Below are 57,671 nucleotides of genomic sequence, written 5' to 3'. Positions count from 1 at the left end.
GGCGTACGAGGTCGCGCGGCAGGAGCAGGTGCCGATCATCGGCCTGTGGCACTCCGGTGGCGCCCGGCTGGCCGAGGGCGTGCTCAGCCTGCACGCGGTCGGCAAGATCTTCTACGCGATGACCCAGGCGTCGGGCAAGATCCCGCAGATCTCGGTCGTCCTCGGTCCGGCCGCGGGCGGAGCGGCGTACGGCCCGGCGCTGACCGACATCGTCATCCTCGGTCCCGAGGGCCGCATCTTCGTCACCGGCCCGGACGTGGTCCGCTCGGTCACCGGTGAGGACGTCGATATGCTCCGCCTCGGCGGGCCAGAGCCGCACGGGCGGCGGTCCGGCGTCGTCCACATCACCACCGACTCCGAGGCCGCGGCCATCGAGCGGGCCCGGCAGCTCACGGACCTGCTCGCGAACCAGGGCACGGTCTGCACGGACGTTCCGGACACGGATCTGTCCGGATTCCTGCCGGAGTCGGCCAAGCGTGCGTACGACGTCCATCCGCTGGTCGGAGGGGTGCTCGACGAGGACTCCTCCGTCGAACTGCATCAACGGTGGGCGCCGAACATCGTCACCACGCTCGGCCGGCTCGGTGGGCGGACGGTCGGCGTGATCGCCAACAATCCGCTCCGGCTGGGTGGTTGCCTGGACGCCTTGTCGGCGGAGAAGGCATCGCGGTTCGTCCGGATGTGCGATGCGTTCGGGGTCCCGCTGGTCGTGCTGGTCGACGTACCCGGGTATCTGCCGGGTGTCGGTCAGGAGTGGGACGGCGTCGTACGGCGTGGTGCCAAGCTGCTCCATGCCTTCGCGGAAGCCGTCGTACCGCGGGTGACGCTGGTGACGCGGAAGACGTACGGCGGGGCGTACATCGCGATGAACGCACGATCGCTGGGCGCGACCCGGGTGTTCGCGTGGCCGCGGGCCGAGGTCGCCGTGATGGGTGCGGTGGCCGCGGTTCGGGTCCTGCACCGGCGCAAGCTGGCCGAGGTCGACCCTGAGCTCCGCCCCAAGGTCGAGGCGGAACTCGCCGCCGAACACGAGAAGATCGCCGGCGGCCTCGACCGGGCCCGCGAGATCGGCGTCGTCGACGAGGTCGTCGTTCCTGAACGGACCCGCTCAGCCCTGGCCACCGCCATCGCGAAGGCCGAGTCCACCGGCACGGTCCGCGGACAGCACGGCAACATCCCCCTGTAGCCGCGCCACCCGCCGTGGCCCGCCGGACCAACGGCCGACGCCGGTGTCCCCTGACGCCGGCGGACGCTACAGCCCGGGGCCGATGTCGCCCATTCCGTTGGCCATGCCGCCGTCGGCGATCCGATGAAGCGGACCCGTGATCTTCGCCTCGGAGATGTACTGGGCGCCGCCGCCCTGGGCGAAATAGCCCGAGCTGTAGGGCAGGACCGCCTTGCCCGCCTCCCAGTACGGGACCCGGCGGTTGCCGATGACAACCATGCGGACCTCGGGCTCCTCGCCCTCGTGCAGCCGCGCCGCGTCCTGTGCACAGACCGCGATCCTGCGGGTCCCGTGCTTCGGCTGGTTCCAGACGACGTCTGTGGTCGACGGGCCGTGCTGCGGGTTGAAGAAGCACGGCACCCGACGCACCGGCACCGGCTGACCAGCACTCCGCGCGCGCACGCAGACGATCGCGTACCGCCCGGTGGCGAGCGTGTCCGTGATCGTACTGACGTCGTTCGCCGATCGGAGCTTGGCAAGAGCCTGCTGTGCCGCCTCGTACGCCGCCAGCGCCCGTTGATAGTCGAGCCGCCCGTCCGCGTCCAAGTCGTCCGCCTGCACCCGCTCCCCCAGCCGGGCCAGCTCCTCCCCGAACTCCGTCACGTCCTCCCCGGCCAACCGCTCGATCTGAGCCAGCTCCTCCGAGTCGACCTTCCGGGCGGCCCGCCGTACCAGCAGTTGCCGCCCAGCTCCGACCAACGCCCCACCCGCCAAGACCACGAGGATCCACTCCATCGACCCACCATAGGTCGGACATCCGCCCACGTCAGCGGCGGTTTGGTCACGACGCACGAAGGGCGCGGACCCTGAGGTCCGCGCCCTTCACGTGGTGCGGCCGCTGTTGTGTGACAACCGGGGGTGTCCCGACACCCGGTGGCCCAGCGGCCACGGCCCCTCCCACCCTGGTGAGATGTCTGATGCTCAGTCTCATCGAAAAGTTCGAGAATGTCCTGCCGTTCACAGCTTTCTTCTGAAGTTCTCAGGAACCGTTCAGACGACCTGGTGAAGCCACCGCACCGGCGCACCGTCACCGGCGTACCGGAAGGGCTCCAGCTCGTCGTCCCATGGCCGGCCCAGCAAGCGTTCGACCTCCTCGGTCAGGTCGGCTTCGCCGCTGACCGCCTTCAGCATCGCCGCTTTCAGCCGCTCCTCCGGCACCATGATGTCGCCGTGGATACCGGTGGTGGCGTGGAAGACACCGAGCGCGGGCGTGAACGAGTACCGCTCGCCCTCGACACCGTTGCTCGGCTCCTCGGTCACCTCGAACCGGAGCTTCTGCCATCCACGCAGGGCGGATGCCAGCTTCGCCGCGGTCCCGGCCTCGGCCTGCCACGACAGCTCGGCCCGGTACTGACCCTGGGCCGCGGGCTGCGGCGTCCAGTCCAGTTTCACGGGCACACCAAGGATGCCGCCCGCGGCCCACTCGACATGCGGGCACAACGCTGACGGCACCGTGTGGACGTAAAGAACGCCACGAGTCGTCGCCACCGGGACCTCCTGTGCTCGAGGGGCGCCTTCCCCAGCGTTCTCGAACAACCGTCGTCGATACCCGGCGGTACCAGCATCCCACCGGGCACAACCACACCCCGCGGAACACTGCCTACATCTTGCACCACCGCCCCCTCCAACACCAGCAACCTCGCCGTGTCAACTACATCACCGTCGTGTCGCGATTCTGATCAGGCGGAGGAACGCTGAACCAGGCGCGTCGGCAGGATCAGCGGGGTCGGGCTCTCGCCGGCGCTGAGCCGGCCTACGGGAAGCGGGTGGCCAGCGCGATGCAGGCTCCGGCGGCGGCCAGGGTCAAGAGCATCGCGATGCCGGCGAACCGGGCGGTGACTTCCTTGTCCACCTTGTCGTAGCCGACCGAGGAGCCGATGTCCTTGTAGACGTCCTTCAGCTCGCCCGCGGACTCCGCGGTGTACGCCTTGCCGCCGGTGGTCTCGGCGATGCTGCGCAGCTCGGTCCGGTCCGGTGGGACGCGCTGGCGGATGCCGTCCATCTCGATGAAGCCGGAGTCGGTGCCGAAGCAGATCGTGTAGATCGGCGTGTTCTTCGCCTTCGCCGCCTGGGCGCCCTCCTGCGCGGTCCGGCCGACCGTGCGCTTGCCGTCGGACAGCAGCACGATCCGGGCCGGGGCCGGGTCGTTCGGGTGCGCCGGGTCCGCCGGGACCTGGGTGAGCGCCTGCAGCGAGGTGAAGATGCCTTCACCGGTCGCGGTGGACTCGGCGAGCTCGAGTCCGTCGATCGAACGCAGCACCGTGGCTCGGTCGGTGGTTGGCGGCACGATGATGGACGCCGTACCGGCGAAGTTGACCAGGGCCACGTTGAACTTGGCCGGCAACGAGTTGATGAACTCCTTGGCCGACTCCTTCGCCGCCTCGAGCCGGTTCGGCTCGATGTCGGTGGCCATCATCGACAGCGACACGTCGATCGCGACCACGATGGTGGCCCGCTCCCGCGGCACTTTGACCTCGTCCTTCGGCTGCGCGAACGCAACGATGCAGGCGAGCGCGGCCAGCAACGCCAGCGTGACGGCCAGGTGCCGGCGCCATTGCGGGCGGCGCGGCGCGACCCGGTCCAGCAGGGCGATGTTGGTGAAGCGGAGCGCGTACTGCGCCCGGCGGTGCTGGAGGTAGATGTACCCGGCGACGACGACCGGGATGAGGAGCAGGAACCACAACCTAGCCGGAGACAGGAACTGCATCAGCGAGCCACTCCCTTCGGCGGTTGGTGCAGGCGGGGCGCGACTCGCCGGTAGGCGAGGACGAACCGCACGGTGTCGGCGACCCAATCGCGATCGGTCCGCAAGACCAGATGCCCCGCACCTACCCTACGCAGAGCGGCCCTGGTTCGTTCCCGTTGCGCCAGCGCGGCCACCTCGAACGCTTCCCGGACCTTGCGCCGGCGGGTGTCGATCTCCCGCACCGCCCCCGTCTCCGGGTCACCGATCGTGACGACGCCGATGTTGGGCAGCTCCAGCTCCCGCGGGTCGACGACCTCCACCGCGAGGACCTGGTGCTGCGCGGTGAGCTTGCGCATCGGGCGCTCCCAGGACGGCTCGAGCCGGCTGTCGACCTCGCCGTCCTCGGGCGTGAGGAAGTCGGACACGATCACCCGGAGACCACGCTTGCGCTGCGTCCGGGCCATCGACTCGAGCGCGGCGGCCAGGTCGCTGCGGTGCGCTTCCTCGTCACCGCTGAACTGCTCGGCGAGCAGTGCCCGCAGCAGACCGTAGAGCGCGAGCCGCCCGGACCGCGCCGGCCAGCGCCGCAGTGCCGAGTCGCGCAACATCAGGCCGCCGAACCGGTCCCCCAGCCGGTGGGTCAGGAACCCGACCGTGGCGACGGCCGCGACTGCCAGCTCGCGCTTCTCGAGTTGCGACGTACCGAAGTCCATCGACCCGGACAGGTCGACCAGCGCCCACGTCTCGAGCTCACGGTCCGCGATCAGGTCCCGGACGTGCGGGATCGTGGTCCTGGCGGTCACCGCCCAGTCCATCCGCCGTACGTCGTCGCCGACCTGGTACTCGCGGGCCTCGGCCAGCTCGGTGCCCGGACCGGGCAGCAGGCCCAGGTGCTCTCCGTGCAGATAGCCCTCGAGACGCCGTACGACCGTCAGCTCGAGCCGTCGGAGCGCACGTTCGGGAGCGAGCTGCGAGATCGTCATCGCAGCTCGTGGATCGGGGCGGTTGGGCATCAATGCTCCGGACCAGGGGGTGCTTGAGTGATTGCGGCGTTCAGGTGCGTGCATCGCGGTGCCGGACGAGCGTCCTCGATGCGGAGCATCGTGGATGCTCGGCTGGTGCCGTGAGGTGCGTGCCTGGGCGTCGCAAGCGCCAAGCACCCCCTGGTCCGGAGCATCACACGAACTCCGGGCGGCCGGAGCCGTCGTTGCCGTCGCGCCAGACGGGCTGCGGCGGCGGGACGGTGGCCAGGATCCGCTCGATCACGGCCCGCGGGTCGATGTTGTCCGCGACCGCGTCGAAGGTGAGGCCGAGCCGGTGGCCCATCACGTCGAGCGCGACCGTCTGGACGTCGCTCGGCAGCAGGTAGTCCCGGCCGTGGATCAGCGCCAGCGCCCGGCCGGCCGCGATCAGGCCCAGCGTCGCGCGGGGGCTGACGCCGAGCTCGATGATCGGCTCCAGGTCGGGCAGGTGGAAGTCGGACGGTGTCCGCGTCGCCATCACCAGGCGTACGGCGTACTCCGCGACCAGGTTGTGGACGAAGACCTGCTCGGCGGACCGCTGCAGTTCCATGATCGTCTCCGGCTTGAGCACCTGCCGCGGCTCCGGCGGGTCGACGCTCATCCGGCGGAGGATCTCGAACTCCTCGTGCCCCCGCGGGTGTGGGACGTCGATCTTGACCAGGAAGCGGTCCCGCTGCGCCTCCGGCAGCGGGTAGACGCCCTCGGACTCGATCGGGTTCTGGGTGGCGATCACGATGAACGGCTTCGGCATCGGGAAGGTCTGGCCGCCGATCGACACCTGCCGCTCGGCCATCAGCTCCAGCATCGCCGACTGCACCTTGGCCGGGGCCCGGTTCACCTCGTCGGCGAGGACGAAGTTCACGAACGTCGGGCCGAGCTCGATGTCGAACGTCTCCCGGGTCTGCCGGTAGATCCGGGTGCCGACGATGTCGGAGGGGACCAGGTCAGGGGTGAACTGGATCCGGGCGAAGGTGCCGCCGACCACTGAGGCGAAGGTCCGGACCGCGAGCGTCTTGGCGACGCCGGGAACACCCTCGAGCAGGCAGTGACCCTTGGCGAGCAGCGACACCATCAGGGTCTCGACCATGTGCTCCTGGCCCACGATCACCCGCTTGACCTCGCTGATCGCCTCGCCGATCAGCCGGGACTGCTGGGCCACCGATCCAGCCGGCACAGTGGTTTCGGTCATACCTGTCCTTCCGGGGTCCGCGCTCGGACCTTGTCATTCCCCACTTCACGCAACACCGGTCATTCCATCAGATCCCCGGGTCCCCCGGGCGCACGGCCCACCAGGGTGCTTCCCCATCCTCCCCGGTTGATCAAGTCGCCGCACCCCACCCACTTCGCGCCGACTTTGTGCACGAGATCCGTACGTCGCTGCCGTCGCCGTACGGATCCCGTGCACAGAGTCGCCGGGGGCTGGGCTCCGGGTGGGCTGGGTCTGGGTCCGGGGGGCTGCGGTCCGGGTGGGCTGGGGCCGGGGGTCCGGGTGGGCTGCGGCCGGGGGTCCGGGTCGCCTGGGTCGGGGTTCGGGTGGGGTGGGCCGCGGGTCCGGGTCGTCTGGGGCGGGGTGCGGGTGGGGTGGGGCGGGGCTGTGAGGGCGGCTGTGGCGACAGTGCTACCAGGGATGTGGTGGGATTGGGGGTGATGACTGCGACCGAATCACAGGCCGAGGTGCGGCCGGCGGAGACGCCGGACGACGCACCCGCGCGGGTGATTCCGGCGGCGCTGCCGTTGCAGCCGGAGGATCCGCCGCGGGTCGGCGAGTTCTGGCTGCGCGGACGGCTCGGGGCGAACGCGGCCGGCTATCTGTATACGGCCAGTGACGAGACCGGCCGTGACGCGGTGGTCGCGATGATGACCGAGGGGTCCGCGGACGACGCGGCCGCCCGGGAGCGGTTCGTGAACGCCGTCGACGACCTGCCGACCGAGGCCGTCCTGGCGCACAACGATTCCGATGACGACGACCTCGCGCTGTGGGCCGCGATCGGGCCGATCCGATCCGACGACGGGACGAGCGCGGCGTCGGACGAGCGGCTGATCGCGGAGCGTCGCGGCGAGGAGGTGCTGTCCGCCGTCCTGATGGACCGGGTGCCCCAGCTCGGCCTTTTGCGCGGGCCCGACTTCCGGCACTACTGGGAGAACCGGCGCCGTCCGGGCCTGTTCCGGATCTGGCCGCTGCCGTGGCCGGCCGTGCTGCGCCCGGCGTCGCGATTGGCGCTGGTCCTGGCGCTGTTGATGATGGCGGTCATCATGGCGCTGGCGGTGTTCCTGGCCTGGCTGCTGTTCCGGCATGCCCAGCCGCTGGAGCCGGAGCCGGTGATCCCGACGCCGACCGGCACGGTCACGGTGACGATCACCCCGACCACCCCGCCGCCGGGCACCGGTTCCGGTTCCCCGACGACGGGCACGACGCCGAGCCTGACGCCGTCGCCGCTGCCGACCAGCGGGATCCCGACCGACGTCCCCAGCTCGCCGGGATCGCCGGGCTCCCCGGGCGACAAGTTCTAGGACAGCAGGCGTTCGAGTTCGGGATCGCGCCACAATTGCGCCGGCACCGGCTGCCGGACCAGCGCCGCGTCCGCCCGGATCTCGGCCGGCGTCGAGGCCGCGATCAGTACTGACGTGACCGCGGGATGCCTGCTGGGAAAGGCGAGTGCGGCCTGCGGCAGGGACACGCCGTACCGCTCGCACACCGCGGAGATGCGGCGCGCCCGAATCGCCGCGGGGTCGCTCGACTCATCGGCTTGCAGCACCTGCGGCGTCAGTACGCCCGACACGATCACCGACACTCCGCGCGCCAGGCAACGGTTCAGCAAAGGCGCCGCAGACTGGTCCAGCAGCGAATACTGCCCGGCGAGCAGCACGCAGTCGAGCTCGGCATTGCGCACCAGTCGATCGAGCTGTCGCCAGTCCGCCGACACTGCCCCGGTCGCCTTGATCACACCGTCGCGCCGCAACTCGTCCAGTGCCGAGTACGACGCATTGTCCTCGGCGAGCACAAGGTCGACTGCCAGCCCGAGCCGCTCGCTGCTCGCCCGCAGGGAGGCCCGGGCATCATCGCCGGCCACCTTCGTGGACACAATGAACTCACTGCGGGGGCGCCGCTGCAACGCCGTACCCAGTCGCACTTCGGAGTCGCCGTACGACGGTGAGGTGTCGAAGAACCGGATACCGGCCTGGTACGCCGCGTCGACGGTGGCGACCGCGGTCGCGTCGCCGTCCTGGCCTGGTGACTCGCCGAGATGCGATCCGCCGAGCCCGAACCGGGGAGGCCGGAATCTGCTCATCGAGGGAGGCGCGAGCGCGTGACTGGGAGCGGCCATCGCACGGTCACCTCCCTGGTCGATGCTACTTACAGGATCCTTGGTGTGCGACGTGTTCGCATCCCGAGCGTCCGGGCCGAACGGCGGCTATTCCCCCGGTGTCACGCCAGCCGCACAAGAGTCCGCGCGGGATCGAACACTCACGCCGTCGGGATGGTGATCCAGGATGGGTCGGCCGCCGGTGAGCTGAAGGTGACCGAGGTACCGATCGTGCTGTGGCCGAGATAGCGCGGGTCGACCGTGTCGACCACCAGGACCAGGTGATGACCGGCGGGGACCTCCCAACTGGTCGCCTCCAGTCTGAGGTCGATGGGCAGCGACTTGCCTGGGGTCGCGCCGCGGAGGGTGAACGGTTTGTGCGAGATCAGCGAGCCGACGCCGAGCGAGTCGACGTCGTACAGGTAGGCGAACAGCGACGTGTCCGGACCCGACGGCTTCGCGGTGAGATGGAGCTTCGGTGTCCCGTTCACGACAGTTGCACTGGTCGAGACCGGACCGGACCGGACCAGACCCCGGCGAACGACCTGTCCACCAACGGCGTCGCGACCCCGGTCGGAATCGACAGAAGCCCTTGCAGTGCACCCGAAACCAGCGCCACCCCGCTGTCCGCAATGGTCGGTACGCCGGCCGCGATCCCACTCGTCCAGCCCGTTGACGACTGCGGTTGCAGCGCGCCGGTCCGCGACAACCCGGCCGGCTTGGTGAGGTACGACGTACGCGACTGTCCGACCGCGGCCCAGCTCGGGTAGCCGCGCCAGACGCCGCGCTGCGACTTCAGTTGGACCGGCGCCGCGGTGTCAGCACCGTTGTCCGCGCCGGTGAGGTAGTGCCGCAGCCAGGCGGTGAGCTCGTCCCAGGTCTCGTTGGGCAGGCCGATCGCGCCGGTCACCTCGGGGGTGGCGTGATCGCCGTGAGCGAGCAGCAGCCGCTTCGGGCCGGTCAGCCGGGTGAAGAAGGCCGTGTACTGCGACGGCGGGAAGATCGAGTCCTCGAAGGCGTTCGCGAGAAAGACGGCCGGGTGGTTGGCGTTGATCTGGTCGACCATCGTCGCGGCCGACCGTTGCGGCGCAAGTTGTCCGGCCTCGGCGATCGCGCCGTCGAAGTCGCCGGTGACGAACTTCGTCTGCAGCGACGCCATCTCCGGCCCGGGCCGGCCGGTGATGTTGCCCAGGGCAAGCAGTCCGGCGACCGACTGGAGCGCGACGGTGTCGTTGGGGTCAAGGGACGCGATCAGGTCGGCCCAGCCGCTCATCGCGCCGACCGCCTTGATCCGTGGGTCCTGCGCGCTCGCGAGCAGCGACGTACCGGCGCCGTACGAGATCCCGACCGCGGCGACCCGGCTGGTGTCGGCCGGGGTGTGCTGATCGGCCCAGTCGATCACCTTGGTGACGTCGGCAACGGTCGGCGGGCCGGCGATGTCGATGCCGCCACCGGAATCCCAGAAGCCACGACTCGAGTACGCGATGACCTGGAACCCGGCGGTCGCCAGCTTCGTCCCCTGACCGACGTACTCGACGTTCGGCACACCCCAGCTCGACGGCATCACCACGAGCGGGAACGGCCCGTCACCCTGGCCGGTCGGCGTCAGTACGACGGCGCCGAGCGAGATCCCGTCGGCGCCCGGGATGCGCTGGTACGACGTACTGAAGCCTGCCGCGGTCTGGTCGGCGTCCGCGCGGGAGCCGACGGTGAGCAGGATGAGGGCGACTGCGACGGCGGCTGCGAGTCTGCGCACGGGGCGACCTCCGGCTTGGGATTACCGGAGGGTAACCACAAAGTTGCCCCTGTGTCACTACCTCGGCACGGTGAGTGCCGGATCCACGCCGGTCGCCTCGACCGACCACTCCCAGAGCCGCTTGGCCAGCTCCGGGTCCTGCGCCGTGCGGGTCGGCAGCACGATCTTCGGCGCACCGCGGTACTCCAAGAAGCTCGGTCCGACGTACGAGCCGGGGCGCAGATCGGGGTTGGTCGCCGCATAGAGGCTCGGCCAGGCACCGGCGGCCGCGGACTGCGCGAACAGCCGGTTCCCGACACCCATCAGCTTCACCATGAACTCCTGCCCCGCCAACTCCGGGCCGGCGGCCTGCAGGTGAGTGGACGCGTAGCCCGGGTGCGCGCCGGCGCTCAGCAGGTTGACGCCGGCGGCCCGGGCGCGGCGGTCGAGCTCGAACATGAAGAGGAGGTTGGCGAGCTTCGACTTCCCGTACGCGTCCCACTTGCGGTAGCCGCTCGCCGGGCGGCGCAGGTCCTCCCGTGTGATCCCGCGAACCGTCTTGTGCATGAAGGAACTGACCGTCACCACCCGAGGATCCGGTGCCTTCAGCAACAACTTGAGGAGGCGCCCCGTCAAGGCGAAGTGGCCGAGATGGTTGGTGCCGATCTGCAGCTCGAACCCATCCGCGGTCTGCCCGTACGGCGGCGCCATCACGCCGGCGTTGTTGACCAGCAGATCGAGCTTGTCGTAGCTCTTGGAGACCTCGTCGGCCGCCTTCTCGACACTCGTGAGGTCGGCCAGATCCAGCTCGACGACCGTCGGCTCCCGGCCGGACGCCTGCGCCAGGTCGGTCGATGCCCGGGCGGCCTTCGCGGGATTGCGCGCCGCGACGAGCACGTCGGCGCCGTGTCTGAGCAGCTCGAGTGCGGTCTCGTACCCGAGGCCGCTGGTGGCGCCGGTGACCAGCGCCCGTCGTCCGGTCAGGTCAGGGATATCCGCCGTACTCCAGGTCATGCGCCCACAGTAGCCGTGGGCGCACGACCTGGTGTCACGGTCAGAGAATCTTGCGGTCCTGGAAGGCCTTGGTGACCTGAGCGGCCGCGGGCTTTCCGTAGAGCAGGCGAGCGGCCTGGACGACGTTGCGGGCCGCGGCGGCGAAGTCGGTGTCCGGCGCGTAGAAGAACGTCGACTCCAGGATCACCTTGTTGGCCTTGTTCCGGCCGAGGGCCTGGTGGATGTCCCAGAGCGCGTTCGACCAGATCTCACCGTCGTCGTGCACCTCGCCGGTCATGTCGTCGGTGGTCTTGCCCGTGTCGGTGCGACGCAGGCAGTGCGGCTCGGTGGACGTGTACGACGTCGCGTCCCAGTCCATCACGCACGGCAGGTTGAAGCCCTTGCTGACCGGCACGGACATGGTCACGGCCCAGTAGTCGCCGAAGCCCTCACCGATCGCGCCGCCCTCTTCGGTCTCGCCGAAGCCCGGGACGATGTCGTCCTGGATCGCGTGACCGTACTCGTGCCAGATCACCTCGGCGTCCTCGGCGTCGTCGACACCGCCGTCACCGGTCGTGATCATGTCCGTCGACGGGTCGTAGAACGAGTTGTCGTCGCGGATCGTGTCGACGGAGAAGTCCTGGGACTCGTTGTTCGCCTCGGTGAAGCCCAGCTGCTGGATGTACTCCTGCGCCTGGTTCACGTGGTAGTACACCATCACCTGCTCGAACTTGTTGTTCGCGCGCTGGTAGACGAACGTGTTGGTCTTGCTCTGCGCGAGCCCGCCGTTGCCTTCCTTGATGTTCACGAAGGCGCCGTTGAGCTTGCCGGAGCCGTCCAGATTGCGCAGGACAACGTTCTTCTGCGCGAGGAACAGGACATCCTGGTTCTTGTCGTTCATGTCGGTCAGCTTCTCGTTCTTCTCGCTGACCACCGGGTTCGGGTCGAAGACCGAGCCGCGGCCGTCGACGTTGTCGCTGACCACCTTCGACTCCACCACCGAACCGGTGTCGGCGTCGACCAGCGAACGGCTGACGCCCTCGGCCGAGCGGGACGTGACGGCCCAGACCAGGCGCGCGTGCGGGCCACCGATCACGGCGAGTTGTGCCGCGCCCTGGGACGCGGCCGGCGCCTGCGGGGCGCTCTTGCCCGGCGCGGCGATCCGGGCCTGCTGGGCCTTGGCGGTGACCACGGCATTGGCCGACTGGGTCGCCGTCGCGGGCTCCACCTTCGCACTCACGTCCAGGTTCGCCGGTACGGCGTCCCGTCCGTCGGCGATCTCTACTCCGCCACCGGTGGTCACGTGCTTGGCGTAGTACCCGTCGATCACCGGCAGGCCCTTGAAGGTCTGCTGGTACCAGTAGTGCTTGCCGAGCAGCGACGTCTTGGTTTTGATCAACTTGAGGTCGCCCAGGCTGTTCGCCTCCGGCGCGGCCCCTGCGGCGCTGGTGAAGGACAACCCGAGCGAGATGGTGGCCAGTCCGGTGGTGACGGCCACGACCGCCTTACGGCGTTTCGTCATACGTTCCCTCCCACGTTCGTTTGCGTAACGCAACCACTACGGTCCGTCGAGACCCTAGTTCGGTCAGGCACCCGGTGGGAAGCAGAACCGCCCGTCATTCCGCGGCGGCAAGGGAAAACCTGTCAACCCCCGCGAACAATCGGATGACACCGGCCAGCACGTCGATGCCGGGATGCACACCCCGCCCGGCGGAGATCGCCGTACCGTGCTGGAGACTCCTCACCCGGTCGGGAGAGGCTTGGCCGGGTAGTTGCGCAGGACGAGCGAGGTACTGACCGGCCCGAGCCGCCCGATCGCGTCGACGACCTGCTCCAGTCGGCCGGCGTCGGGCGTGTGCACGTCGAGGAGGAAGCAGTCCTCGCCGGTCAGCCGGTACGTCGCGGTCACCTCGGGGAGACCGGCGAACAGTTCGAGCGCCTCCGGGATCCGCGCATGCATCGTCCGGACCCGAACCGCCGCATGGATGTTGAGCCCGATCCGGGCCGGATCCACGACCGCCTGGTACCCGGTGATCACGCCGGACCGCTCGAGCCGCTGGATCCGCGCCGACACGGCCGGCTGCGACAGGTTCACCTTCCGCCCGATCTCGGCGCCACTCAACCGGCCGTCGGTTTGCAGGATCGCCAGAATCTCGCGGTCGATCGGGTCCAATGAATTCGTGGTCGGTTCGCTCATCTGCCTTCAATCCATCAGATCGAGCCCTTGCGGGCCGATGATCGGCCTCATGCTGGCAGCACTGATCACCGACTGGGAGCTGCCTCATGCACTTCATCATCATCCCCGGCCTCGACGGCTCCGACGACAACCATTGGCAATCGCGCTGGGAATCCGGCTGGCTGCGCGGCGCGACCCGGATCGCGCCCGCGTCCTGGACCCATCCCGACCTTGACGACTGGGCCGCCGCGATCGACAGCGCGGTACGTCGCCACCCGGACGAAGACGTCGTCCTGATCACCCACAGCCTCGGCTGCCTCGCCGCCGCCCATTGGCTCACCACTGCGTCGCACACCGTGCGCGGGGTCTTCCTGGTCGCGCCACCGGACCAACTCGCCCCCACCTTTCCGACCGCGCTCCTCTCGACCTTCGCCTCGATCGACCACGCTCCCCTTGGGCTCCCCGCCGTACTGATCGTCAGTGAGGACGATCCGTACTGCACGGTGGACGCCGCCGACCGCCTCGCCACCGCCTGGGCGGTCCCGCTGATCACCACCGGCCGCCACGGCCACCTCAACTCCGACGGCGATCTCGGCGAGTGGCCGGTCGGCCAGCAGCTTCTGACCAGCTTCCTGGGTCAGTTCGAGTAGAGGACTGATCCTGACCGCTTCCCCTTCTAGCGTTGGCGCCAACGCACAGGAGAGGATCCCGCCATGACGAAGCTCAGTCTGCAGGCCCTGAACCGCGCCACGCTGCACCGCCAGTGGCTGATCGAGCGCCAGGACGCGACCGCGCTCGACGCGATCGAGCATCTCGTCGGCCTGCAGGCCCAGTCGCCACTCGCGCCGTATGTCGGGCTGTGGACCCGGCTGAACGGATTCCAGCCGGCCGAGCTCGTCACGTTGCTGGAGGAGCGGCAGGCGGTCCGCGGTTCGATGATGCGGGCAACGATCCACCTGATGTCGAGCCGCGACTTCCTCGCGTTCCGCCCACTGATCCAGCCGCGGCTCGAACGCGAGGTCTTCCAGAACATCACCTACGGGCGCCACCGGCTCGAGGGCCTCGACATGGACGCCGTACTCCGGGCCGGCATCGACCGGATGACCGAGGGCCCGGCGACCGCCGTACAACTCCGCGAACACCTTGCCCCACTCTGGCCCGACCGCGAGCCGGCTGCCCTCGCCCACGCCGTACGCTGCCTGCTCCCCACCATCCAGACCCCACCCCGCGGCATCTGGGGCAAGGGCGGCAACCCCACGATGTCCACTGCCGAGCTCTGGCTCGACTCCGCCGTCGATCCGAATCCCGTGGTCGACGACTTGGTCCTCCGCTACCTGGCCGCCTACGGCCCCGCCTCAGTAGCCGACGCCCAAACCTGGTCCGGCCTGACCCACCTGTCCGAAGTCTTCGACCGCCTGGACCTCCGCCAGTACACCGACGCGAGTTCGGGCCGCCCCGTCTACGACCTCCCCCACATCACCCTCCCCGACGAGTCCCTCGAGGTCCCCACCCGCTTCCTCCCCGAATACGACAACCTCCTCCTCTCCCATGCCGACCGCACCCGCTGGATCGACACAGCCACCCGCCAACGCCTAACCCTCCAAGAAGTCCTGACCAAAGGCTCCCTCCTCCACAACGGCCAAGCCAGAGCCCTCTGGAAACTCACCAAACCCACCAAGACCAGGTCCGTCCTCGAGATCGCCCCCTTCACCAACCTCCCCCGCAAAACCTGGCAATCCATCGAATCCGAAGCCCACAACCTCCTAACCTTCACCACCCCAACCGCCACCCACGAGATCACCCGGGTTGAAGCGTGAAAGCACAGCAGCAACCATCAGGACTCGACTCCCGACGTGGGTGCGATCACGACCGTCGGCGGAGGTGCGCTAACACCGTTGATGGCGACGCGACCGCGGCGCATCAACGGATCGGACTCCGTGCGCTGCGGTCCGCTTCTGCCCCCGACGGGGACCTGCGTCGCGCCACCCGGTGATCATGACGTCGCAGCGACCCGAAGCCGCGCGTCCACCATCGTCTGTGAGAAGGACACCAGGCCCGCGTTGTTGGACCGCAGCGTCTGCAGTCCCCACGCCACGCAAGCGTCGACAGACCGGCGCGATTGGCTGACTTGTCCAGCTGCGAACGCCGCTACGCAGGCGGCTGAAGCTGCTCCAGCGCGCGGACTCGTTCGGCGGGGGACGGCGAACTCGACATCACCTGCGAGCGCCGATTAGCGTCGCGACCCAGCATCTGTTGATGCTGGAACTGCCAGCCATAAAGGACCTGAATCAACGTCGCTCCATAACCCATCATCGCCGCTCGGCGATCAGCTTGAAGAACCTCCCGGCGACCGAGCCAAGCGAGGATCGGGGGTGCCACGAAGGGTGTCAGGAAGAGCAGCGGCAGTGTCAGGCTGTCGCCGAACGTGAGCACGGCTAGCAGAACACCCAGATATCCGATCAGCAGGAATCCGATCACCACGCAGCCGACGGCCGGCACAGCCTTCATCAATCGGCCGAGTGCTCTCACTCCGATCAAGGCGCACCGCGCGGGAATCGAGTACCAGAAACTCAGCAGACTCAGCCAATCCCGTCCGCCTAGATGGTGGCCGAGCTCGCTAGCCAGGGCAGCTTCGAGATGTGACGGCGGCAGCGTGTACAACGCCCATTGCGTCACTCCAACGACATGGCCGGGAGTCGGTGTCGCGTTGGCCTCGTCGGACTCTTGAATCCAGATCGCGTAACGGTCTCCTCGTACTCCGGCTCGAGCGGTCAGCTGCCCCCAGATCGGCCGCAGCCGTTGCTCTTCGATCAGGGTCGGCTGGCGTAGGCGGAAGAGGTACCGCGCAAGCATGTCCTCCACCGGTCGCAGGAAGACGACGGCGCCAGACGCGATCCAGAGAAGGACGAGCAGCCACCCCCAGCCGAAGCCGATGAGCCCGACGATCCAAGACACAACTGCGAAACTCCAGAAAAACCACGGCACAGCCGACAGCAAGATAGCTGCCGTGGAAACCTCGATCCGCTTCGCCTGAAACCCGCCTGGTGCCCCAGCTCCCGCCTGCCCGGAGGGTAGTTCGGCCCGCGGCGGCGGTGGGGGTACTGCTCCTGGGCTACCAAGCGGTGGCTGCTCGGGCTGGCCCTCACCTTGCACCCAGGCTCTGCTCGGGTCGCTGGGCTCAACGGGGCCTGTCATTGCGGGCTCTCCTTCTGGGGATGGGGCCGATCCTGGCGGTGTCGGGTGTCCATGGTCAGTAGAGGGAGACGTGGACGTGGTCGAAGTGGCCGCCGGTGGCGTCGGTGGGGTTGTAGACGCCGCCGCCGTTGTAGGGGATCCAGGTGCCGCGGCGCGCGGACCAGATCTTGCCGTACCAGATTACGTAGTGCACGCCCGTCTGGGCGGCTGTCTTGAGGGCCCAGTTGGCGATCTGATCGCCTCGGGCCTTGGCGGGCGCCGATTTTCGCGCGTCTGCGCCGACCATGACGTCGCACGCCTTCCCTCGAGGATGGTCGCTCGTGGGGTTCCAGGCGTGCGCGTCCCAGCAGCTCAGGCTGAGGGTGCCGAGGTTCTTGCGGGCCTGGGCTACCCAGGCCGCCGTACGCGGAGTGACCCTGCCGCCCGTGCCACTCGGGTCTGTCACCGTCGCCTGCTCGTCGGGCCAGACTCCGTTGACCGGTTGGCCGTTGACCAAGCCGCCGCCCTGTTGACAGTTGTCGTCCTGCTGGAGTCCCTCGTTGGCCGAGCCAGGCGGTAGTGCGCCTACTCGGCCTGCGTACGGGTTACCCGAACGGCTGAGGTCGATACCCGCTGCCGACGCGATCTGTCGCGCTTCTTGTTCACGCACTGCATAGCGATCGGGGAAGGCAGACACCTGGACGGCCTGCGCCGCGTCGCCGAGAGCCATTGACGGCCAACCATTGATGTCGACCAGGCCAGGCGGGTTCGGCGCGGCTGAACCTCCGAAGAACGCCTCGGCTGCGTAGTGCGGATCCATGATCTGTTCCCTTGATCCCCAGCCGGCCCCAGGTCGCTGCTGGAACAGACCGACTGAGTCCGCATCGCCGTACGTGAGGTTTTGTAGGTCAGACTCCACCAAAGCCGTCATGAGCGCGATCAGCGTCGCCTGACCGGGCAAGCCGCGCTGAACGGCGACATCGTCGATGAGCTTGGCGAAGGCGACCTGGGTGGCGCGAAGGGGACCGGTCGGATTCGGATTCTCAGCCTGACCGGGACCGAGTGGGAGGCAGGCCGCTTGCGGCTGGCCGGTACCGCCGAAGGGCGCCAGCATCAGCAGGCTCGCGACGCCGATGACCGCCAGAGCTGCGGCGCCTTTGACGAAAACGCCCCTGCTCGCGACCGCTACAAAACCCCGACCGAGATCACGTTCGTCGAACATCGCAATCCCCTACCGTCATGGCCCGGTACCGCCAGACACCTCGCTGATGAGCCATTGGCCGTTCTGATTCACCAGCGTGACGAGCAGGGGTACGTCGAAGCGCTGGGGATGCTTTCCGGTGACGTCGATCGTGACCTTGACGAACCGCGTGATCCGGGCCGGAGTATCGACCGGAGCCTCCGCATTGGCCGGCGGCGCACTGACCGGCCAGGCGATGACTGTCGACTTCCCCCCGTCGCTCTTGAGTGCGTCGTACGTCGGATCACCCGCCGACGTAAAGCTCGCTGCCACCTCCTGAGTCATGTACTTGGCGCACTTCGCCACCAGCGCCGTATAGGTCTCCGCACTCGGATCGCGGGTGTAGAACGTTCTCGCCCAGGCGCCGACCTTGTCCGTAGCCATAGCCGTCGATTCCGCCGACGGGCGCTGGGTCTGCGGCGGTGGAGTGGTGAGCGGTGGAATGGTGCTGGACGGCGTGGGCTGAGCGGGCAGGGTGTTCGACGGCGCGGTCGGAACGACTACGGAGCGCCCCGGAGTCAGCACGCCGATCGGTGCTCCGTCGCCAGTGCTCTTGCCTCCGAACAGTCGCGGAAGACCGCCGCCGACACCGAGGATGAGGATCGCCAGAACGACCACGGCCGCCACGATGACCGCAGGACTCATCGGCTCCGCCTGCCGCTGGTCGCGCAACCAGGCCATCCGCTGCGCGTGATCATCACGCCGCCAATTCTTCTTCGCGCGGCGCCGATCACGAGCCTTGAGCTCGTCGATCTCTTCGGGGTAGTCGTAGTCCGCACTCATCAGCGAACGCCAACTGTCCGGCGCATCCGGGCGCGTCCTGCCCGCGGGATCCTGCCGATCGGCATCCGAATGGCCAGGTTCTGGGCCGCGCGGGCGTGATCGGCTCGCGCCTTCGCGACGGTCTTCTGGAGATCGTGGGTTCTGGGCCATCCGACAATCACCTACGCGTCGGCACGTGCACCGTCACGCCGTCCTTCGTGACAGCGGAGTATTCACGGAACCTCCGCTGCTGCGAGGTTGGCGCCTTACGCCGGCTGCGCTGCCCCTTCGGCGGCCCTTCACGCAGGCTCGCGGAATGCGTGTGAATCCTCGGCTCGTACCTGATCTCATTGGCCGGCGCCTGAATAGGCCGCCGAGAATACCGAGCCTTCGACGCCTCGCCGCGCGAGGCCTTCGCCGCAGCATGTCCTCCTGCGGCCGCGACTCCGGCAGCCGTGACCGAAATGGTCCGACTCCCCTCGCCGCCCTTGGACTGCGTTCGCGCTCTGGCGAGATTCAAAGCGGACGTGCCCCGGCTCGGAGATGCGCTTGCGGCCACTCTGCCGCCATCACCAGCTGCCGGCTGACCACCCGGTCCGGTGCCACCACCGGGCGCCGCGGTCGCATCTGCACGTCGCCGTTCTGCACCAGTCGTGAGCTCGTGCGCCGACCTGGCGGCACCTCCACGCGGCAGAGCATTGAAGCTAGGCGCCTGCCGGTAGACGCGCACCGAGGAAACCCGCTGCGGTCCGACTTCACCGCCACCATTGATGCGCTCTCGCCGCTCCGTCAAAGCTGGGGCGGCGCTGCGACCGCCCAATGCCCCCGCGAGCCGTCTGAATGCACCGACGGCGGCGTTGCGGGCGAGACCGCCGAGAAGGATGCTTCCGGATCCCGGCCGCATCAGTGACGTCAGGTTGTCGAGCAGTCGGCGCAACCTGAATCCGGCGATCAAGACCGCAATGGCCAATCCGGTGACCGGCAGCCATCCGAGCACGCCAGTCATGCTGAACACAGCCGTGACCAACGTGAGCGTGGTCCCGAACACCAGCATCGCGAGGAAGGACTGAATCACAAGCCCTACCAACGCCTCGAACCAGTTCAGGCCCCACTGCCTCGGCTTACCAGGGATGATCCAAAGGCAAGCAAAGAAGACTCCGACAACCAGCAAGAGCAAGCAGCCGATGAACGCCATCAGAGCGGTGAACGCCAAGGAGACGGTCAAAAATGCGAACAACGTCGCAGCGATTGCGGCGAGCATGACGACGGAGATGCGACCGAAGGCGTTGTCGCCCTTGACCCATTTGACAGTCGGGGCATCGTCGCCGCCTTCGGCCGGCTTGATCACGGAGTCCACGTACTTCGAGCGCGCATCCGCGTCCGTGCCCGCATCGAGCATGCCTTTGCCATACCGGCCACATGCCTCCAGCGATCCGAACTCGGCAATGCACCACGGAGTCACAGTGAAGCCGCGCCATGTCGCATCCGCGGATTTTCTCAGCAGGGTGTCTGTCGGGGTGCCGGTGAAGCCAGGCTCAGGCCACGGCAGCGGATTCTGCAGCGTTGGGCCCATCGCGTCGGCGGACGCGGACATGATGGTTTGCGCACCCAGCTGCCGTGCGCCGTCGACACCGCGCAACCACAGCGCAGGAGCCACAGCGAAGCTGATGCTGAGCACGCCGGCTACGAGGACCCAGGCCAACTGGCCCATCGCGCTGCCGCTCGTCCTGCGCAGCGTGTAAGCAGCGACAGCGCCGAAAGCGAGCGCCGAAGGAAGCAACCATCCGACCAACTGGGTGCTCGACGCCCCGATCGCGGTTGACGTCGCATCGGTGAGCGGTTTGACATCGGTGAACGAGAACAGCCACCAACCGACCGAGATGGCGGCACGGGTGATGGCGACGATGTACATCATCACCATGTGCGCGTAGCCGTTGAAGACTGACTGGATGGGGTTACGGATGCTTTGCTCGAAGTCCAATCCATAGACCATCGGGCCGTACTGCTCGAACAGCGTCCTTGTATCGCCGTGCGTCAGGTCAGGAGTCGGGAGCAGGTCGCCGAAGCCTGTCGGGTTGGTAGGTCCCTGACCAGGATCGGCGGCCAGGGCTACCTGGCTGGTGACGATCAGCGAGATTGCGAGGACTGTCAGCGCCGTTCTCGTGCGGCGCTGCCATCTCATGCGACGTGCTCCTTGTCTCCGGAGCTTGGGCGGGCTTCGTCGGTTGAGGTGGGGTCGTCGTTGTAGGCCGAGTACATCGCCTCGTTGTAGGCGGCCTCGTCGGCTTCTTGGTCGTAGACCTCGTCGGGGCCGATGGGGGATTCGTAGCGGGCGGGGTGGGCGCGCTGGTGGTCGTAGCCGTTGGACGTGGCGGCGTGGTCATGGCCGTTGGACGTGGCGGCGTGGTCATGGCCGTTGGACGTGGCGGCGTGGTCATGGCCGTTCGATGTGGCGGCGTGGTCATGGCCGTTCGATGTGGCGGCGTGGTCATGGCCGTTCGATGTGGCGGGGTGGTCGTGGCCGTTGGGGGTGGCGGGGTGGCCGTTTTGCTGGGCCACGGGTGTTGCGGCCGCTGGTTCGGCTGAGGCTGGGTGGGGCTCGGCCGGCGCCATCGGGGGGTTCGCCGCGAGGGGTTCGTTGGCTGGGGGCGGCGTCGGAGGGGTGGCTGCCGCCGGGGAGCCGGGCTGCGCGGCCGGAGCGTAGGGCCGGGCTTGGGGTGGGGGTGTTGGGGCCGACGAGTGGTTCAGGGTTGCCGGGGCCGAGGTGGTGGGCGGCGTCGCCGGTGTGTCGGCCGGGAGCTTGGGGGCCTGGGTGTGGCCGTTGGCTTGGGCGGTGGCGGCAGGGGCCAGGGTTTCGTCCAGGTCGTCGGCGAAGGGGTCGACGGGGTCCTGGGGGGCCGCGATGGGCTGGGTGGGCTGGTTGGCGTGTTCGGATTCGGGGGTGGTGCGGAGGAGGGCTGCTACGCGTTGGCTGGGGATATCGATCTGGACGGTGGCGACTTCGTCCCAGCGATCGCGCATGATGCAGTGGCCGTGGCGGATGCTCTTGCCGTTGGCGGCGGTGTTGATGCCTCGGACCAGGGTCTGGTACGGCGCGGTCTGCGGCCGACCCAGTAGCTCGAGCAGCGAGTCCACCTGCTCGCGGGAACGCAGGCTGAAAGCGAACAGGGTAGTGATCTGCTCCACCAGGCCAGGAAGCTTCAGGATCGACGCCGGGTCCTGGGTGTCCAGGACCAGGGAGGCGCCGAGCGCGCGGCCGACACGGGCGATGTAGTCGAGGAAGGACGCGCCGTCCGGCGTCTTCGTCAACAAGTGCACCTCGGGGACGATGACGACCTTCGAGCGACCGCGGAACTCACGGCGGCCCGTCGTACGGACCATCCAGGCGAGGCAGCCGCGCAGGCAGGCCATGCCGACGCGTTCGATCGGGGACCAGGACTCCGGCGCGGACTCGGGTGAGGGCAGCGTGAGGCCTGGCATCTGGACGACCCAGAGACCTGGGTTCGTGGTCAGGGAGGACAGACCGGACGGTGGGCCGGCGACGACCGACCCCAGGCCGGTCTCGACCAGGTCGCGGAGCGCGAAACCGACAGTCCGGGTGGTCTCCGAGTCGGCGGCGCACAGCCGCTGGATCACGCCCCACGACGACGGATCGGGCGACTGGATCTCGGCTCGCGTGGCGGCCATGACCGGCGCTTCGGCCGCGCCACGCAGGTGCGGAGGAAGCAGCAGCATCAGCTGCGACGGAGCCTGCAGCAACGCGTCGTCAACGGGCAACACCCGCAGCAGGTCAGCAGCGCCGGAGAACTGGGCCGTGATCTCGATCAGAGCAGTGGGTACGCCGTACTCCGCAGCGACCGCGGACACACCGGCCGCGTCACCCTTCAGGTCGAGCAGCGGCACCCACGCACCGGCGAAAGCGGAGTCGAGACCACCGAGCATCGCGGCAGTCGTCTTCCCTCGACCGGATCGGCCCAGGAAGAGCGTGGTCGTCGCGTCACCCAGCGCGGATCCGGCGGCGGCGTCGAAACGCACCAGACCGGGCGTGGACCCGGTCAGGTAGCCGATCGCTGGCCCGGTCGCGTCACCGATCGACGCGCCGCCCCAGAACCAGGACCCGAAGAACGCGGTCGACTCCCGGACGTGGCCGAGGTCGGGCACACGCAACTGGTCACCCGGCAAGGACTCCAGCCACAGGTCACGCTGCTCGTCCGCGCCGGCGGCCACGGTGATGCCGCGGTCGGCGTAGTGCGCGATGACGGCGTCGACGTACGCCTCGAGGTCCTCGCGGCTGTCCGCGCTGACCAGCAGGCGCGGGTGGTCCTCGACCAGGGTCAAACCGCTGCGGTTGATGTCGCGCTTGACCTCGCGCATCACGCGCTCGGTCTCGACGATCTCGTCGGCGGTCTCCTCCGCAGTGCCCTTGGCTGCGGACCTCCGTTGTTCCTTGGCGCTCTTGCGGGTCTCGTCGACCAGGCTCCGCGCGGTCTTCTTGGTCAGCACCCGGAACCGGACGGACGCCTCGACGGTCACGTCGATCTCGTCGCCGTCGTCGTCGATCGCCTTGATCTCCGACAGCGTGCGCAGCCACTCCCCCGCGCCCGGAGTCTCGAGCTCCTCGGGGAAGTCGGTCATCGCGAGGACGGTCGTGTACGCCGCGATCTGGCCGCGCGCGTCGTAGATGCGCAGGTGATCGGTGTACGGCACGACGCGGCCGGAGGTGAGCCGGGCCAGCGAGGCGCCGGTGATCAGGCCGCGACGCGGCGCGGCGACCGCACCACGGTGCATCTCGCGGCTGATCAGCCAGGAGATCACCTCGGCCGGCGCGGTGTGCGCCCGCCAGACGGTCGAGCCGAGCTGCCGGCCGAGCTTGCGGACCCGCTCGTCCAGGTGGGCGAGCTCACGGGCGCTGACGCGCCAGGACGTCGTACCGAGAGCGTCGCTGATCGAACCCCGCACCTGGGCGGTGGCGCGGGGGTCGCGGTCACTGAGGTGTACGCCGAGGGCGACGTACCGCTCCGGCATCCGCATCTCGTCGATCCGGTCGGCCCGGGTCTGGGCCCAGTCCTCGTGGTCGCCGAGCCGGTAGTGGCCGGCCACGGAGTCGATGTAGTCCTGGCCGGTCGAGCGGCCCCAGACCACCTTCAGGTGGCTGAGGCGGTCGCCGAGGATCGTCGCGGCGGCGCTCACGGCCGCGTCGAGGGCGGCGTCCTGCTCGGCCTCGGTGGCCAGGTCGGTGTTCGCCACCGAGATCAGAAACCACGCCTCCGCGCTGCGCTCGGTCACCAGCAGACCGTCGGCGATGGCGACGAGACGAGGTGGCGGCAGGCCGCGCTCGCGGCCGACCCCCACCAGGTTCAGGAGCTTGTCAGCGATCTTCATCTGTCCCTCTTCCCAGACGACGTCCTGCGACTCACCCGTTGCACATGGTCCGCCCCGAGCAGGCGGGCACGCTGGTTCACCGTGATGTCCGCGCCGGCGCGGACCATCGGATCCAGTTCGACCACGACCTCGCGTTCCCACTCCGGGGTGACTCTGGCCTTCGCCAGGTTCGCCACCTTCTGCGTCGCGATGCGCTCACGCCATGGCAGGTACTCCGTCTTGTCGGCGGCCCGGGCGCCGAGACCGATGATCGGGCGGTGGGCGCGCAACGCGTAGCGGACGGCCAGCGCCCACTCGGTCACGCGGCGGCGGCGTTCGTGGAACTTGCCGGCCCGCCAGCCGAACGCGGTGATCACGAACGGCGGCACGACGTACAGACTGACGGTGCCCTTGTGCGGCACCCCGATGAAGGGGAACAGCAACGCGATCCAGAGCAGGATGATCACCGCACCGAAGATGATCATCCGGCGCCGGGCGCCTTCACCCAGGTCGATACCGAGCAGGTCGTACTGCCGGGTCTCGATTTCGAAGTGGTGGGTCAGGGTACGACCGACTCGCATTCAATTACCTCCGGAGACCAATCCCCAAAAGCCCTTGAGCACATTGATGGTCTGGTTGTTGGCGTAGATCAGCCCCCCGACCAGCACACCGGCCGCGATATGGCCGAACAGCTCACCCCACTCCCGTTTGAAGTAGTGCCCGATCGCGCGGAGCACGAGGATGGCGATGAAGATATTCCCCGCGATGACCAGGACCCAGTCCTTGAAATCCGCGCCCGTCGGGACGTTGCTGTTGGCCAGGGGCACGGCGAGCTGAACAACGCTCGCTGCCAGTTCGTGCGTGATCATTGCGGTGTCTCCCTTGTTGCCTCGGTCATCCGACGGCTGGTCGCTGGTGTCATCCGACGGCGGCCACTTGCCATCGTTGCGCTCCGTCCGTGGCGACAGTACGCCTCAGCGTGAGCGTGTAGGTCTGGTCGAGGGTGGTGTCACCCGCCCCGTCCCAAGTGACGGCGGCGGTCGCCTGCCGCTCGTCGTCGTTGCCGGTGAAGACCTGCCAGTCCTTCAGTTCGCCGAACTTCACCGCACCGTTCAGGCTGCGGATGGTCGAACCCGGTGAGGTCACCGCCGACACCTTGTTGTCGGACTCGGCGTACGCACTGAAGAACGCCTCCGCATCCTTCCGCGTCGCGCCGGTCAGATCGTCGTCCGGTGCGCCGGCCTCCGGCATGTTGTCGGGCAACGCTGCCCGCACATCCGGTACGAACGTCGGCGGGCCGCTGGCCACCACCCGTGAATCGGTCCGGGCGACCGGGACGGACAGTCGCTCCCAGGTGACCGGACCAGCGGCCCAGTTCTTGCCCTGCTTGACAAACGAATGAACCTTGACGCGTACGTCGACCGCCGCGGTGACTCCGTTGGCGTCGGGCTTGACCTCACCCGGGTACGCGATGTCGGCGGTCTGCTTGCCGCGACCGTTCCACCCCGCGCGGCTGTCCAGGCCGGCGGCCAGGTCGAGACCGATCTGGTTGGGCCGGGTATCCGCATTGTCCTCGTCCCAGGTGAGGTACGAAACGGCGTACCGGGTCGCGACGGCCCGGGCCTCGTCGGACGGGAAGCTGCTCTGCCCGCTGACAACCGTCTCCGGTGTCCGGTTCGGGCTGATCCAGGAGCGAACGCCGCTGATCGCAGCCAGCAGCAGTACGACGACCACCAGGCCGCGGAAAAACCGCCTCGCCCACGTCGAGAACGACGACTCGGACTCGGTCGACCAGGGTGCCTGCCCTGGCTCGACCACATCCCGGGCCGGCACCGGAGCCGAGCGAGCACCATGCGGCGATCGCTGTTTCAAACGTTCGGGTGGACGATGTCCGGCGGACTGATCCGGCGGACGGGCACCGGACGGCTCCGGCTGACGGGCGGCTGGACGGCGGGGCGGGGCCATCACGCCACCGGCCGGCGGCGGGGTCTGTGGTGCCGAGTATTGCGCCGCTACGCCCTGCGCCTGGCGAGGGGTGGGCGACACCGGACCATCGGGGTGGGCCCACCACTCCGGTGCGGTGCTCTGCGGGCGCTTTTTGCCCGGCTTCTTCGTACGCCGCTGTTCCGACCAATGCTCGCCTTTTGGCGGCAGATTCAGCAGCGTTCGCCACCAACTCATCGCCTACCTGCCCCTCAGACAGCAGTTACGCGGACAGTAGCCGAGAGGATACGGCAAGCAACTGTCCACTGGGAGACCTGAGACCAGGATCCGGATGCTCCATCGCCCCCCGCAGCCACACCGTCACCCCACTCGCAGGCAGTCTCACCCTCATCGGGCAAGAGTGCCACCTTCGGTACCGTCCTCATAGCTCCTCTCTCATGCCCGTTCCGGTCGATCGGGCAGCGCCACCCTGCCACACGCGGCCGGCAAGGTTCGAAGATTCGTGCGAACAATATGGTAAAGAACGCGTCAAATGCTCACACATAGTAACCGGTACCCTACGGCTGCCCGCGGAAAACTCTCCCGTGGCAAGGGGTCAAGATCCTTGTGGACAACCGCTTGCCAGTGCCCCGCCGGGGCATAAGGTCGGGGTAACCCCTGCTACCCCTGGAGGACCAGGATGGAAACTCGCCGACTGGGCAGACTCGGGCACGAGAGCTCGGTGCTCATCTACGGTGCCGCGTCACTGGGCGGTGTCGACCAGGATCGGGCCGACGCCTCGATCCAGGAGGCCCTTGATGCCGGCATCAACCACTTCGACGTGGCCGCGGACTACGGCGACGCCGAGCTCCGGCTCGGCCCGCGGATGCCGGAGATCCGCGACCGCATCTTCCTCGCCACCAAAACCGGCCGCCGGACCTCCGAGGAGGCCTGGAGCGAGATCAACCGGTCGCTGGAGCGTTTGCAGACCGACCACGTCGACCTGATCCAGATGCACGCGGTCTGCGACCTGGAGAACCTGGATCTCGTCACCGGCAAGGGCGGTTCGCTGGAGGCCGCGATCCGCGCCAAAGAAGAAGGTTTGGTCCGAGCGATCGGCATCACCGGGCACACCGCACAGGCGCCGTCGGTGCACACCGAAGGCCTGCGCCGGTTCGACTTCGACAGCGTCCTGACGCCGCTGAACTATCGCCTCTCGACCGATCCGCAGTATGCCGCCGACTACGCCGCCCTGGTGGAAGCGGTCAAGGCTTCCGACGCCGCACTGATGACGATCAAGATGATTGCCCGGCGCAACTGGCACGAGGGCGAAGAGAAGGCGTACGACACCTGGTACCGGCCGTTCGACGAGCAGCGCTACATCACAGCCGCGACCGCCTGGCTGCTGAACGGTCACCCGGAGATCACCGGCCTGGCGACGGCCGGCGAGACCCGGCTGCTCCAGCAGATGGTTGTCGCAGAGCGCGAGCGAGCCGACCTCACGCCGGAGGCCGCCGCCGCGATCCTCGAGGAGGTGCACGACTACGCATCACCCTTCGTGGACATTCCGATCTGACAGCGTGGCCCAGGTCACAGCCTCTGATCCGCATTCCGGTCATCTCCTAGGCGTACGACGTGGTGCGGTGTGACCGCTGTACTCCCGGGAACACTCGGGGACGGTCCGGTGTTGAAAGCGCTGTACTCGTCTACTTTCGGAGGTTGTAGTGGCAACGGTCGAGCTGACCCAGGAGAATTTCAACGAGGTGGTCGGTAGCGACGGCCTGATCCTGGTGGATTTCTGGGCAGAGTGGTGTGGCCCGTGCAAGATGTTCGGACCCGTGTTCGAGAAGTCGTCCGAGCAGCACTCGGACATCACGTTCGGCAAGGTGGACACGGAGGCTCAGGTCGAGCTGGCACAGGCGTTCGACATCCGGTCGATTCCGACCCTGATGGCGGTCCGTGATGGCGTGGTCCTGTACTCCCAGCCGGGTGCGCTGCCGGCGGCGAACCTGGAGGACCTGATCGGCCAGCTGCGCGCGGTCGACATGGAGGATGTCCGGGCGCAGATCGCCGCGCACGAGGCGGAGCACGGCGCCGAGCCGCACACGCACTGATTCAAACAGTTCAACGAATCCGGGAGTTCTGAGCGAGCTCCCGGATTTGTTGTGCCAGGGCACTTCTGCTCGGCCCCCGCTGGATCTGCGGATCGGCCTCGATGACCGACAGCAGCCGGCCACGCTCGTCGGGTGACAGCCATCCCCAGCCGTTCCGGACGAGTTTCAGCGCGTGATACTGCTCGTTGCCGGTGAGCGATCGGTCGATCGCGTCCAGCAGGACCGAGCTGTCGATCAGCGAGAGATCGCCTTCTATCAGGCCCAGCGCGAGCACTCGGACGATCGGCGAACCGTGCAGGAAAAGCTCCTTGACCTCGTCCTTGTCGAACTTCTCGATCACGGACGCGTTCGCGACGCGCTGAACGATCCGGTCGAGCACTTCGCCGCGCACGACAACCAGCTCGGGCCCACGGAGCTCGTTGTAGATCGTGGCGTAGGCGTCGAGCTCGCGGTCCATCCCGAGTCGCCGCAGCGCGTCGGCGCTCTTGCGCGCGTTCGCGGCGATCTGGCCGATGAGGTGGATCTCGAAGTATCCGGCCCTCCGCGAGCGGAGGCGATCCACGACCGCGGGCGTCAGGACGAGCAGGAATCCGGCGGCGAGTACCGGGATCAGCGCCGCGTCGTCGGATTCGACGAAGAGGGCGACGATCGCCGCGACCAGCAAGGCGAGACCGGCTGACAGGCAGGCGATGCGGGCGATGATGTCCAGGCGCTTGCCCGCCGACTCCGCCCAGGGTTGTCGCACGCGCCGGGACTGCGAGGGATTCGCAGGCCGCCGCGAAGGGGCTGCACCCGGTCTCGGGGAGCCCGGAGCCGGCGGTTGCGGCCCGCCGCCCTGGTGCAGCTCGGTCGTCGGAAGGTCGATGCCGGGCGGCATCGGCTCCTGGGTGAGCGGCCAGGAGCCGCTCGGTCCGGTCGTCGAGCCGCGCTCCGGCCCTGCGGGACGTTCGTTCGGGTCGGGCATCAGCGGTTGCCTCTCACCTCGTCGGCGTGTTGCCGATCGTGCTCCGTGGACGGCCGTTCGGCAACCATCCGGCGCGGACGAGACGGCCTCAGGAGTCGCGGGAGCTGAGGACGCAGAACTCGTTGCCTTCGGGGTCGGCGAGGACGGCCCAGCTCGGCCCGTCCGGCTGGCCGACATCCACGCGGCGGGCGCCGAGGGCTTCGAGGCGGGCGATCTCGGCGTCGCGGTCCTGGCTGGTGTGCGGCGCGAAGTCGAGGTGCAGGCGGTTCTTCACCGTCTTGCCCTCCGGCACCGGGACGAACACCATCCCCGGCCCGATCCGCTCCCACGGGAGGTCGCGGATGGAGTCCGGAGTCACCCAACCGGGGACGTTCACGCACTCGTCGTCGGTCTCGATGATCGTCTGCCATCCGAACGCCTCCGCCCACCAGGCGGCCTGCTTCCGGACGTCGTTGCAGTCGATCACGACCGTGTACCACCGCAGCACCATGAAAGGCCTCCCTCGTCGTCAGGGAGGACACCATGCCACGGACCGCCGACAGAAACGGCGAGCGGGCCCTTGGGCAGGGGATCTGATCAGGAGGCCCGCTCGGGGGGCTGACCGGGAGCGCCGAGGTGACCGGCGGTAAGGCTGGCGGACGGGGTGGTTGGACCGTCCGGAAGAGTCACCTGGCGCCCGAGGCGTCGGTCAGCCGAGGGACGGGTGGTGCCGGGAGGATCGCGTGGCTGGGGCGCGCGACCTCGGGGCAGTCACACCCCTACCGCAGGGGGTTACCCCTTACCGCAGGGGGTTGAAGGGCCGGAGCTCCGCCGGGGTCCGGCCGGTGGTGATGGTCTCGGCCAGCAGCTGACCGGTGACCGGGCCGAGCGTGATGCCCCACATACCGTGCCCGCCGGCGGCGAAGACGCGCGGTGACGCGGTCGCACCGATCAGCGGCAGGCCGTCCGGGGTGCACGGCCGCGGTCCGACCCACTCGAAGGTCCGGGCGTCCAGGTCGGCGTCCCGCAGCAGCGGCCGGGCAGCCTCGACGATCGCGTCGATCCGGCGCGGGTCGAGCTTGGCCTCAGGCTTCCGGAACTCCATCATCCCCGCGACCCGGAGCCGGTCGCCCAGCGGCGTGCAGGCGATCCGCTGCGCCGGGAAGTACACCGGTCCGGCCGGCACGTGCGCGATCGGCACGCTGAAGCTGTAACCACGACCGGCCTGGACAACCGTGCGTACGCCGAAGTCCCGAGCCAGGTCGTTCAGCCACGCGCCGGTCGCCATCACGACGGCGTCGAACGGGTCGGTCTCGCCGTCGCCGGTGACCAGCCGGACGCCGCGGATCTCGTCCACGATGTCCACCACGTCGACCCCGCTGATGATCTGCCCACCGCGAGCGATCACCGAGTCGGCCAGCAGCTGGACGTATTCGCCCGGGTTGATGAACCGCTGCCCGTGCAGGCGGATCGCGGCCCCGATCTCGTCGGACAGCGAGGGCTCGATCTCACGGGCGTCGTCACCGGTGATCGCCTCGAACTCGATGCCCTGGCCGGCGGCGTGGATCTGCTCGATCTCCTCGAGCAGCACGCTCCGCTCGGCCTCGGTCCGGTACGCGGCCAGGAACGACTTGGCCTCGTATGTCTCCGCCTCGACGCCGGCCTTGGCCAGCAGGTCGAACGCACTGAGGGCCTGCCGGTTGATCGGGACCAGCGACTCCATCGCGGTCTTCCAGCGTCCGGCGGTGCTGTTGCGAGCGAAGCGGGTGAGGAACTTGAGCAGCCGCGGGCTCGCCGTCGGCGGCACGTACACCGGAGAGGACGGGCTCAGCACCGCGCGCACGCCGTACTTGAGGACGGCCGGTTCCGGCAGCGGGGTGGCCAGGCCCGGCGTGAGCCAGCCGGCGTTGCCCCAGGACGCACCAGCGGCGACGCCTTCGCGATCGAGCACGGTGACCTCGACGCCGGCCTCCTGGAGGAACCAGGCGGTGGCGAGTCCGACCATGCCCGCGCCGACGACGGCGACGCGATCGGGAACGATGTGAGTGGAACCAGCAGCGACCATGTATCGATGGTGCGGCCACAAGGCGCACCTGTCATGGTGCGATCACACCACTAATGGGACAAACGACTGTGCTGAGCGCACAATAACCTCATGATCACCGCGCCTGACCTGGTCGTCGCCGTCGGCCCAGCCCTGTTCGAGGTGGTGGTGACCGGGAAGGGCGACGGAGAGGTCCGCGACGTCTTCCTGGCCGACCCCCAGGAGCCCGCGACCGGTCAGCCCGGCGATCTGGTCCTGGGACTCGGCCTGCGCGACGCCGAGGACGCCGTCGAGCTGGTGGAGCGCTGTGCGGCCGGCGGCGCCTCAGGCGTGGTCCTACGTACGGCGCTCGCCCACGAGCCGACCGTGGTCGCAACTGCCGAGCGAGAGCTGCTCACCCTCGTTGCACTGCAGCCCAGCGTCACCTGGGCACACGTGGTCTGGCTGCTGCGCGGCGTCATCGACAGAGCCGCCGCACCGGACTCCCCCGCCGCCGGTGACGCCGGCGTGCACCAGGAGCTCTTCGCACTGGCAGATGCCGCCGCAGCGATCGTCGACGCGCCAGTCACCATCGAGGACAACCAGTCGCGCGTCTTGGCGTACTCCTCCGGTCAAGACTTCACCGACCCCACCCGCGTCTCCACCATCGTCGGCCGCCGCGTTCCGGCCGAGGTGATCGCGCATTTCCGGGCCCGTGGCATCTTCCGCCGGCTCGCGCGATCGAGCGAGCCGTTCCTCGTGCCTGACGGGCCGAACGGCATCCGCCCGCGTCTCGTCGTACCTGTGCGGGCTGGTGGCGAGTGGCTGGGGTCCATCTGGGCTGTGGTGGACGGTCCAGTGAGTGATGAGGTCACTGCGGAGCTCAGCAACGCCGCATCGGTACTCGCGCTGCACCTGCTCCGACTGCGCGCACAGGCGGACGTGGCGCGGCGGAGTGCCATCGACCGGCTGCGGACGATCCTCCGGCAGTTCTCCCCGGACAATCCGGTGGACGTACGGCTTCCACCGCAGCCGTGGCGTGTGGTCGCACTCGGGTCGCCAGAGGGGTACGACGTACCGCAGCAACTCGACCTGTGGGAGTCGACCGGTCGTCGGTACGGGTGGAGCGAACCACAGCTCGCGGACCTCGACGGGACCGTGCTGGCCGTCGTCACGGACAACGACGGCCCTGGGTCGTGGAACTGGTTGCGCAAGCTCGTCGTGGAACAGGCCAAGACCACACCGGGCACGATCGCTGCCGCAGGTGGTCCGGCCCGCGGACCGGCCGACCTTCCGAGCTCACGGGCCGAGGCGATCGAGCTGCTGGGCCTGGTACGACGGGGTGTCGCGCCCGGACCGGTGTTGCGGGTGGAAGAGGCGTGGCACGTGCTGACTGTTCACCGAGCGGTCACTTCGCTCGACACGACGAAGCTGGACGGTCCGCTCGCGACGCTGCTGCGCTACGACATCGAGCACGACACCGGCTTCGTGGAAACGTTGCAGGCGTGGCTCAACTATCCGGGTCAGCCGCAGCGGGCCGCGCGGGAGCTGCACCTGCACACGAACACCTTGCGGCACCGGATGAAGCGGATCGGCGAGATCGCCGAACTCGATCTGGCGGACCCGCGCGAACGCCTGGCGTTGCAGTTGCAGATCGCGGCAGTGCGCACCGAACACTGAGCCCCGGAGCGCTTCTCACGAGTTCCCAACAGCGCTGAGATCTTCGCCACATCCCTGTGTAACAAGCCTTCACATTCCGGCAACGGATGAGCAACATCGGGCTGATTAAGTCTTCCTCAGAAACACCGAGCACCACCCCCAAGGACTGTCCCAGCTTTTCACCAGGAAGCTGGGGCACCGGTCCAGCCTTTCACCAGGAGGCTGGAACGGCCGGTCCGAGCTTTTCACCAGGAAGCTCGGGCCTCTCGTGGGCCCGGCGATTGTCTGAGCGATCGCCGGGCCCCGATTAATTGCTCAGGACAACCGGTTCACGATCGTCGCGTAGACGCCGGGGAGCAGCGCGGCGGCGGGGACGATACGGGGAGCGAGCAACGGCCGGTTGCGGGCCCAGAGCAACGAACCGGTGAGCAACCGGCACTCCCAGGAGACGCGCCGCCAGGCGGCCTCGTAGTCCTCCGGGCGATCCTTCCGGACGCACTCCACCAGCTCCGCCGACGTCCGGAGCGCCACCGCGATCCCTTCGCCCGTCAGCGCGTCGACGTACCCGGCGGCGTCCCCGACCAGCAGAACCCGGCCGGCCACGCGTCCGCGGACTCGTTGGCGCAGCGGGCCGGCACCCATGACGGCACCGGCGGGACGAGCGTCGTGCAGGCGACGCTTGAGCGCCGGGAACGCGTCGAGGTGCGACTCGAAGCTCCCGCGCGCCGAGGTGAGGATCGCAACCCCGACGAGGTCCTCCGCGACCGGTGTCACGTACGCCTCCCCCAGCTGCGACCAGTAGACCTCTACGAGGTCTGTCCAGGGAGAGACGAAGAAGTGCTGCCGCAGCCCGCGGCGGACCTCGGAGGTGGGCGAGGAGAGGCGGGTGGAGCGATCCGGGCGGGCGAGGCTCAGCTGACGGCGGATGGATGTGTGCAGACCGTCGGCGGCGGCCGGATGGCGGGCGAGGCCCAGCTGGCGGCGGATGGGTGAGTGTAGGCCGTCCGCGGCCGCGAGGTAGCGGGCTGTGCGGCCGGCGGCGGTCACCGAGGTGGTGTTCTGGATGATCGGCCCTACTCGGGTCCGAAGTACCGGCACTCCGAGCTCGGCCAGCCGATCAGTCAGAGCCTGATGCAGGGTCGTACGGCGGACGCCCAGGCCCGGGCCGGCCCGAAACCGAGCGTCCACCTGGTGCACAGCGTCGAGATAGCGGATGCCGTGAAACGGGCGTCCGGTCAGCTCCACACCGAGACGCGTGAGGTAGTCGGCGGCGCTGTGGGCGATCCCCTCACCGCAGGCCTTGTCGATAGGAGCCGAGCGGGGCTCGACGACGACGACCGACAAGCCGGCCAGGGCCGCGCGGATCGCCGTGGCCGCGCCGGCGGGGCCGGCGCCCGCAACCAGGAGATCCACATCGGGTCGAGCCGAGCCGGTGCCGGGGTGCGTCATGTGGGTGGGCCGGGAGCGATCACTTGACCACGGCGGCGGTCAGGGCCGCGTCTTCGCAGCGGATGCGGATGGCGAGGAGGGGGATGTTGAGGACGGTGAAGACCAGGGCGGTGATCCAGGCAGTGTGGACCAGTGGGAGGGCGATGCCCTCGGCGACGACCGCCACGTAGTTGGGGTGGCGGATCCAGCGGTACGGGCCGCGCGCAACCAAGTGGAGGCCGGGGACAACGATCACCCGGGTATTCCACTGGTGCCCCAGGACCGTGATGCACCACCAGCGCAGGCCCTGCGACAGGAGGACGACGGCGAGCATCGTCCAGCCGAGTGCCGGGATGAACGGCCGGTGCGCCGCCTCCACCAGACAGCCGGCGAGAAGACCGGTGTGCAAGACGACCATGAACGGGTAATGCCCGCGCCCCGACTCCACACCACCGTGCGCGAAGCTCCACCTGGCGTTGCGCAGCGACACCACCAGCTCGGCCACGCGCTCACCGCCGACGAGCAGGACCAGCACCACATACCAGGCGTAGGAAGACATCACCACTCCAGGAGGACGAGCTCGGACGAGAAACCCGGGCCCATGGCGAGGAGCAGTCCCATGCCTGAAGGATCCAGCCCGAGCGTGTCACCGAGGACGTGGAGGACCGAGGAGGACGACAGGTTGCCGACCGCATCGAGCGATTTCCAGGTCAGGTCCAGGGCTCCCGGCCGCAGCTCCAACGTCTCCGCCACGGCCTCCAGCACCTTCGGCCCGCCCGGATGACTCACCCAGGTCCCGATCTCCGGCACGGTCAAGCCATAAGACCCGAGAAAGGTCCGCACATCACCACCGAGATAGGTCCGAACCACGTCGGGCACATCCGCCCCGAGGACGATCCGGAACCCGCCCGACCCGACGTCCCACCCCATCACCCGCTCGGAGTCCGGATACAACCGGCTCCGCGTCGCCACCACCGACGGCCCCGACGCCAGCGGGTGCTCCGAGCCGGTCAGCACCACGGCCGCCGCGCCGTCCCCGAACAACGCCCCACCCACGAGGTTCGGCAACGACGAGTCGTCCCGCTGCAGGGTCAGCGAACACAACTCCACCGACAGCAGTACGGCGACATGCGTCGGCCAAGCGAGCAAGTAGTCGTGCAACCGGGCAATGCCCGCAGCCCCACCCACACAGCCCAGTCCGAACAACGGCAGGCGCTTGACGTCCTCCCGCAACCCCAGCCGCACCGCCACCCGTGCGTCGATCGACGGCGCGGCCACCCCGGTCACCGTGGTGAACATCAGGACATCCACATCGTCGAGCGTCAGCCCGGCGTCCGCCACCGCTCCGGCGACCGCCTCGGCTCCGAGATCCACGGCAGTCGCAATCCACGCGTCGTTCGCGTCCCCGAAGTCCTTGAGTACGGCGTACTCCTCGAGCGGCAACGCGAGGTGCCGAAACGAGACCCCGGCATTCGCGTGCAGCCGGCGGAGCAGCGCGGTCCCATTGCCGTCCGGCAGGCAGATGTCCGCGAAGGCGGCGGTCAGCTCGGACTGCGGATAGCGGTACGGCGGCAACGCGGGCCGGACCGCGGCGATCCGCGTCATCGTGGCATCGTTACGTTGGTGAGCATCCTGCGGACAGTCCGTGGTCTCGCCCTCGCATGCCACCCGGGACCGACAGTCGCCGTCACCGTGCTGGTCACGGCCCTCGCTTGGTCGACCGGGCGAAGCCCCGCCGGGTGTCTCCTCGTCGCAGCAACGATCCTCACCGGCCACCTCTCGATCGGCTGGAGCAATGACGCGATTGATGCCGCCCGAGACACCATTGTGAACCGTCAGGACAAACCAGTGGTGCGTGGACTGGTGAGTCGCCGTACCCTCGCCGTCGGCGCCGGCGTCATGCTGGTCGTCACCATCCCGCTCTCGCTCGCGAACGGGATCGCGGCCGGCCTGATGCATCTGCTCTTCGTCGCCTGCGCCTGGGCGTACAACCTCGGGCTCAAATCGACCGCGATCTCCTGGCTTCCGTACGCCGTCGCGTTCGGTGCACTGCCCTCGTTCGTCACGCTCGGCACGGCCGATGTCTGGGCTCCCTGGTGGGCGACCGCGGCCGGTGCCTTACTCGGGATCGGTGCCCATCTGGCAAACGTCGTACCCGATCTGGACGACGACCTGGCGACCGGTGTGCGGGGCTGGCCGCAGCGGCTCGGCCCCTATGCCCGGCTGATTGCGCCGCTGCCGCTGGCGGCGGCGACCGCGCTGCTGGTGATCGCGCCGGCCGGTGCGGTCGGAGTGATCGGATGGATCGCGCTCGTAGTGGTCGCCGGTTTGCTCGTCGTGATCGTGGCGTGGCGGGACGCGCCGTTCGTGGTCACGATCGCGATCGCCGCGGTGAGCATCATCAGCTTGGTGCTCCGCGGCGACGCACTGGTCTAGGCGGCGTCCGGCTTGAGCGGTGCGTTGCTGCCCAGGATGGCGGCGGTGAGCGCCTCGGCCGGCTTCTTCGCGGCCCGCGGGTTGGTGATCAGCACCAGGTCGATCGACGGGAGCTCCGGCAGTCCGGCGCTCGGCGGCGGCTCGACCAGGTCGGCGGGCATCAGCGACCGGGCGAAGATCGCGATCCCCAGTCCGGCCCGGACTGCCGCGAGTACGCCGTTCACACCCCGGACGATGCAGGTGATCCGGCAGGACCGGCCCGCCTGCTCGAGCGTCTGCACACCGAGCGACCGGCTGAGCGACGGTGCCTGATAGGCGACCAGCGGAACCGGGCCGTCGGGGGCGATCCGGGTCCCGGAGATCCCGGCCCAGACCAGCGGGTCCCGCCGTACCAGCCGTCCGTTCGGCTCGTAGCCGCCGCCGGCGCCGTGCTTCACGTACGCGAGGTCCAGGTGGCCGGACTCGACCCGGCGGAGCAGGTTCGGGCTCTGGGCAACGGTCAGCTCGAGGTCGATCCGCGGGTAGAGCTGGCGGAAGTCGCGCAGGATCCGCGGCAGCGGGGTGAGCGCCAGGTCGTCGGTCACGCCGAAGCGCAGCCGGCCGCGCAGCTCGGAGCCGGTGAAGTACCCGGCCGCCTCCTCGTGCGCGGCCAGGATGGTCCGGGCGAACCCGGCCATCGCCTCGCCGTCCGCGGTCAGCGTCACCGTCCGGGTGTCCCGCACGAACAACGGCCGCCCGACGGCCACCTCGAGTTTGCGGACATGTTGACTGACCGTCGGCTGCCGGATGCCCAGCCGGTCGGCGGCCTGGGTGAAGCTGAGCGACTGGGCCACCGCCAGGAACGTGCGCAGCTGGTCCGGGTCGTACATCGATGCACCTCCCATTACGTGACGCAATAAGACTAATAGGAGTAATTCGCTGTCAGAATTCAGGACCGAACCCTGAGGATGGAGATGTCCTCCCCTGACCAGTCCACTCGTGTAGGGATCGCTCTTGACCACCCGGGCCACCGGTACTGTCCCGTCCACCGACTTCCACACCCACCGCACCACCAACCCGGCCGAACTCCGCGAGACCCAGCGGCGTCCCGGCTTCAAGGACACCTTCAGCGCACTGCAGGTCCGCAACTTCCGCCTCCTGGTCAGCGGGTTGCTGGTCAGCTCGACCGGTGGCTGGATCCAGCGCATCGCGCAGGACTGGCTGGTGCTCACGATCACCGGCAGCGCCACCGCGGTCGGCATCACCACCGCGCTGCAGTTTCTCCCTACCCTCCTGCTCGGCCTGTTCGGCGGTGTGATCGCGGACCGCTTCCCGAAGCGGAAGGTCCTGCTCTGCACCCAGACCACGATGGGCATGGCGGCCGCCGTACTGGCGACCCTCGCGTTCACCGGCCAGGTGCAGGTCTGGCAGGTGTACACGATGGCCCTGTTCCTCGGCTTCGCCACCGCTGTCGACAATCCGACCAGGCAGTCCTTCGTCACCGAACTCGTCGGCAAGGACCGGGTCCGGAACGCGATCAGCATGGTGTCGTCGACGTTCCAGCTGGGCAGCCTGATCGGCCCGGCGCTCGGCGGCCTGCTGCTCGGCTCGATCGGCACCGGCTGGGCGTTCGCGCTCAACGCCTGCACCTTCTTCGCTTCGATCAGCGCCCTGCTGCGGATGCGGGAGAGCGAGATGCCCGGGCTGCACGCCGCCCGCAGGGCGAGCGCCGGGATGCGGATCCGGGACGGGCTGCGCGACGGTGTGCGGTACGCGTTCCAGGAGCCGGCGGTCCGGTGGGCGATCGCGTTGGTCGGCATCTACGGGATGTTCACGATCAGCCTGCCGGTGACGCTGACGGCGTTCGCCGACCGGGTCTTCCACACCGGCGCGTCGGGGTACGGCGTACTCAACTCGGTGGTCGCGGCCGGGGCGCTGACCGGTGCGTTGCTGTCTGCGCGCCGGGTCCGGCCGACCCGCCTGCGCAACCTGATCGGTATCGCCTGCCTGCTCACGATCACCCAGGTGCTGGCCGCGATCCAGCCGTCGCTGTGGACCTTCATCCCGGTGCTGGCCTCGATGGGCATGGCGACCCTGATGTTCCTCACCGCGGCGCAGTCGATGGTCCAGCTGACCACGCCGGACGGACTGCGTGGGCGGGTGTCCGGGATCTACAACCTGGTGTTCATCGGCGGCGGCGCGATCGGCGGTCCGACGGTCGGGTTCCTCGCCCAGCACTTCGGCGCCCGCTCGGCGCTGCTGCTCGCCGGTCTGATCCCGGCCGTGGCGACCATCGCGATCGCCCTCCGCCTCCGCCGCGACGGCCGCTTCCGGCTGGTTGTGGTCCGCACCCGCTCGCCCTGGCATCAGGCCCCGGTCCGCCTCAACCTCGAGCAGGCCTCGATCCAGCTCTCGGCCCCCACCGGCATCCCGGCGCCGTGGACATCCCGGCCGTTCGTCATCGGACGCCGTCAGCACGCTCGCACGGACCCGCACACCCGGCCGTTGCGGCCGCGCCGCCGCCCGCAACACCACTAGCCGTCCGGGACAGGGCCGCGAAGCTGCCTCTCGGCCCTGTCCCGGGCAATCGATGATCAGCCGACGCGGCCACCCGTGCCGGTGGACGTGTCCGTCGACGCGCCCAGCGCGGCCAGGTCCCCGCGGGCGGGATGGCCATGGCCGAGCGGACCGGTCGCCATCGCCCGAACCAGGTTCAGCGTCACTGTCCGGGCGAACGCGACCGTCGGCGCTTTGAGCGAGTGCTTGGAGTCCGGCCCGTGGAGCGCGCGCACCCACTCCATCGAACCGGCGTCGAACACACCGGCTCCGGACGGCACCGTGTAGTACGTCGCATCCGAGAACGTACGCCGCCCCGGCCCGCAGGTGGCCGGCGAATGCGCTACCACCTGGAGGTTGGCCGGCGTACCCGCGATCGGATAGGCACGATCGATCTCCGTCGCCACCAGGCCTGGGTACGACGATCCCCTGGCCGCGCCGGTCCCGGCGAACAGGAAGAACCCGGGATCCCGGACGACGAACGATCCCTCCGCCGGGAAGCACTCGTACAGCATGCCGGTCAGGCTGTTCTCCGGACTCGGGAACGGAACGCTTCGCCACTTCACCGTCGTGTCCGGCCGATGCTTCCGCGGATCCGCGGAAGCATCCTTGTAGCCGGCCAGTACACGCTGCGAGCCCAGTCGGCCAGGTTCGTAGCGGACCCGCCAATAGACCGCGTTGGCGCCGAGGAACGCGACGTTCGTGCCCGCGTCGCGGGCCTTGGTGACGGCTGCCCGCATCCCGGTGGTCCAGTACTCGTCATGCCCACCCGACACGATCCCTCGCGCGCCGGCGAGCGCGTGCGGATCGGTGTCCAGGTCGAAGCTGGTCAGATAAGCCAGCGGTACGCCGCTCTGCTCGGCGAGCTGGATCAGCGGCAGCTCGGACTGCACCAGGAGATGCGCACCATCACGGTCGTACGGCCGGTCGAAGCTCACCCGGTACGCGCGAGTCGCGAACGAGTTGTGCGGGCCGTGGTAGAGCGAGTAGCCACCCCAGGCGTTGTACGCCTGGTAGGTGTTGACGGCATCGACGATGACGACAGCCCCGCGCGTCGAATCCGAGCGGATCGTGATCGGGACGTACTTCTCCTTGCCGTTCGCCGCGGTGAGCAGCAGCAGGTAGGCGCCGGCGGGCCAGCCTGTCGTGGGCACGGTGAGCGAGGGATGCCAATTCGTGCTGACCATGCGGTCAGCACCCACGGTCGGCGCCGGCTGCACCAGACCGGGAACGGCCGGCGAGGTCCATACCAGTCGCGCCCCCTTTCCGCCGTACCAGCCGATCCGGAACGCACGCACGGTGAAGGCGCCGGCGGTCGAGGTCACGTACAGCCGGAACGATTGGCCGCTGCGGACACTGACCCGGTCGGTGTACCCGGCGAGCTCGACGGGGCCGGCCAGCCGGTTCGCGGGCAGAACCCACTGCGTCGTACCGAGCTTCGCATTCTCAGCGAGGGCGATCCCGCCACTGGCGCGGACCGGTGGCGTCGGCGGTGAGCTCGCGCGACCCGTCGGCGACGCGGCCGGCGGCTCCTGACCGGCGGAGTGACACCCGGCCGCAGCGGCGACCAACGCCAGTACCGTCACCAAGACCCAGCGGCGCACTATCCACTCCTCTGGATCGTCGTTCGAGCATCGTAGCCACAGCATGCCTTGGAAAACGCTGAGGGGCTCGCGCCCCCGGCCGGACCGAACCGGGGGCGCGAGGTGCTGGTCGACCGACCAGCCTGGGCGGCATCAGGGAACGTTGATCACGCCGACCGGCGGAACCTTGACGGTGCGGTGGTGCTTGGTGCCGCCGAGGACGACCTCGCGGAGCGCCACGTTGTTCTTGGTGCTCGCTTCGAACAAGCGGTTCTCCGGGTTGGCCGTGACCTGGACGTAGTACGTGCCGTTCGGCAGGTCCGTCACGTCGAAGGACTGGCCGGGCAGGGACTGCACGTAGGTGTCGCCGGAGCCGACGTCCAGGACCTCGCGGACCGACAGCGATCCGTGGTTGCCGCACGCTGTGTGCAGGTCGGTGTTCTGCGGGTGCCAGTTGGCGTTCTTCACCGTGTAGTCGATGGAGTCCGTCGCGGCCAGGCAGAACGCCTCCTTCTGACTGCGGACCACCTCGGTCTGCTTCGAGTTCAGCAGGCTGTAGCGGGCGAAGTCGGTGAAGTGCCAGTGGTTGTGACCGTCGCGGCCGTCCCACTCGAGCGTGCCGGTGTTCCGGTAGCCGACCTGCTTGCCGTTCGCATCGTAGAAATACTGGTACGCGTCCATCAAGTCCTTGCCCTGCTGCCGGAACCCATCCAGGACGAGCGGCGACGGACCCGCGTTCCACACGGTCGCCGAGAACTGCAGGAAGTCCTTCTGCGCGTCCGGCGTACCTTCGTCGCCCGGAAGGACCTCGATGCCCCACGCGGGCACCGGCCGGAGGTCCGGCTTCGGCCCCTTCGGCACGCTCGGCTTCCCGGTCGGTCGGGTCGCGTTCGGCTTCGGCGCCACCGAGCCCGCCGCGGTCGTCTTCTGCTGAGCGGCGGCGAGGCAGCCGCGGACACCGTGCCCGTCGCCACAGCCGTCACTCTGCTGCACGGTCACGTTCAAGCTGAGTGCCGCGTCGGACGCACCGATCTTGAAGAAGTCGCGATACGCCTTGCTGACCGTGACGGTCGCCTTGTACTTGCCCACGGCAAGTTTCACCGGAGCGCCGTACCCGCTGAACGTGTTCGACGACCAGCCGGTCTGCAGACCCCAGACCGCGCCCTGCGTGAACGGGTTCGCCGAACAGCCTTCCGGGTACGGCGAGGTCGCCGGCGCATCGGGACGGGTCCGCGACCCCTCACCGTTCAGGCACACCGACTGATCCTGGTCGAGCACCTGCTTGCCGGACGCATCGGTCATGGTGATGTGCAGGAACTTCCCCAGCCCGGAGAAGTCCGTGACCAAGCCCTTGGGCAGGATGCGCGCCGGCTTCCCGTTGACGTACTGCTTCGCAACGACCGGCGACTTGTACGACGCCCGCGTCGCCCGCACCTCGATCGGCGCGTTGCCGGCCACCACGTGGGTGCCGAGATCCAGGTCGACGCCGTAGTCGGGGATGCTGTCCAGCGTGACATCGGTGCTTCCGGCAACCAACTTCAGCGCCGGCCGCGCGGTCGCCGTCGTACTCGACGACGCCGCCGACGCACCGAGTGCGGCGATCGCGACCAATCCGGCCGCTCCGGCCGCGGCGATCGCCGTCCGGCCGAGTTTCCTTGAGGTACTGATGATGGAACCCCCTCCTGCTCTGCGGACCGGCATCCTCACGAGCCGGTCCCTTCGCTCGTACGACGTCCGGGCCGCGGAACGAAGTTGATGAAGGTTCGATGGCAGTCGTGTCACAGGAAGTCAGGGGACCCGAATACTTGACGCAGTAAATTAAGCGACCCTAGGCTCGGCCGAGTCCGCCCTCTCCTCCCCTGGAGGATCATCGAATGTCTCTCCGCAACCCCGCCTCGATCAGACACTGCACGATCGTGCTGGCCGCCGTCGCCCTGGTGTCGACCGCAGCCGCGATCGCTCCCGCCGACGCAGCCCAACCCGTTGTCGTCCAAGCCCAGAAGCCCGTACCAGCCAAGTACCCACAGGTCGCCGCCAAGCCGTATATGGGCTGGAGCAGCTGGAGTCTGCAGTCCACCAACTACCCCGGCGTGAACCCGGACGGCCCCGGCAGCTTCATCAGTGAGCAGAACATCCTCACCCAGGCGCAGGCGCTGGCGACCAAGCTCAAGCCGTACGGCTACGAGTACATCAACGTCGACGCCGGCTGGCAGGACGGCGGCGACGAGTACGGCCGCCCGGTCGCCATGGCGAAGCGCTTCCCCCGCGGGATGAAGGCAGTCGGCGACGACATCCACAAGCTCGGGCTGAAGTTCGGCATCTACACCACCGTCGGCCTGGGTACGGACGTCTACCGCGACGGCAACACGCCGATCTACGACGCACCTGGCTGCTTCACCCGCGACATCGTCTACCCGGACCTGCGCAAGACCAACGGCTGGGACGCGGCGTACAAGATCAACTACGAGAGCCCGTGCGCGCAGAAGTACGCCGACTCGATCGCCAAGCTCTTCGCAAGCTGGGGCGTGGACTTCATCAAGATGGACGGCGTCGGACCGGGTTCCTGGAAGGGTGCTCCGGACGACCCGAACCACAACAACACCGAGGACATCGAGGCTTGGTGGCGCGCGGTGCAGAACGCCGGCCGCCCGATGATGTACACGCTGTCCTGGTCGCTGAGTCACCGGTACGCCGACGTCTGGAAGCAGAACTCGAACGGCTGGCGGATCGACACCGACGTGGAGTGCTACTGCGACACGATCGTCCGCTGGGACAGCTCGGTGAAGGCGCGCTGGTGGGATCTGCCGCAGTGGATCGACGACGCCGGCCCCGGGCACTGGAACAACCTGGACGCGCTCAACGTCGGCGTCGGCCCTATGGACGGCCTCACCGACGCCGAACGGCAGAGCTATATGACGTTCTGGGCGATCAACGCGGCACCCCTGTTCGCCGGTGACGACCTGACCAAACTCGACGCGTACGGCCTGAAGCTGCTGACCAACCGCGAGGTCATCGCGATCGACCAGTCCGGCAACCCGGCCCGCCCGCTCAATCAGGACCAGCTTCAGCAGACCTGGTACGCCAAGAACGCCGACGGCAGCGTCACGGTCGCACTGTTCAACCTGGCCGACACCCCGGCCACGGTGACCGGCAGCCTCGACCAGCTGGGCATCACCGGCAAGGCGACCGTCCGCGACATCTGGGCGGACCAGAACACCCGGAACGTGTCCGGCCAGGTCTCCGCCGCGCTGCCGGCCCACGGGTCGAAGCTCTACAAGATCACGCCGAACGACACATCAGGTCCGACCAAGCCGGCCGACCTGACCGCGACGGACGTCAGCCGCACCACCACGTCGCTGACCTGGCGGCCGAGCACCGGCGCCTCGTCGTACAAGGTGTTTGCCAATGGCAAGCAGGTGGCGACCAGCTCGACCACGAGCGCCGTGGTGACCGGGCTGCTGCCGCAGACGCAGTACACCTTCACGGTGAAGGGTGTGAACGGCGGCCCTACGTCGGACGCCAGTGCTCCGGTCACCATGTTCACCGCGAAGTCGGGTGGACCGGTCCGGTACGAGGCCGAGGCGCCGACCAGCACGCTGACCGGGAACGCGGGCATCTCCGGGTGCACCCTGTGCTCGGGTGGCGCGAAGATCGGCAACATCGGGTACGACGCCACGGTGACGCTCAACAACATCACGGTCCCGGCCAGCGGCACGTACCTGGTCAAGATCGCCTACACCGACGGCGACACCAGCCGGCAGAGCATGCTCACGGTGAACGGCACCGACACCTACTGGGCCAACTACTCCGGTCTCGGCGACAACGACTGGGGAACGCCGCAGGTGACCTACCTCCCGATGAAGCTGACCGCCGGAGCCAACTCGATCAAGGTCAGCAACCCGGCCGGCTACATCGCCGACATCGACTGGATCACCGTCTGACCGTTCCGGAACCGTTCGTACGACGTCTGCCGTAGTGGCGAGGTATGACGGACGATGGATTCATGAGCGCCTATCCAGAAGCACTCGTGCCACCCGGCGGAACCGTTCCGGTCCCCCGCCGGGTGCGCGCGACCCTTGGCAACCGCGTCGTTCTCGACACGACGGACGCGATCTATCTGTGGGAGTTCCCGCCGTACCCGCAGTACTACATCCCGCTCGCGGACGTGGCGGACGGCGTACTGACCGACACCGGCGAGACGAAGGAGTTCGAGCACGGGGTCGCGCGGGTGCACAACGCCGGATCCGGCAAGGCCTGGGTGTACGACGAGGGTGTCGCAAAGGACCGGGTGCGGTTCCAATTCGACGCTCTCGACAGCTGGTTCGAGGAGGATGAGGAAGTCTTCGTCCATCCGCGCAACCCGTATGCGAGGTGTGACGCGATCCGGTCCGGCCGGCACGTCAAGGTCGAACTGGACGGGACGCAGCTGGCCGAGTCCCGCTCGACGGTGATCGTGTTCGAGACCGGGCTGCCGCCGCGCTACTACTTCCCGCGGACCGAGGTGAACTTCGAGCACTTGACCCCGAGCGACACCCGGAGCGCGTGCCCGTACAAGGGCCGGACGTCCGACTACTGGTCCGTCGGCGACCGCCGCGATCTCGCTTGGTCGTACGACTTCCCGACCGCTCCGCTGCTGCCGATCACCGGCCTCGTCTCCTTCTTCAACGAGAAGGTCGACCTGACCATCGACGGCGAGCCGCAGGCCCGTCCCATCACCGCGTTCTCCGACCGCGAGATCAGCGCAGGCCCGCCGAACTGAGCTCAGATGGCGGCGGTGGTGGCGCCGTCCATGGTGATGATCGAGGCGGTGACGTAGCTGGCCCGTGGGGACGCGAGGAAGACGGCGACGTCGGCGACCTCGCTCGGTTCGCCGGCGCGGCCGAGCGGGATCTCGGCGACGAGATCCCGCAGCAGTTCCTCTTTGGGACGGCCGGTCGCGCGGACTGCCGCCTCGAGGCCCTCGTCGACGCGGGAGGTCCGGGTCGTGCCGGGGTTGATCACGTTCACCCGGACGCCCTGCGCGGCGTACGCCTTGGCGTAGCCGACCGATGCCAGCATGAGCGCCGCGTTGGCCGCGCCGCCGCCGATGTGCAGCGGGTTCGCCGCGCGGCCGCCCTGGCCGACCACGTTCACGATCGCGCCGCTGCCGCGCTCGGCCATCCCGCGGATGACCGCCTCGGTCGCGTGCATGTAGGTGAAGTACTTCGCCTCCATCGCGGCGTGCAGCGTCGTGCTGCCCAACTCGTCGACGGGCGTCCGCCGGGCCGCACCCGCACAGTTGATCAGGATGTCCGGTACGCCGATCCGCTCGAACGCCGCCGTGGTCGCATCGGGATCGGTGAGGTCGACCGCCTGCACCTCGAAGCTCAGGCCCTTGGCCGCAAGCTCCTCCTGCGCCTTCGCCAGGTTCCCGGCGTCACGGGAGATCCCGATCACCTTCGCACCCTCCCAGGCGAGCGCCTCCACACAGGCCAGGCCGATGCCCTTGCTCGCTCCGGTGACGACCGCGGTCTTCCCGGACAGTTGCAGATCCACGTGACTCCTCAGGTGTTGGCGTCGTACTCGTCGCGGGCGGCGGCGATCTCGTCCATGTGGTCGTAGGCCCAGGTCCGCATCGTCGCGACGGCCGCCGCCAGGCTCAGGCCGAGCGGGGTCAGCGTATAGCTGACCGTCACCGGCACAGTAGGAAGAACATCACGCCGGACGACGCCGTCCCGCTCGAGGTTGCGCAGCGTCTGGGTGAGCATCTTCTGGGTGATGCCCTCGATGATCGACTTGAGCTGGCCGGAGCGCAGCGTGCCGCCCTTCTCGAGCGTGCTGATCACCAGCATCGTCCAGGTGTCGCCGATCCGGCCGAGCACCTGACGCGTCGGGCAGGCGCCTTTCGTGGCGTCCCACCTACCTCTGACCTGGTCGGTATCCATTCGGTGCCTATGGCAGTAATTAGTGCTGTCTTCCGCCCGCCACGATCGGTTCGTAGCGTCATTGCCGAGTCTAGGTGAAGGAGCAGGACGGCCATGAGAGCAGTGGTTCCGGTGGACACCGGCAGGATCGGATTCGCGGAGGTCGACGACGTCCGGCCGGGCGCGGACGAGATGGTGATCGAGGTCGCGGCGTTCTCGATCAACCGCGGTGAGACGTTCCAGCTGGAGCGGCCGCAGGACGGGTGGCGACCCGGCAAGGACATCGCCGGCCGGGTGATCGAGGCCACCCCTGACGGTCCGCCGGTCGGCACCCGCGTGGTCGCTCATCTCCCACACTCGGGCTGGGCCGAGCGCGTGACCGCACCGGCCACCCAGGTCGCCGTACTGCCGGACACCATCTCCTTCGCGCAGGCCGCCGCGCTCCCGCTGGCCGGACTGACCGCGCTGCGCTTGCTGCGTACGGCGGGCAGCGTGATCGGACGGCGGATCCTCCTGACCGGCGCGTCCGGCGGAGTCGGCCACTATTTCACCGAACTCGCGGCCGGCGCCGGCGCATCCGTCACGGCCGTCGTCTCGTCCCCCGCCCGCGGCGAGCGACTGCTCGAACTCGGTGCCCAGGATCTCGTGTACGACGTCGCGGACGCACCCGGACCGTACGACCTCGTCTTCGAATCCGTCGGCGGCCAGAGCCTGCCGGTCGCGTTGTCGAAGCTGGTACCGGGTGGTGACCTGATCTGGTTCGGCGAGGTCAGCCGGCAACCGGTGACGCTCGATTTCTTCGACTTCTTCACCGCTCCCGAGGCGGCGCGCATCCGGCACTTCCACTACGTCCACGGCCGCGACGACGAGGACCTGGCAACGCTGGTCCGGCTGGTTGCGTCCGGCCGGCTCCACCCGGAGCTCGGCCGCGTCGAGGACTGGTCCTGGACGGACGTCGTACTCGATGACCTGCGTGAGCGTCGCATCCGCGGCAACGCCGTACTGACCCTGCATGAGGAGGAAGCACCACCGATGGATCCGAAGACCGTTGTGACCCGGTACGTCGAGGCGGTGGCGGCGGGTGATCTGCCGACGATCCGCGCCAGTTTCGCGCCCGACGTCGTGTGGACGTATCCCGGTGACCTCCCGCTGTCCGGAGACTGGAAGGGACGGGACATGGTCGTCGACGAGTTCCTCGGTGCGGCCGCCGGCAACCTCTTCGCCCCCGGTACGCCGGTGACGATCAGGCTCGTCAACGTCATCGCCGACGGCGAGCAGGTGTTCGCCGAGTGGACCGCACAGGCGACCGCCCGCGCCGGTGGTGCCTACGACAACAAATGTGGCGGAGTCTTCACCGTTCGGGACGGCCTGATCGTCGCGGTCCGGGAGTACCTCGACACCGACCACGCCCGCCGGGTCCTGTTCGCCGGCGAATCGATGCCCTGAGCAATCGTCAGCTTTCGGCGCCCCAGGCAACGAATTGGAATCGGCGCTACTCCGGCTTTGATCGGGTCAGTACGATGGGTCACCAGATCGACACTCTTTGTTTCGACGCCTGATGCCCGAGCAGTTGCCCAGAGCACCCGACGCCGGAGGACCCGTGCCGACCACGTCACCTTCTCCTACCGCCACCGAACGCGTTTCCTGGCGGTCCGTTCTTCACCACGACCTCCCTGCCTCGCTGGTGGTCTTCCTGATCGCAGTACCGCTCTCGCTGGGGATCGCCGCCGCCTCCGGCGCCCCGCTGATCGCCGGCCTGGTGGCCGCGGTGGTCGGTGGGGTGGTCGCCGGTGTGCTCGGCGGCTCCCCGTTGCAGGTCAGCGGTCCGGCCGCCGGCCTGACCGTTGTCGTCGCCGGCCTGGTCGGTCAGTTCGGCTGGGCCGCGACCGCCGGCATCACCTGCGCCGCCGGCCTCGTGCAGATCCTGCTGGGCGTCACCCGGATCGGGCGGCTCGCCCTCTCCCTGTCTCCCGCCGTGGTGCACGGCATGCTCGCAGGCATCGGCGTGACGATCGCCGTCCAGCAGGTGCAGGTCGTGCTCGGCGGCAAGGCGCAGAGTTCCCTGATCGAGAATGTGGCCGCGCTGCCCACGCAGCTGATCGCCCATCACGGTCACTCCGTCGTGGTCGGCGTACTGACCGTCGCCATCGTGCTGGCGTGGCCCAGACTGCCCAAGGTCAAGGTGATTCCGGCACCGCTGGTCGCCGTGGTCGCGGTGACCGCGCCGGCCGCGGTCTTCATGGTCGACGTCGCCAGGGTCGCTCTACCCGACCGGCCGCTGCAGGAACTGATCATGCCCGCGATCCCCGATGGCACGCCGTGGGAGATCGTGACCGCGGTGCTGACCGTTGCCCTGGTCGCCAGTGTCGAGTCGCTCCTGTCGGCCGTTGCCGTGGACAAGCTTCATCGCGGCCGGCGCAGCAACCTCGATCGCGAATTGATCGGCCAGGGCGCCGCGAATGCGGTGTCCGGAGCGCTCGGCGGCATGCCGGTGACCGGCGTGATCGTGCGCAGCTCCACCAATGTCACGGCCGGCGCGCGGACCCGCGCCGCCGCGGTCCTGCACGGCCTCTGGATCGCCGCGTTCGTCCTCGCGGCCGGCTCGATGCTCGAGCTGATCCCGATGGCCGCGCTGGCCGGCGTCCTGCTCGTCACCGGATTGCGCCTGGTTCAGCTCGCCCACATCCGCACGTTGCGCCGGCACGACGAGTTGCTCGTGTACATCGTGACCGCGGCGGGCGTCGCCGTACTCGGACTGGCCGAAGGTGTCCTGGCCGGACTGGCGCTCGCGATCGTGCGCGTGCTGTACCGACTCGCCCGGGCGACAGTGACCACAACCGAGAACGACGGGCTGTGGACCGTGCGGATCCGCGGCACGCTCGTGTTCCTCGGGGTTGCGTCGCTCGTCCGGACACTGCGGTCGATCCCAGCCGGCGCCCGCGTCCGGGTCAACCTGGACGTCGACCATCTCGACCATGCGGCGTACGAAGCGATCGAGGACTGGCGGCGTGGACACATCGCCCGCGGTGGTTCGGTCGAGCTCAACCGGGCGGCGTTCCGAGCGGCGATGCACTTCGATCCGGCGCGGCGGCTGATGCCCTGGCAACCCCAGGTCATCCCCGAGCCCGACCAGCGGGTCTCGATGCTGGACGGGATCCGTGAGTTCGAGGCCTCGGCCGAGCTGATCCGGCCGATGCTCGCGAAGCTGGCGGCGGACGGGCAGCGGCCGGCGCAGCTGTTCATCACCTGTGCCGATTCGCGGATCGTGCCGACGATGATCACGACCAGCGGTCCAGGCGATCAGTTCTGCGTGCGGAACATCGGCAACCTCGTTCCACCGAAGGGCTCGAACAGCAACTCCGTCGACGCCGCGATCGAGTACGCCGTCGACGTCCTCGGCGTGAAGTCGATCGTGGTCTGCGGTCACTCGCACTGCGGCGCCGCCGCGGCCGCACTGGAGGCGAACGTCCCGGCCGGTTCCGGCCTGCAGAACTGGCTACGTCACCTCGAGCCTTCGGTACGCCGTGCGGTCGGGCTGCCGGACATCGTCGACCCGGCGACCGGCGTGAAGTTGTCCCCGGCCGACAAGCTGTCCGTCGCGAATGTCGGCGTACAACTGGCGAACCTTCGCAGCTTCGCCTGTGTCCGCACGGCAGAGGCCGAAGGGCGGCTCGAACTGATCGGGCTGTGGTTCGACATCGGTGCGGCCGCGGCCCGGCTGGTGCTCGACCGCGAGCCCTATCTGGTCCGCGCCGACGAGGAACTCGCCACCGCGGGCAGACGCTGATCGAGCTGGGAGACGTCGGCGGGGATGCGTACCCGCCGCGCGTCGAAGAGCAGGAGCAGCGGGAGTGCCAGGGTGATCGCGACCAGGCCGTCGAGCCAGTAGTGGTTGGCGGTCACGACGACGACCGTGAACGTGAGCAGCGGGTGTGCCATCCACAACCAGCGCCAACGCGAGCGAGTGGCCCGGATCAGGAACACCGCGACCATGAACGCCCAGCCGACGTGCAGGCTCGGCATCGCGGCGAACTGGTTCGCGACTCCCGAGTCGGTGCTCGCTCCGTACACGGACTGGCCGAGCAGTACGCCGGTGTCCACCCAACCCGGCATCATCCGCGGCGGCGCGAGCGGGAAGAACATGTGCCCGATCAAGGCCAGCCCGGTCAGCGACGCGAGCGCCCAACGCGCTTTCCCGTACTCAACCGGCCGCCGGATCATCAACCACAGCAGCACCAGCGCCGTCAGCGGGAAGTGCACACTCGCGTAGAACACATTGGCGAGGTCGGCCAAACCGTGGACCCGCAACGCCTGCTGCTGCACGGCCGCCTCGCTCGGCAGGCCGAGCCAGTTCTCCCAGCGGATCAGCTCATCGGCATGCTTGTACGCCGATCCGGTGTGCTCCGCGGACAGGAATCGGCCGAGGTTGTACACCCCGAACAGCACCGCCAGCAGTGCGATCTCCCGCACGACCCGCCAGATTCCGCCCGGCGGTCTGGTCACCGTCGGACGTGATGACGGTTGTCCCACCCGCTCCAGAGTCATCTGCGCCACGCCGACCCCCAGCTCAAACCGAACACTCGTTCTCCGAACTTCCACCCTGCTCCGACGGCCGCCCGAAAATCAAGAACGGTCATTCGTTTTCCTTGTGATCCCTGGCACTCTTTCAAATTATCGCAACCTGCTGATAGTTGCGAAGAATATGAACCAATTCACACCTACGGAGACCAGGCCCGCCACTCGGTTCGCTCAGGGTGGTTGGGAGTAGCTCGAAGCCGAGGTTGGGTGCAGCTCGACAGGACGTATCGGTCCAGGGGCACTCGTCGGGCCAGGCATTCACGCCTGGCCGCGGCCGGCCGGGCCGGCGCCAGGGCGGACACATCCTGTCGAGCTGCACACCCCAGCCACATCCGCGCCCCCGGGGCTGCCGCCGTACGCAACCGACCAAGCCTGCGCGGCAGATGCGGTGACCGGACCCCGCCCGGCTTGCTGGCACCGGCACCGGCACCGGCACCGATCCCCGCAACCTGGGACACCTCCTGGGATCCTTGGACAGGTCCTGCCATGTCCGAGGTCCCCACTACCTGTCCGAGGTCGCCCTGTTCGTCGGCGCGGTCGCCCTGCGTGTGGTCGCCCGGCGCATCGACGGCGACCACGCCCGCACCGGCTACGCCCGGGCGGCTGTTGCCGGTGTGGTCAGCGTGCTCCTGCTCGCGCGTGCGCGGTCCTGTTCGCGGCAAGCGCCGGGCTCGTGCGTCAGCCGACCAGGGTCGGGTCCGCTGTGTAGGTGTCGCAGGCTGACGGGCCGGCCGCCTCGAAGCCGTTGAAGTGCCACAGCGCGAAATTCGCCACGTCCCCGTGGTCGTGGTCGGGATCACGGCTGTTCCGAATGGCCTTGTTCCGCAGGTCGAGCCATTCGCTGTCGACCGGGAAGGACTCCTGGTCAGCGCCGAAGTAGGCGCCGCCGAAGCAGTGTGCCTGAAGCTCGACTCTCCGGCTCTCCTCCCGTTGCGCGTCGGCCCCGTTGGCCGTGGTCTCCCATTCGTACTCCGCCAAGCGCATCCCGGTCAGCGCCTGGACGTGATGCCCGTACTCGTGCGTGATGGTCAGCGCCATCCAGGCCAGCGCCACCCCGGGGCGGCGCTTGTAGTCGTCCAGGTTCTCCTGTGCGCCCAGGTAGATGGTGTCCCCGCAGTAGAACGCCCAGGCGTCGTCGCCGTGACATGGCGAGGTCGGCGACTTGCCCGGTACGACGGCCAGCTTCGGTGGAGTGAAGGTGAACCCGGCCTTCCGGATCACCGGTGCCCACGCCTTGTTCAGGCAGGCGACGAACTCGGCGTAGTAGGTCTGGACCTTCCGCAGCGAGGTCGCCGGCATCGCCGGCTCCACACATCGCGGCGCCGTGAGCTTCCCGGCCCGGTAGATCGGATTCCGCGTGAGCGCCGCCGGTTGAGGTGGCCTGGAGACCCGCGCGGTCGGCGCCGTGGTCGGGACCTTCGTCGGTACCAGCGATCGCACCTTGGCGGTCGCGGATGCGGCTGACTTCCTCGCGGTAAAGGGACCGTCGGTCGGTGTGCAAGCGGAGAGCAGGACGACAGCGGCAGCGCAGAGGGCGGCCGCACGCCTTGTGTTCACCGACTGACTGTAGACCAGGTGATCGTGGCCCGGTCAGGACGGGCCACGACCTGGACTAGTCCGTCGGCCGGGAGGGCGTCGTACTGGTCGGCGACGACGACTGGGGTTGCGAGGGCGTACAACTCGTGGGCGATGAGGGCGCCGAGGGGGATGATCGGGTCGGGGCGGCCGAGGATGATCGCAGCGGGAGCGGTCCGGGTGCGGATCTGTTCGGCGAGGACGCTGGAGGCCGAACTGGAGCCGCGGCCGGACTCCATCAGGAGGATGCGGCCGGCCAGGATTGCGCCGCACTGGGGATGGTGGGCGTCGATGATGCGACCGTCTTCGTCGGTGCCACCCCAGAAGGACAGTGGCGCGGTGAGGCGGATGGCTTCGCCGGACGCCGTGCCGGGGTGCAGTGTGCGGGCGGTGACGATCATGAGTCGAGCACGACTCGGCCTGCGCGCGCGGAGGCGACGCATTCCTCCAGCGATCCGAGGACCGCGGAGACGTTGATGTTGCCGGGAGCGTAGTGCGCCCACTTGCCCGAGTTCGTCATCACGTTCTTCCAGCCGGGCGCGAGGATCGACGTCACGTAGGTGCAGGTGTCGACGACCACGGTCACACCTGCGGCCTCCAGCACCTGGAGTACGCCGGTCTCCGCCGCCCGCGCTCGCGTCGCCCGACCGGTCGACAGATAGAAGGGCACGTTCAGCGCGGGTCCGTTCCCGACGAGTTCGGCCAGTCGAGCACATTCGCCGTACGACGCGTGCGGCGTACCGACGCTGACCGCATCGAGCTTGCCTTCGCGGAACGTCGACAAGCCTCGCCGGACCTCCCGCAATGTGGCGAGGTGAACCTCGTGCACCGGCAGCCCATCCAGCGAGGTGGGCGCCTCCGGCGTCACGCCGACCGCGTGGAACAACGCGACTCCCCCAGCCGACGCGGCCGCCGCACCGAAGGCCTTCAGCTCGTCCTCACCGACATCCGCCGGAATCCCTACCAGCACAGGGATTTCGGCACCAACCACCGATCCGACGTGATGCCCCAGCAGTGGATACGCCAGGTCGGACTCCAGGAATCGACCCAGCGGACGGCAGTCGAACACCACGGTTCCCCGCCGCGCCTCAGTCGTCTGGAGGCCGGAGTACGGCGCTCGCCCGGTGATGGCGGCGCAGATGTCGAGGAAGTCGCCGTACCGATCGGTCCGCGCGCCGAGGACCGAGTTGGCGAACACGATCGCATTCGACTCCGCCCACGCCACGTGCTCGCCGAGACCCGGCCGGTTCGGCAGCTGGTACGGCGCACAGGTGAAGGTCGGCGCACACCCGAGAGCTACGTACGCCGACATCAGCTCACGACCCGCGGTCGCGAGGTCCCGGTCACGGACCAGCCCAGGATGCAGGAGATCCATCGAGCCGACGTTCAGCGTGGTTGGGACGCGGACCTTCGCACCCAGGTCGGCCAACCGGTGCGCGAAGTCGAGACTGACCTGGCCGTGGTACAGGCATGAGTCGACATGCGCGGACGTGATCTCGACCAGCCGCGGCGCGTCGGAGATCCGCGCCTGCGCCACGATCACGCGCATCGCGAGCGCGACACCATCTCCGCTCTGACCGCCGAGCATCGCTTCTTCCTCGGCGGTCAGGTGGAGACTCTGCATGCGTCGAAGCTAAACCTTCTGCCGGCGCGAGGCGACCAGCGCCCCCGATTCGTAGCCGTCGGCGCGTAGGCCCTGGCCGGCGGTGACCTCGAGGATGTCGATACTGAGCGGCATCCCGGTCAGGTCCTCGGAGCTGATCGGGCGGTCGTCCAGGTAGATGTCGACCCGGTCGATGCCCTGGACATCGATCGCGACGGTGAGCGTCGTACCGCTGAAGGTCGTCTTCAGGTCGAGCCGGCGGACCGGCCTCGCCGCGAGCAGCGAACCGGCCCTGTTCAGCAGGTCGACGTTGCCTTCGAGCAGATCGGCCTGGGTCAACTTGTGGGTCTCGGTCGGCTTGACACCGAGATCCTCGACCGGTGTGCCGGACAGCGCGCCGACGCGCAGAGTCCGCCGGATCGCGACCCGCATGTTCGCCCCGTTCGGCAGCGCGACGTACGGCGAGGTCTCGTCCGGTGGCGGTGGTTCGTTCAGCAGCGAGGCGAGCAGACCGTGGGTCCACACGTTCGCGCCGCCCGCGCCGGTGTTGTCGTCGACGCCGAGGATCGTGCCGACGGCGTGGTCGGCGAACCCGGCGGCGAAGATGTCGGTCGCCGAGTACACCCGGGCGTCGGTGATCAGCACCACCGGGCCGAAGTACTTCTGGCCGATGTCGTTGGCGCCGTCCACGGGCGTGATCGGCTTCGACGCCGAATACGCCGCGCCGGTCTCGGTGGCCAGGTCGAGCGAGTCGAACCACGGACCGAGGTCGATGCCGGCCGGGTTGTCCTTGTGCCGGCGGCAGATCCGGAGGTTGAGCGGCGTACTGATGAACTGCACCGGCTCCGGGTCGATGTGCCGCGGCGTCATCGTCTGCAGGGTGAATTCGCTGGCGTAGATGTGCCCGCCGCCGTTGGCGCGGACGTCGACGATCAGGCCGTTCTGCGGCAGCATCGCGGCCAGCCGGACGAACTCGTCCCGGAACGCGACCGGGTCCTGAACGCTGAACGTGAAGATCCGCAGGTGCCCGAAGGTCCCGGACGGCGTCACCACCTCGCGGGCCCGGAAGACACCAGGCATCGTGGTCGGCAGGTCGGCGCCGCTGACCGCGGCCGGGGTGCGCAGCTCGGCCGAGCTCTGGCCGCGTTCGAGGTCGACGACGTCGGGGACGTACAGGGTCTTCTTCGCGCGGGCCTTCTCGTCGGAGTCGAGGTCGAGTCCCATCGAGGCGGAGGTCGCGTTGACCGCGTCGAGGTCGGTCATCGGCGGGAGGTTGGTGGTGACCTTCCATTGCTCGCGCAGCTCTTGGGTTGAGCCGTCGAGACCGGTGTAGGTCAGCGTCACCCAGTCCTCGTCCGGCGGTGCCTGGATCACCAGGGGTCGCAGGGTGAGCGACTCCAGGCCGCGCGCGAGGTTGGCGGCGTCGTTGCTGCCGGCGAACACGGCGCCGTTCAACGCGACGGCGCGAGCGATCGGCGTACCGTTCCAGTGCGTCACCTCGGCTCCCTTGCCGAACTGCGGCGCCTGATAGCCGGTGATGGTCTGGGTGATCAGGTAGTGCTCGGCGCCGGCCGGGTCGTAGCACTTCTCGATCATGAACGGCAGGAACGCGATCTTCCCCGCGAACGGGACCGGCAGCAGGTAGTTCGTGTGCAGGTCGCGGACCGAGTGGAAGATGCTCGACATCGCGCGATGGAAGATCCATTCCGGTTCCATCGTGTCGCTGGTCTGACGCTCCATGTGGGCTCGCATCACGCGCAGGCGCTGCAACGGGTTGACCGCGTGCATCGCGACCTTCAGCGGCAGATGCGCGTAGTTCTCACCGAGCAGCAGGAGCGCCTGGTCGACCAGGAGCTTGCGCTGGTCGAGCGTCAGGGTGCCGGCCGATTCGAGGAAGTCCGGCAGGGGTACGACGGCTGCCTGCGCGGCGGCCGCCTGCGTCGTCGTGGTGGTCCCCCGGTTTGCCGTCGTACTCGCGATCGACTTGCGGGCGGCGCGTTTCGTCGCCGTGGCGGTCTTCGCCGGCTCTTGCCGGGCCGTGGTCCGCGGCGCCGCAGTCTTCCGCGGCGCGGTTGTCTTCTTCGCTGCGGCAGTCTTCCGCGCCGCGGTCGTCTTCTTCGCTGCGGCAGTCTTCTTCGCCGCGGTCTTCTTCCCCGTGCCTCTCGTGCTACGTGGCTGAGACATCGCTCCCCCAATACGGCGGCCCCTCCCCGGGCCGCGATGCCTCCACCGTCGTCCGCGCGTGTGGTGATGTCAACGGCCAGCGGTTGACCACCTGGCTGCAAGGATGGGCGCGTGAGTGAGTTCTGGGACAGCATCACGTCGGCGCAGCCGGACCCGTCGCTGAAGGTGGTGATCGGCACGGGTGTGGTCGCGCTCGTGCTGATCGCATGGCGGCCGTTCTGGCGGTTGACCCGGCAGGTCATAACGATCGCCCACGAGGGTGCGCACGGCCTGATCGCCGCCCTGGTCGGACGGAAGCTGGCCGGCATCCGGCTGCATTCGGACACGTCCGGCGTCACCGTGTCCCGTGGCCGTCCGACCGGTCCGGGGATGATCGCCGTACTGCTGGCCGGCTACCCCGGGCCCGCGCTCTTCGGCCTCGCCGCCGCGTTCGTCCTGAGTCGTGGGTACGCCGTTGCGCTGCTCTGGGGACTGTTGGTCGCGCTGGTGATCCTGCTGCTCCAGATCCGCAACCTTTACGGGCTCTGGTCGGTGGTGGTCTTCGGTGCTGTCGTCTTCGGCGTGTCGTGGTGGGGATCGCCCTCGGTGCAGTCCGCGTTCGCTCAGCTGCTCACGTGGTTCCTCCTGCTGGCGGCGCCACGTGCCGTGCTCGAGCTGCAGCATTCACGCCGCGGCGGGCAGGGGCGGAGTTCGGATGCGGATCAGTTGCGGCGACTGACCGGCGTACCGGCGTTGCTGTGGGTCGGGATGTTCGGCCTGGTGACGCTGGCGTGTCTGGCGCTCGGTGTCGTGTGGTCCGGGGTGCTGCCGGGCTAGGGCGGTGGCGGCAGGGTCACTCCGAAGCCGGTGATCGCCAGGCGGAGCAGGACCTGCCCTGGTCTGAGCAGGTCGGCGATCTTCGCCGCACTCAGCAACTCCAGTTCCGCGAGACGTTGTGCATAGCCGCCTTGGACGCGGGCCTGCTGCAGTTCGATGGTGTTGTGCCAGACCTTCTGCCGGGACTCGCGCAGGAAACGCTGTGACGACAGGCGGTTGAGCGGTGTCAACGCCGCGTCGAGCAGACTCTTCGCACCCGATGCCGCCAGCTCGTCGTCCTCCGCGCCCACGCGTTCCGCGAGTACGCCGTCGATCCGCTCGTGATCCCGGCGCCGGCGGTCCATCAGGAACGGATCGCCGAAGTCGTCGTCACTGATCACGGCGAGCAGAGCCTGCGGCAGGTCGTAGTTGACGTGCGCGTTGATCCCGAGCAGCACGTGCCGCAAGGCAGGCAGGTCGGGCGGGGCGTCGAACGCAAGCCGCCACGGCCTGGCCACGGGGATCCGCCGCTCGTCCCCCGCCACCTTCGCCGCCGGCCGGCCCGCGAGATCCGCGTCGTGGGCCCGCAGGTAGAGCTCGGCGAATTTCACGTCCCAGTCCTCGACCCACGCCGGGTCCTCGAACCGGGCCCGATCGATCGCGTCACCCACCGCCTGCGTCGTGCGCAGGTACGTGCCGAGGAAGATCCG

50 protein-coding genes (2 of these 50 running past the window's edge) are annotated in these 57,671 nt (G+C 68.7%); 14 read left to right on the top strand and 36 right to left on the bottom strand.

The genetic code is table 11. The annotated features are described in order from the left end of the window. Positions 1-1,186, top strand: partial view of a carboxyl transferase domain-containing protein gene (locus OG555_RS27820; protein ID WP_329475498.1) — the 3' portion only. The gene continues 254 nt to the left of window position 1, outside the view; only the last 1,186 of its 1,440 coding nucleotides appear in the window; its start codon lies beyond the left edge, outside the window; the stop codon is at positions 1,184-1,186. Between the two features lie 66 nt (positions 1,187-1,252). On the opposite strand, the gene OG555_RS27815 is transcribed toward OG555_RS27820, so the two are convergent. From OG555_RS27815 to OG555_RS27795, 5 genes are all read right to left on the bottom strand, one after another. Continuing rightward, positions 1,253-1,960: a hypothetical protein gene (locus OG555_RS27815; RefSeq protein ID WP_329475497.1), complete on the bottom strand. Its 708-nt coding sequence runs from the start codon at positions 1,958-1,960 to the stop codon at positions 1,253-1,255. A gap of 255 nt (positions 1,961-2,215) precedes the next feature. Then, positions 2,216-2,713, bottom strand: a complete 498-nt coding sequence (locus OG555_RS27810) for a DUF3145 domain-containing protein (protein WP_329475496.1) — start codon at positions 2,711-2,713, stop codon at positions 2,216-2,218. Positions 2,714-2,978: 265 nt separating this feature from the next. Further along, positions 2,979-3,932 carry a VWA domain-containing protein gene (locus OG555_RS27805; protein ID WP_329475495.1) on the bottom strand — a complete coding sequence of 318 codons (954 nt, stop codon included), beginning with the start codon at positions 3,930-3,932 and terminating at the stop codon, positions 2,979-2,981. Further along, complete coding sequence (locus OG555_RS27800) at positions 3,932-4,894, bottom strand: DUF58 domain-containing protein (protein WP_329475494.1); 963 nt, start codon at positions 4,892-4,894, stop codon at positions 3,932-3,934. Before OG555_RS27800 ends, OG555_RS27805 begins: the two co-directional genes overlap by 1 nt. A 193-nt stretch (positions 4,895-5,087) precedes the next feature. Further along, positions 5,088-6,122: an AAA family ATPase gene (locus tag OG555_RS27795; protein WP_329475493.1), complete on the bottom strand. Its 1,035-nt coding sequence runs from the start codon at positions 6,120-6,122 to the stop codon at positions 5,088-5,090. A 458-nt stretch (positions 6,123-6,580) separates the two neighbouring features. On the opposite strand from OG555_RS27795, the gene OG555_RS27790 reads away from it, so the two are divergent. Beyond that, positions 6,581-7,444 carry a hypothetical protein gene (locus OG555_RS27790; protein WP_329475492.1) on the top strand — a complete coding sequence of 288 codons (864 nt, stop codon included), beginning with the start codon at positions 6,581-6,583 and terminating at the stop codon, positions 7,442-7,444. Here the strand turns inward: OG555_RS27790 and OG555_RS27785 are convergent. The 6 genes from OG555_RS27785 to OG555_RS27760 form a co-directional block, all read right to left on the bottom strand. Next, positions 7,441-8,223, bottom strand: a complete 783-nt coding sequence (locus OG555_RS27785; protein WP_329475491.1) for an aldo/keto reductase — start codon at positions 8,221-8,223, stop codon at positions 7,441-7,443. The genes OG555_RS27790 and OG555_RS27785 overlap by 4 nt on opposite strands. 176 nt (positions 8,224-8,399) lie before the next feature. Further along, a complete protein-coding gene (locus OG555_RS27780; protein ID WP_329475490.1) occupies positions 8,400-8,729 on the bottom strand; it encodes a CocE/NonD family hydrolase C-terminal non-catalytic domain-containing protein in 330 nt (109 codons plus the stop codon). Continuing rightward, positions 8,726-9,994: an alpha/beta fold hydrolase gene (locus tag OG555_RS27775; protein ID WP_329475489.1), complete on the bottom strand. Its 1,269-nt coding sequence runs from the start codon at positions 9,992-9,994 to the stop codon at positions 8,726-8,728. Before OG555_RS27775 ends, OG555_RS27780 begins: the two co-directional genes overlap by 4 nt. Before the next feature lie 57 nt (positions 9,995-10,051). Then, entirely contained in the window at positions 10,052-10,987 is a 936-nt protein-coding gene (locus tag OG555_RS27770; RefSeq protein WP_329475488.1) for an oxidoreductase, read from the bottom strand. Between the two features lie 40 nt (positions 10,988-11,027). Then, the gene (locus OG555_RS27765) at positions 11,028-12,488 is read right to left on the bottom strand and encodes a M36 family metallopeptidase (protein WP_329475487.1); all 1,461 of its coding nucleotides are present in this window, start codon (positions 12,486-12,488) and stop codon (positions 11,028-11,030) included. A gap of 219 nt (positions 12,489-12,707) precedes the next feature. Then, complete coding sequence (locus OG555_RS27760) at positions 12,708-13,163, bottom strand: Lrp/AsnC family transcriptional regulator (RefSeq protein ID WP_329475486.1); 456 nt, start codon at positions 13,161-13,163, stop codon at positions 12,708-12,710. Between the two features lie 86 nt (positions 13,164-13,249). On the opposite strand from OG555_RS27760, the gene OG555_RS27755 reads away from it, so the two are divergent. Continuing rightward, positions 13,250-13,792, top strand: a complete 543-nt coding sequence (locus OG555_RS27755) for an RBBP9/YdeN family alpha/beta hydrolase (RefSeq protein WP_329475485.1) — start codon at positions 13,250-13,252, stop codon at positions 13,790-13,792. Positions 13,793-13,855: 63 nt separating this feature from the next. After that, positions 13,856-14,959, top strand: a complete 1,104-nt coding sequence (locus tag OG555_RS27750) for a winged helix DNA-binding domain-containing protein (protein WP_329475484.1) — start codon at positions 13,856-13,858, stop codon at positions 14,957-14,959. A gap of 331 nt (positions 14,960-15,290) precedes the next feature. On the opposite strand, the gene OG555_RS27745 is transcribed toward OG555_RS27750, so the two are convergent. From OG555_RS27745 to OG555_RS27710, 8 genes are all read right to left on the bottom strand, one after another. Next, the gene (locus OG555_RS27745) at positions 15,291-16,127 is read right to left on the bottom strand and encodes a M48 family metalloprotease (protein ID WP_329475483.1); all 837 of its coding nucleotides are present in this window, start codon (positions 16,125-16,127) and stop codon (positions 15,291-15,293) included. A 265-nt stretch (positions 16,128-16,392) separates the two neighbouring features. Then, positions 16,393-17,538, bottom strand: a complete 1,146-nt coding sequence (locus tag OG555_RS27740) for a hypothetical protein (RefSeq protein WP_329475482.1) — start codon at positions 17,536-17,538, stop codon at positions 16,393-16,395. A 15-nt stretch (positions 17,539-17,553) separates the two neighbouring features. Further along, positions 17,554-18,339 (bottom strand): hypothetical protein, encoded by a 786-nt coding sequence (locus OG555_RS27735; protein ID WP_329475481.1) that lies wholly within the window; start codon positions 18,337-18,339, stop codon positions 17,554-17,556. Between the two features lie 157 nt (positions 18,340-18,496). Continuing rightward, complete coding sequence (locus OG555_RS27730) at positions 18,497-20,500, bottom strand: hypothetical protein (protein WP_329475480.1); 2,004 nt, start codon at positions 20,498-20,500, stop codon at positions 18,497-18,499. Further along, complete coding sequence (locus OG555_RS27725) at positions 20,497-23,700, bottom strand: ATP-binding protein (RefSeq protein WP_329475479.1); 3,204 nt, start codon at positions 23,698-23,700, stop codon at positions 20,497-20,499. Before OG555_RS27725 ends, OG555_RS27730 begins: the two co-directional genes overlap by 4 nt. After that, positions 23,697-24,260, bottom strand: a complete 564-nt coding sequence (locus OG555_RS27720; protein ID WP_329475478.1) for a hypothetical protein — start codon at positions 24,258-24,260, stop codon at positions 23,697-23,699. The genes OG555_RS27725 and OG555_RS27720 overlap by 4 nt, the downstream gene beginning before the upstream one ends. After that, positions 24,261-24,548, bottom strand: coding sequence for a hypothetical protein (locus OG555_RS27715; protein WP_329475477.1), 288 nt, complete (start codon positions 24,546-24,548; stop codon positions 24,261-24,263). Between the two features lie 49 nt (positions 24,549-24,597). After that, positions 24,598-25,512, bottom strand: a complete 915-nt coding sequence (locus OG555_RS27710) for a conjugal transfer protein (RefSeq protein WP_329475476.1) — start codon at positions 25,510-25,512, stop codon at positions 24,598-24,600. Between the two features lie 790 nt (positions 25,513-26,302). Here OG555_RS27710 and OG555_RS27705 point away from each other — a divergent pair. Both OG555_RS27705 and trxA read left to right on the top strand, forming a co-directional pair. Next, positions 26,303-27,178, top strand: coding sequence for an aldo/keto reductase (locus tag OG555_RS27705; protein ID WP_329475475.1), 876 nt, complete (start codon positions 26,303-26,305; stop codon positions 27,176-27,178). A 148-nt stretch (positions 27,179-27,326) separates the two neighbouring features. After that, entirely contained in the window at positions 27,327-27,716 is a 390-nt protein-coding gene (gene trxA, locus OG555_RS27700; protein ID WP_329475474.1) for a thioredoxin, read from the top strand. Between the two features lie 10 nt (positions 27,717-27,726). On the opposite strand, the gene OG555_RS27695 is transcribed toward trxA, so the two are convergent. The 3 genes from OG555_RS27695 to OG555_RS27685 all read right to left on the bottom strand — a co-directional run bounded on the left by OG555_RS27695 (position 27,727) and on the right by OG555_RS27685 (position 30,724). Beyond that, positions 27,727-28,461, bottom strand: coding sequence for a hypothetical protein (locus OG555_RS27695; RefSeq protein WP_329475473.1), 735 nt, complete (start codon positions 28,459-28,461; stop codon positions 27,727-27,729). 307 nt (positions 28,462-28,768) lie between these two features. Continuing rightward, entirely contained in the window at positions 28,769-29,170 is a 402-nt protein-coding gene (locus tag OG555_RS27690; RefSeq protein ID WP_329475472.1) for a VOC family protein, read from the bottom strand. Between the two features lie 288 nt (positions 29,171-29,458). Further along, positions 29,459-30,724 carry an NAD(P)/FAD-dependent oxidoreductase gene (locus OG555_RS27685; protein ID WP_329475471.1) on the bottom strand — a complete coding sequence of 422 codons (1,266 nt, stop codon included), beginning with the start codon at positions 30,722-30,724 and terminating at the stop codon, positions 29,459-29,461. 90 nt (positions 30,725-30,814) lie between these two features. On the opposite strand from OG555_RS27685, the gene OG555_RS27680 reads away from it, so the two are divergent. Next, complete coding sequence (locus OG555_RS27680) at positions 30,815-32,362, top strand: helix-turn-helix domain-containing protein (RefSeq protein ID WP_329475470.1); 1,548 nt, start codon at positions 30,815-30,817, stop codon at positions 32,360-32,362. A gap of 294 nt (positions 32,363-32,656) precedes the next feature. Here OG555_RS27680 and OG555_RS27675 read toward each other — a convergent pair whose 3' ends face one another. The 3 genes from OG555_RS27675 to OG555_RS27665 are packed head-to-tail and all read right to left on the bottom strand — an operon-like array spanning position 32,657 to position 35,374. Next, complete coding sequence (locus tag OG555_RS27675) at positions 32,657-33,754, bottom strand: NAD(P)/FAD-dependent oxidoreductase (RefSeq protein WP_329475469.1); 1,098 nt, start codon at positions 33,752-33,754, stop codon at positions 32,657-32,659. A gap of 55 nt (positions 33,755-33,809) precedes the next feature. Then, on the bottom strand, positions 33,810-34,328 hold the full coding sequence (locus OG555_RS27670) for an isoprenylcysteine carboxyl methyltransferase family protein (protein WP_329475468.1): 519 nt from the start codon (positions 34,326-34,328) through the stop codon (positions 33,810-33,812). Continuing rightward, positions 34,328-35,374, bottom strand: coding sequence for a type III polyketide synthase (locus tag OG555_RS27665; protein WP_329475467.1), 1,047 nt, complete (start codon positions 35,372-35,374; stop codon positions 34,328-34,330). The genes OG555_RS27670 and OG555_RS27665 overlap by 1 nt, the downstream gene beginning before the upstream one ends. An 18-nt stretch (positions 35,375-35,392) precedes the next feature. Here OG555_RS27665 and OG555_RS27660 point away from each other — a divergent pair, with 18 nt between their 5' ends. Next, positions 35,393-36,205 (top strand): UbiA family prenyltransferase, encoded by an 813-nt coding sequence (locus tag OG555_RS27660; RefSeq protein WP_329475466.1) that lies wholly within the window; start codon positions 35,393-35,395, stop codon positions 36,203-36,205. On the opposite strand, the gene OG555_RS27655 is transcribed toward OG555_RS27660, so the two are convergent. Continuing rightward, complete coding sequence (locus tag OG555_RS27655) at positions 36,202-37,074, bottom strand: LysR substrate-binding domain-containing protein (RefSeq protein ID WP_329475465.1); 873 nt, start codon at positions 37,072-37,074, stop codon at positions 36,202-36,204. The genes OG555_RS27660 and OG555_RS27655 overlap by 4 nt on opposite strands. A 124-nt stretch (positions 37,075-37,198) precedes the next feature. Here OG555_RS27655 and OG555_RS27650 point away from each other — a divergent pair, with 124 nt between their 5' ends. Beyond that, on the top strand, positions 37,199-38,722 hold the full coding sequence (locus tag OG555_RS27650; protein ID WP_329475464.1) for an MFS transporter: 1,524 nt from the start codon (positions 37,199-37,201) through the stop codon (positions 38,720-38,722). A 56-nt stretch (positions 38,723-38,778) separates the two neighbouring features. Here OG555_RS27650 and OG555_RS27645 read toward each other — a convergent pair whose 3' ends face one another. Both OG555_RS27645 and OG555_RS27640 read right to left on the bottom strand, forming a co-directional pair. After that, positions 38,779-40,344, bottom strand: a complete 1,566-nt coding sequence (locus OG555_RS27645) for a N,N-dimethylformamidase beta subunit family domain-containing protein (protein ID WP_329475463.1) — start codon at positions 40,342-40,344, stop codon at positions 38,779-38,781. A gap of 132 nt (positions 40,345-40,476) precedes the next feature. Continuing rightward, entirely contained in the window at positions 40,477-42,024 is a 1,548-nt protein-coding gene (locus OG555_RS27640) for a lysyl oxidase family protein (protein WP_329484882.1), read from the bottom strand. A gap of 173 nt (positions 42,025-42,197) precedes the next feature. On the opposite strand from OG555_RS27640, the gene OG555_RS27635 reads away from it, so the two are divergent. Beyond that, positions 42,198-44,264 (top strand): fibronectin type III domain-containing protein, encoded by a 2,067-nt coding sequence (locus tag OG555_RS27635; RefSeq protein WP_329475462.1) that lies wholly within the window; start codon positions 42,198-42,200, stop codon positions 44,262-44,264. Between the two features lie 62 nt (positions 44,265-44,326). Then, positions 44,327-45,082 (top strand): DUF427 domain-containing protein, encoded by a 756-nt coding sequence (locus OG555_RS27630; RefSeq protein ID WP_329475461.1) that lies wholly within the window; start codon positions 44,327-44,329, stop codon positions 45,080-45,082. A 2-nt stretch (positions 45,083-45,084) separates the two neighbouring features. On the opposite strand, the gene OG555_RS27625 is transcribed toward OG555_RS27630, so the two are convergent. Further along, a complete protein-coding gene (locus tag OG555_RS27625) occupies positions 45,085-45,858 on the bottom strand; it encodes an SDR family NAD(P)-dependent oxidoreductase (protein ID WP_329475460.1) in 774 nt (257 codons plus the stop codon). 8 nt (positions 45,859-45,866) lie between these two features. After that, positions 45,867-46,247 (bottom strand): winged helix-turn-helix transcriptional regulator, encoded by a 381-nt coding sequence (locus OG555_RS27620; protein WP_329475459.1) that lies wholly within the window; start codon positions 46,245-46,247, stop codon positions 45,867-45,869. Positions 46,248-46,340: 93 nt separating this feature from the next. Here OG555_RS27620 and OG555_RS27615 point away from each other — a divergent pair, with 93 nt between their 5' ends. Continuing rightward, positions 46,341-47,672, top strand: coding sequence for a nuclear transport factor 2 family protein (locus OG555_RS27615; RefSeq protein WP_329475458.1), 1,332 nt, complete (start codon positions 46,341-46,343; stop codon positions 47,670-47,672). 154 nt (positions 47,673-47,826) lie between these two features. Continuing rightward, entirely contained in the window at positions 47,827-50,013 is a 2,187-nt protein-coding gene (locus OG555_RS27610) for a bifunctional SulP family inorganic anion transporter/carbonic anhydrase (RefSeq protein WP_329475457.1), read from the top strand. On the opposite strand, the gene OG555_RS27605 is transcribed toward OG555_RS27610, so the two are convergent. From OG555_RS27605 to OG555_RS27585, 5 genes are all read right to left on the bottom strand, one after another. Further along, a complete protein-coding gene (locus OG555_RS27605) occupies positions 49,965-50,729 on the bottom strand; it encodes a phosphatase PAP2 family protein (protein WP_329475456.1) in 765 nt (254 codons plus the stop codon). The genes OG555_RS27610 and OG555_RS27605 overlap by 49 nt on opposite strands. Positions 50,730-51,482: 753 nt before the next feature. Beyond that, a complete protein-coding gene (locus tag OG555_RS27600) occupies positions 51,483-52,361 on the bottom strand; it encodes a neutral zinc metallopeptidase (protein ID WP_329475455.1) in 879 nt (292 codons plus the stop codon). Then, positions 52,358-52,780, bottom strand: a complete 423-nt coding sequence (locus tag OG555_RS27595; protein WP_329475454.1) for an aconitase X swivel domain-containing protein — start codon at positions 52,778-52,780, stop codon at positions 52,358-52,360. Before OG555_RS27595 ends, OG555_RS27600 begins: the two co-directional genes overlap by 4 nt. Then, positions 52,777-54,003 carry an aconitase X catalytic domain-containing protein gene (locus OG555_RS27590; protein ID WP_329475453.1) on the bottom strand — a complete coding sequence of 409 codons (1,227 nt, stop codon included), beginning with the start codon at positions 54,001-54,003 and terminating at the stop codon, positions 52,777-52,779. The genes OG555_RS27595 and OG555_RS27590 overlap by 4 nt, the downstream gene beginning before the upstream one ends. Before the next feature lie 9 nt (positions 54,004-54,012). After that, positions 54,013-56,166 (bottom strand): S41 family peptidase, encoded by a 2,154-nt coding sequence (locus tag OG555_RS27585; protein WP_329475452.1) that lies wholly within the window; start codon positions 56,164-56,166, stop codon positions 54,013-54,015. A gap of 111 nt (positions 56,167-56,277) precedes the next feature. Here OG555_RS27585 and OG555_RS27580 point away from each other — a divergent pair, with 111 nt between their 5' ends. Further along, positions 56,278-56,982, top strand: coding sequence for a M50 family metallopeptidase (locus OG555_RS27580; RefSeq protein ID WP_329475451.1), 705 nt, complete (start codon positions 56,278-56,280; stop codon positions 56,980-56,982). Here the strand turns inward: OG555_RS27580 and OG555_RS27575 are convergent. Beyond that, a protein-coding gene (locus OG555_RS27575) for a DUF5995 family protein (RefSeq protein ID WP_329475450.1) crosses the window boundary here: on the bottom strand, positions 56,979-57,671 show its 3' portion. Its footprint extends 84 nt past the window's final position; 693 of the gene's 777 nt are visible here — the last part of the coding sequence; its start codon lies off the right edge, out of view; the stop codon is at positions 56,979-56,981. The genes OG555_RS27580 and OG555_RS27575 overlap by 4 nt on opposite strands.

The sequence above is a fragment of the Kribbella sp. NBC_01484 genome, assembly GCF_036227145.1.
In the GTDB taxonomy this organism is placed as follows: domain Bacteria; phylum Actinomycetota; class Actinomycetes; order Propionibacteriales; family Kribbellaceae; genus Kribbella.
The sequence above is the reverse complement of the archived record's forward strand: the minus strand, read 5'-3'. Positions and strand labels throughout refer to the sequence as shown.

Coding starts and splice junctions, on each gene's coding strand:
- OG555_RS27815 (WP_329475497.1), bottom strand. CDS start 1,960: ATGGAGTGGATCCTCGTGGTCTTGGCGGGTGGGGCGTTGGTCGGAGCT.
- OG555_RS27790 (WP_329475492.1), top strand. CDS start 6,581: ATGACTGCGACCGAATCACAGGCCGAGGTGCGGCCGGCGGAGACGCCG.
- OG555_RS27615 (WP_329475458.1), top strand. CDS start 46,341: ATGAGAGCAGTGGTTCCGGTGGACACCGGCAGGATCGGATTCGCGGAG.
- OG555_RS27805 (WP_329475495.1), bottom strand. CDS start 3,932: ATGCAGTTCCTGTCTCCGGCTAGGTTGTGGTTCCTGCTCCTCATCCCG.
- OG555_RS27690 (WP_329475472.1), bottom strand. CDS start 29,170: ATGGTGCTGCGGTGGTACACGGTCGTGATCGACTGCAACGACGTCCGG.
- OG555_RS27770 (WP_329475488.1), bottom strand. CDS start 10,987: ATGACCTGGAGTACGGCGGATATCCCTGACCTGACCGGACGACGGGCG.
- OG555_RS27720 (WP_329475478.1), bottom strand. CDS start 24,260: ATGCGAGTCGGTCGTACCCTGACCCACCACTTCGAAATCGAGACCCGG.
- OG555_RS27655 (WP_329475465.1), bottom strand. CDS start 37,074: ATGTACGACCCGGACCAGCTGCGCACGTTCCTGGCGGTGGCCCAGTCG.
- OG555_RS27740 (WP_329475482.1), bottom strand. CDS start 17,538: ATGTTCGACGAACGTGATCTCGGTCGGGGTTTTGTAGCGGTCGCGAGC.
- OG555_RS27635 (WP_329475462.1), top strand. CDS start 42,198: ATGTCTCTCCGCAACCCCGCCTCGATCAGACACTGCACGATCGTGCTG.
- OG555_RS27590 (WP_329475453.1), bottom strand. CDS start 54,003: ATGCAGAGTCTCCACCTGACCGCCGAGGAAGAAGCGATGCTCGGCGGT.
- OG555_RS27685 (WP_329475471.1), bottom strand. CDS start 30,724: ATGGTCGCTGCTGGTTCCACTCACATCGTTCCCGATCGCGTCGCCGTC.
- OG555_RS27620 (WP_329475459.1), bottom strand. CDS start 46,247: ATGGATACCGACCAGGTCAGAGGTAGGTGGGACGCCACGAAAGGCGCC.
- OG555_RS27755 (WP_329475485.1), top strand. CDS start 13,250: ATGCACTTCATCATCATCCCCGGCCTCGACGGCTCCGACGACAACCAT.
- OG555_RS27705 (WP_329475475.1), top strand. CDS start 26,303: ATGGAAACTCGCCGACTGGGCAGACTCGGGCACGAGAGCTCGGTGCTC.
- OG555_RS27735 (WP_329475481.1), bottom strand. CDS start 18,339: ATGAGTGCGGACTACGACTACCCCGAAGAGATCGACGAGCTCAAGGCT.
- OG555_RS27730 (WP_329475480.1), bottom strand. CDS start 20,500: ATGAGATGGCAGCGCCGCACGAGAACGGCGCTGACAGTCCTCGCAATC.
- OG555_RS27585 (WP_329475452.1), bottom strand. CDS start 56,166: ATGTCTCAGCCACGTAGCACGAGAGGCACGGGGAAGAAGACCGCGGCG.
- OG555_RS27785 (WP_329475491.1), bottom strand. CDS start 8,223: ATGAGCAGATTCCGGCCTCCCCGGTTCGGGCTCGGCGGATCGCATCTC.
- OG555_RS27765 (WP_329475487.1), bottom strand. CDS start 12,488: ATGACGAAACGCCGTAAGGCGGTCGTGGCCGTCACCACCGGACTGGCC.
- OG555_RS27670 (WP_329475468.1), bottom strand. CDS start 34,328: ATGTCTTCCTACGCCTGGTATGTGGTGCTGGTCCTGCTCGTCGGCGGT.
- OG555_RS27800 (WP_329475494.1), bottom strand. CDS start 4,894: ATGACGATCTCGCAGCTCGCTCCCGAACGTGCGCTCCGACGGCTCGAG.
- OG555_RS27750 (WP_329475484.1), top strand. CDS start 13,856: ATGACGAAGCTCAGTCTGCAGGCCCTGAACCGCGCCACGCTGCACCGC.
- OG555_RS27760 (WP_329475486.1), bottom strand. CDS start 13,163: ATGAGCGAACCGACCACGAATTCATTGGACCCGATCGACCGCGAGATT.
- OG555_RS27795 (WP_329475493.1), bottom strand. CDS start 6,122: ATGACCGAAACCACTGTGCCGGCTGGATCGGTGGCCCAGCAGTCCCGG.
- OG555_RS27725 (WP_329475479.1), bottom strand. CDS start 23,700: ATGAAGATCGCTGACAAGCTCCTGAACCTGGTGGGGGTCGGCCGCGAG.
- OG555_RS27630 (WP_329475461.1), top strand. CDS start 44,327: ATGAGCGCCTATCCAGAAGCACTCGTGCCACCCGGCGGAACCGTTCCG.
- OG555_RS27595 (WP_329475454.1), bottom strand. CDS start 52,780: ATGATCGTCACCGCCCGCACACTGCACCCCGGCACGGCGTCCGGCGAA.
- OG555_RS27715 (WP_329475477.1), bottom strand. CDS start 24,548: ATGATCACGCACGAACTGGCAGCGAGCGTTGTTCAGCTCGCCGTGCCC.
- OG555_RS27640 (WP_329484882.1), bottom strand. CDS start 42,024: ATGCCGGTCCGCAGAGCAGGAGGGGGTTCCATCATCAGTACCTCAAGG.
- OG555_RS27680 (WP_329475470.1), top strand. CDS start 30,815: ATGATCACCGCGCCTGACCTGGTCGTCGCCGTCGGCCCAGCCCTGTTC.
- OG555_RS27665 (WP_329475467.1), bottom strand. CDS start 35,374: ATGACGCGGATCGCCGCGGTCCGGCCCGCGTTGCCGCCGTACCGCTAT.